We start from the raw sequence: 57,141 nt of genomic DNA, 5'->3' as shown, positions 1-57,141 counted from the left end.
CAACGCGGGTGAGGTCGCCAGCGCGATCGCGGTCGAGGAGTTCGAGAAGCTGACGCTCCAGCAGAACGTCACCGTCGAGCAGCTCGGCGACGCGCTGCACACCGCGTCGGTGCGCATCGGCGAGCTCGGCGGCGAGTCGACCCTCGGCGCCGGCACCACGGTCGCGCTGGTCGCGACGATGGTGCTGGACGGGATCGGCTACTGGGTCGTGATGAACCTGGGCGACTCCCGGGTGTACCGCCTCTCGGGGGAGATCTTCGAGCAGGTCAGCGTGGACCATTCGGTGGTCCAGGAGCTGATGGACCGCGGGGAGATCTCGGCCGAGCAGGCGCGGATCCACCCCTACCGGCACATGGTCACCCGGGCGCTCGGCGCCGGGCCGGAGTCGGATCCCGACTACTGGCTGATCCCGGCGGAGGTCGGCGATCGGATGCTGATCTGCTCCGACGGGCTCACCGGCGAGGTCGACGACGCGTCGATCGAGCGGATGCTGCGCCGACCCACCGACGTGCGCACCATCGCCGAGGACCTGGTGCGCCGTGCACTGGACGGCGGCGGGCACGACAACATCTCCGTGGTGATCGTCGAGGCGGTCGAGGTGCTGGGGCAGCCCGGCGCCTCCGAGGACACCGCCGGCGGCACCTCTCCCGCGGAGGACGAGTTCGAGGTCGACGAGGACACGCTCCCGCGCCCCCTCGCGGACGGTGAGGGTCGGGCATGACGACCGAGGACACGGCGTCCGCCGCGGCCTCCCTGCTCGGCCTCGGCACCTGGACCCGACAGGGGCCGGCGACCCTCGTGGTGCGCGAGGACCGCTGGGTGGTGCTCGTCCCCGGGCTGCGCAAACAGGTGACGGAGGCGGCCTGGGAGGTGCTGGGACGGCGCCCCGAGGCCGAGGAGTTCGTCGATCAGCTGGTCGAGGCCGGTGATCTGGGCAGCGCGGACAAGCTCACCGCGCTGCTGTTCGGCGTCCACGACGGGCAGAGCGCGACGGTCGGGGTGAAGGGCTCCACGCCCCTGGCCGTCTACACGGCCGATGGGGCGCAGGTGGTCGTCGGCACCGAGGAGCAGCCGCTGGTGATCAGCTCCTTCGAGGGGGTGCGCCGGGTGGCCTTCGGCGACCTCCCGCCCGAGGAGCCCGTCGGCGCGCCGCGCGTGGTCTCGGGCATCGTGCCCGTGCGCGGCTTCGTGCACATGACCGTCGACCCCGCCCAGCTCGAGGAGGCCGACCGCGCCGCGCTCGCCGAGCAGGTGGAGAAGGACGGCCGCTCGATCGAGACGGAGGAGGCGAAGAAGCGCCGCGCGGAGCGTCCGGCACCCACGCCCTCGAAGCCCTCGACGACCGCAGGATCCGGCTCGAGCTCCTCGTCGATCCGCAAGCCCTCCGTCGCCACCCGCAAGCCGGGCGAGATGCCGCCGTCGCTGTCCCGCGGCGGATCCTCCGCGTCCTCCTCGCGCCCCGCGGCCGAGGCGGAGGCGTCCTCGGGACCGAACCTCTTCGCGGGCCTCTTCGGGAACGACGCCCCGGCAACGGCGTCGGCTCCCGCCCCGGCTCCGGCAGCGACTCCGGTCCCCGCTCCGGCCGCGCCCGGGCAGTCGACCGCGGGTCCCGCCGCCGCGCCGTCGGCACCCGCGGCGGAGTCCGCTCAGCCCGCGGCGACGCCTGCTCCGGCTGCCACGCCTGCCCCGGCTGCAACGCCCGAGCAGGCTGCGACTCCTTCGCCGGCTCCATCGCCGGCGCCGGCCGCGACGCCCGCGCCGCTCGAGTCCGCTCCGTCGGCCGCGCCGTCGGGGTCGGCACCGGCCGACGACGCGCAGGCCGAGGCGACGGGAGCGAGGGCGGAGACCGCGACGACGGGCTCGGCCTCGCAGTCCGTCGCCGGAACGCGGACCGCGCCCGCGAAGCGACGACTCGTGAGCACCTCGCTCTTCGACCGTCGGCGCACCGCGACTCCGGCCGCCGCCGAGCAGTCGACCCCGCAGTCGGTCGAGCCCTCCTCCGAGGCGACCGCGGCGGCGCAGGGCTCTCACCCGGCGCCCGCACCGTCGGCGCCCGAGCCGCCGCAGCCCGCGGCGCAGGACGCCTCTGCCGCCGCAACGCAGCAGCCTGCGGCCCAGGATGCCTCCGCCGCCGAGACTCAGCAGCCTGCGGCGCAGGACGCCTCCGCGCCCGGTGCCCCTGCCCAGCCTGACCCCGGGCAGCCCGCTGCCGAGCAGCCCGACGCCGCACAGCCGGCCCCCGCGACCCCCGCCCCTGCCGCTCCCGCCCCGGTCGCGCCGCCGGCCTCTGCCCCGGCGGCCTCCCCGGCACGCTCCGCCTCGCCCTCGGTGCCCACGCCCGAGCCGCCGATGGAGGACGATCTCGAGTCGCCCCCGACCCTGATCGCACCGATCGACGACGGGGAGGGGCCTGAGGAGGACGTGCCGGCTCCCTCGCCCGTCCGGCGCGCCTCGGCTCCTGCGCCGCAGCGCCCCGCCCTCTCGACGGGCGATCTTGAGAACTCCGGCGCCTACGACGACCTCTTCGGCAAGACCGTCTTCCGCCGCATCGAGGACGCCGCCGTGCGCCGCAGCGGTGAGGAGGGCGAGGAGTCCGAGCTCGAGCAGGACGCCCCGGCCTCCGCCGCGGACGACCTCGCCTCGGACGGCGCGTTCCCCTCCGAGACCCGGATTCCCGGCGCCGATGCGGACGAGGACGTCGAGGAGGCCCCCGTCCCGGAGCACACCACCGGTGCCGGCGACTTCATCGACTGGGTGCCGGGCGTGGGACGGACCGCGCCGGAGATCGCGCAGGCGGCCGCTCGTCGCGCCGCGCGTCCGCAGAGCGCGCCGCCGGCCTATCCACAGGTCCACATGGCCGAGCGTCCGCCCGCGCCGAACACCGGCTCGCGTCCGGCGCCGACCGGGCCCGGCGCTCCCCAGGGCACGGGAGCCGACAGGTACGCGCAGGTCTCCGGCCCCGGGGCCCCGATGCAGGGCTTCCCGGGTGCGCAGAGCGCCGACGGCCCCCGGCACGGGGCGCATGCTCCGCACAGCCCGTACGGGATGCCGGGACCCCAGGGGCAGCAGAGCCCGTATGCGGCACCGGGGACCTACGGTCCGCAGAGCGCATACGGCGCGCAGGACCGGCACGACCAGCAGGCCGCCCAGGGCCACCCCGCTCCGTCGCACCAGCAGGTCCCCTACGGCCAGCAGCCTCCCTACGGCGAGCCGGATCCGTACGGCCGGTCGGGCCAGTACGGCCAGCCGGGTCAGTACGGCCGGCCCGGCCAGCACGGCGCTCCGACCCCCTACGGCGGGCCCGCCGCCTCCGGCCATCCGGCCTCCGCCGCCGGCGGCCATGTCGGGCACTCGGGACAGCAGCCGTCGCACGCCCCCGGCGTCGGAGGACGCCATGCGAGCGCACCGCATCCCGTCGCGCCGGGCACCGCAGCGCCGCCGGCTCCGGGGCCCGCGGCCCGGCCCGTCCCGGCTCCGGCTGCAGGGCCGTCCGCCCCGTCCGCCCCGCACGCCCCTGCCGCGCAGGGAGGTCCCGCACGGCCCGCCACCCGCGGATCGGGCGGCGCCGCCGTGGCACTGCCGGGGCTGGTGTGCGCGAACGGCCACGCGAACTCGCCGGAGAGGTTGGCCTGCCGGCTCTGCGCCGCGCCGCTCAGCGGCCCCACCCGCACCGTCGCCCGCCCTCCGCTGGGCGCCGTCGCGGTGAGCACGGGGGAGGGGTTCGTGCTCGACCGCACCGCGGTCATCGGCCGGCGCCCCCGGGCGTCCCGCGTCAGCGGCAGCGACGTGCCGCAGCTGATCACGGTGCCGAGCCCGCAGCAGGACATCTCCAGATCGCACCTCGAGCTGAGGCTCGAGGGATGGCACGTGGTCGCGCTCGACCTCGGCACCACCAACGGCACCACGCTGCACCGCGAGGGCTACGAGCCCCTGCGGCTGCGCCCCCGCGAGGGCGTGGTGCTCCACGACGGAGACCTGCTTGACCTGGGGGATGAAGTGCACCTGACGTACGGGGAGAAGTCATGAGCTCGAGACCGCCCTCGGCACCGCCGCGCCTGGCCGGCTACGAGTACGAGAAGCTGCTCGGCTCGGGCGGGTTCGCGGACGTGTTCCTGTACCGCCAGGCACGGCCGCAGCGCCGCGTCGCGATCAAGGTGCTGCTGTCCACGGTGCTCGACGAGTCCGTGCGCCATCAGTTCGACTCCGAGGCCAATGTCATGGCCCAGATGTCGACCCACCCCTCGATCGTCACGATCCACCAGGCCGAGGTCTCCGGGGACCACCGCCCCTACATCGTGATGGAGTACTGCTCGCGCCCGAACTACGGCGTGCGCTTCCGCAAGGAGCGGATCACCGTCGCCGAGGCGCTGCGCGTGGGCGTGCAGATCGCCGGCGCCGTGGAGACCGCGCACCGCGCCGGGATCCTCCACCGCGACATCAAACCCGCGAACATCCTGGTCACCGACTACAACCGGCCCGCGCTCACCGACTTCGGCATCTCCATCGCCGCCGGGCAGGGCGAGGACGTCGAGGACTCCCAGGGCATGTCGATCCCCTGGTCGCCGCCCGAGTTCTTCGCCGACCCGCCGCGCGCCGACGTGCGCAGCGACGTGTTCTCCCTCGCCGCGAGCGTGTACTCGCTGCTGGCCGGGCAGACGCCCTTCGAACGGCGCGGGCAGCGCAACACCGCCACCGACCTCATCCAGCGGATCGCGAGCGAGCCGCTGCCGCCCCTGAACCGGCCCGACGTGCCCCCGGAGCTGAACCGGGCGCTGTCCATCGCGATGGCGAAGGACCCCGCCGGCCGCTACGACACCGCGCTTGCCTTCGGGCGTGCGCTGCAGCAGGTGGAGCTCTCGCTCTCGCTCCCGGTCACCCAGATGGACGTGCTGGACGACCGCGGGGCCGCCCCCGCCCATGACGGCGAGGTCGACGAGCTCACCGAGCACACCCGGATCAGGAAGGTCGCCACCGTCGACCCCGAGACGGGCACAAGCCCCGGCGGCCGTCGGCGCGTGGACCCCTATGCGGGGGTCGCCCCCGCGCTCGGTGCCGCACCCGCCGCGGCGGGCCCGGCGAGCTGGTCGGGTGCCTCGGCCCCGTCGGCCGCCGACGCCTCGGAGTCCACGATGCTGCGCCCCGCCGGGGCGCCCGCCGGATCCGTCGGCCGTGCGCCGCTGGCCTCCGAGCATCAGGAGCCGGATCCCGAGAGGCCCCGCACCCCCGCCTGGCCGTTCGTCACCCTCGCCGCCGTGCTCGTGATCCTGCTCGGAGTCGGGGCGACCCTCGGCGTGCGCCACTTCTTCGTGGAGGAGGAGGAGCCGCCGCCCACCTCCCCGATCAACATCGCCGACGATCCGGAGGATCCTCCGGGCGCCCCCCGCAGCGTCGAGCTGCAGGTCGTCGCCCCCGAGCAGGAGGGCGGACGGACCGGGCGGGTGAAGGTCGCATGGGAGCTGCCCGAGAACTTCGCGCAGGAGGACCACTTCATCGTGCAGTGGCAGGACCTGCCCGCGAACTACGACCGCTACGCCGTGCAGCACGAGGTCCACGGCCGCAACTCGGTCGTGATCGAGATCCCGCCCCAGCTGGCGGAGCGGTGCCTGACCGTCAGGACCGTCAACCCCAACGGGCAGTCCAGCGAGGCGGAGGAGAAGTGCCTCAATGGGTGATGCCTCGACGATCACGGCCCCGACGGCCCCGATACCCATGACCCCGACGACCGCCGTCGTGGACAGCGCCTCGCACGGCGAGACGGGCGCCGCCGCGGCGCGCGCCCACCGGCCCCGACACACAGGAGAGCAGTGACCATGGCATCGACGATCTCGGTCGAGTTCTGCGGCGAGTGGTACCGCGTCGAGGACGGGGAGGAGCTCACGATCGGTCGCGAGGCGGACCTCACGATCGACGAGAACAACCCCTTCCTCCACCGACGCTTCCTGACGATCGTGCAGGTCGAGTCGATGTGGTGGCTGGTGAACATCGGGGCGCGGCTCTCGGCGACGATCACCGACGGCACCGGCTCGATGCAGGCCTGGCTCGCGCCCGGCGCGCGCATCCCGCTCGTCTTCGACGTGACCAAGGTGGTCTTCACCGCCGGCCCCACCACCTACGACCTGTCCGTGCACGCGGAGTCCCCGGAGTTCGCGCGGATCGCAGGCCCCGACGACCCGGCGGGGGAGACCACCGTCGGCTCCGTCCAGCTGACCCCGAGCCAGAAGCTGCTGATCCTCGCGCTCGCCGAGCCGATGCTCACCCGCGAGGGCTCCGGAATGAGCTCGGTGCCCACCTCGGCGCAGGCCTCGAAGCGCCTGGGCTGGCAGCTGACGAAGTTCAACCGCAAGCTCGACAACGTCTGCGACAAGCTCGACCGGCTCGGGGTGCGAGGGCTGCGCGGCGGGCCCGGCAAGCTCGCCTCCAACCGACGGGCCCGCCTCGTCGAGCACGCCGTCTTCTCACGGCTGGTGACGAGCGAGGACCTGCCGCTGCTGGACCAGTCCCAGGACGAGGACGACGAGTAGGCCGCCCCGCCGGGGATCGAGCCGGACGGACGGAGCCGATCCCCGACGCGGGGATCAGGACGGCGGGCGAGGGGCCCGCCAGGGGGAGGAGACCAGATGCGCATCAAGCTCACGCTGCGCAGGCCCGAGGACCGGCTGACCGATCTGGAGGTGACCGCGGACGCGACCGCGACCGTCGCCGACGTCGCGAACGCCCTGTACCTCGCCGACCCGCTGCGCAGCGAGGTCGAGCCGCCCGACGGGCTGACCCTCCAGGTCCAGGACCCCGGTGCCGGACCCGGCGCGAACGGCGTGCGCTCCCTGGACCGCTCGATCGACCTGATCCAGGCCGGTCTGCGCTCCGGCAGCATCGTCTCCATCGCCCGCTCCTCGAGCGAGTACGCCACCCGCTCCGAGTCCCGCGGCGCCGCGGTCGCACTGATGCGCGTCCTCTCCGGCCCCGAGTCGGGACGCGAGTACCCGCTGCCCTCGGGGTCCAGCGTGATCGGGCGCGAGGGCGATCTCGACATCCGCATCGCCGACCCGATGCTCTCCAAGCGCCACGCCCGCATCAACGTCGGCGACACCATCGAGATCGTCGACCTGCACTCCTCCAACGGCGTGGTGATCGGCGGCGAGCAGGTCCAGCGCGCCGTGATCGGCCCTTCGGACACGGTGCTGATCGGCGGGACCACCTTCTCGGTGATCCTCCTGCACCGCCTCGGCGGCACCGCCCCCAGCTCCCCGGTGGTCGAGTTCAACCGGTCCCCGCGCGTGGTGCCGCGCTTCCCCTACCGACCGCTGAAGGCGCCGACGCCGCCGAAGGAGCCGAACCCCCAGTTCTTCCCGATCTTCATGATGTTCGCCCCGCTCCTCATGGGCGGCTTCATGTTCTCGCTGACCCGCAGCCCCTTCTCGCTCATGTTCGTGTTCATGATGCCGATGATGGCGACGGCCGGGTATCTCAACCGCAAGTTCCAGCAGAAGAAGATGCTCGAGCGGCAGATCGCGAACTTCGAGGAGGGACTCGCCTCCCTCAAGCGCCGCGTCACCGCCGCCCAGGACCTCGAGCGGGCGGTGCGTCTGGTCGAGGCGCCCTCGGCCGCGGACACCGTCGACGCGGCCTTCCGCCTCGGGCGTCTGCTGTGGACGCATCGCCCCGAGCACAACGCCTTCGGCACCGTGCGCCTGGGACTGGGCATCGCGGAGTCCCGGGTGGGCATCGACATGCCCGGCGAGAACGATGCCATCCCGAAGTACTACGACATGCTCGACGACATGCACGAGGAGTACAAGATGATCGCCGGCGTGCCGGTGGTCGCGGAGCTGAGGTACGCGGGCAACCTCGGCGTCGCCGGCGGCGGCGAGGAGGCCGACGGGGTCGCCCGCGGCATCGTCACCCAGCTCTTCGCCCTGCACTCCCCGGCGGAGATCGCGCTGGCCGCGATCACCTCCCGCTCCAGCCGCGACATGTGGCAGTGGCTGAAGTGGCTGCCGCACACCTCCAGCCCGCACTCCCCGCTGCCCGGCGACCACCTCGCCGACACCCCCGGTCGCGGCACCTCCCTCCTCTCGCGGATCGAGGAGCTGATCGAGCAGCGCGCCGGCGATGCGCCGCCCGCCCTGCGCACCCCGATGACCGTCGACGTCACCGAGGAGCCGCAGATCCCGCCGGAGCCGATCACCCCGAGCCTGGTGGTGATCATCGAGGACGACGCCCCCGTGGACCGGGCGCGCCTGGTGCGCATCGCCGAGCGCGGCCCCGACGTCGGCGTGCACGTGATCTGGTGCGCCGCGAACATCGCCGCGCTGCCCGCGGCCTGCCGCACCTACGTCTCCGTGGACGAGTCGATCGAGGGCGCGAGCGCCGGGCACGTGCGGGTGGGGGAGCGGTTCTACCCCGTCACCGTCGAGACCGTCTCCGTCGACGTCGCCGCCGGCGTGGCCCGCCACCTCGCGCCCGTCGTCGACGCGGGCGTCCCCGTCGACGACGACTCCGACCTCCCCCGCGCGATCTCCTATCTCAAGCTCGGCGGCATGGCGATGGCCGAGGACCCCGACCACATCATCGAGCGGTGGAAGGAGAACAACTCCCTCACCCCGCGCGACGGCTCCGAGCCCCAGCGCCGCAAGCACGACGCGAACCTCCGGGGGCTCATCGGCCACAACGGCCAGGACGCCTTCCACCTCGACCTGCGCACCAACGGCCCCCACGCCCTCGTCGGCGGCACCACCGGCGCCGGCAAGTCCGAGTTCCTGCAGGCCTGGGTGATGGGCATGGCCACCGCGCACAGCCCCGACCGGGTCACCTTCCTGTTCGTGGACTACAAGGGCGGCGCCGCCTTCGCAGATGCCGTCGACCTGCCGCACACCGTGGGCCTGGTCACCGATCTCTCCCAGCACCTGGTGCGACGCGCGCTCACCTCGCTGCGGGCGGAGCTGCACCATCGCGAGCACCTGCTGAACCGGAAGAAGGCCAAGGACCTCGTCTCCCTCGAGCGGACCGGCGACCCCGAGGCCCCGCCCAGCCTGATCATCATCGTCGACGAGTTCGCGGCGCTGGCGAAGGAGATCCCCGAGTTCGTCGACGGCGTCGTGGACGTCGCCGCACGAGGCCGCTCCCTGGGCCTGCACCTGATCCTCGCGACGCAGCGGCCCGCCGGCGTCATCAAGGACAACCTGCGCGCCAACACGAACCTCCGCATCGCGCTGCGCATGGCCGACGAGGCCGACTCCAAGGACATCCTCGGCGACAAGATGGCCGCCCACTTCGACCCCGGCATCCCGGGCCGCGCCGCGGCGAAGACCGGCCCCGGCCGCATCGCGACCTTCCAGACCGGCTACGCGGGAGGGTGGACCACCCACGAGCCCGAGCGGGCACGCATCGACATCGTCGAGAAGGACTTCGGCACCGGCGAGCAGTGGGACATCCCCTCCCCGCCGACCAAGGAGGTCAAGGACCCCGGCCCCAACGACATCTCCCGCGTCGTCGCGACGGTGAAGGCCGCCGCCGAGCGCGCCGGCGTGCCCGCGCCCCGCAAGCCGTGGCTGTCCGAGCTGGCCGACGCCTACGACCTCTCGCGCCTGCCCACGCGCCGCACCGACGAGGAGCTGCTGCTGGGGGTGATGGACGTGCCCGAGGAGCAGTCCCAGCCGACCGTCTCCTACTATCCCGATCGCGACGGCAACATGGCGATCTACGGCACCGGCGGCTCCGGCAAGTCGACCACGCTGCGCACCATCGCGATCTCCGCCGCCTCGACGGTGCGCGGCGGCCCCGTCCACGTGTACGGGCTCGACTTCGGCGCCTCGGGCCTGACCATGCTCGAGGACCTCCCGCACGTCGGCTCGATCATCGCGGGCGACGACGAGGAGCGCGTGATCCGCCTGCTGCGCACCCTGCGGGAGCTGATCGACGACCGCGCCCGCGAGTTCGCGAAGCATCGCGCCGGGTCCGTGGCCGAGTACCGGGAGCTGACCGGGAAGTCCGACACCCCGCGCGTGCTGCTGCTGGTCGACGGCATGGCCGCCTTCCGCGAGGCCTACGACTTCTCGAACCTCTCGAAGTGGTTCACCACCTTCGTGCAGATCGCGACCGACGGCCGCCAGGTGGGCGTGCACGTCATCGTCACCGGCGACCGCCCCAATGCGATCCCCACCTCGCTCGGCTCCTCGATCCAGCGCCGCCTCATCCACCGCATGGCCAGCGCCGACGACTACTCGGCCTTCGGCGAGCCCAAGGACGTCCTGGACGGCACCTCGCCCCCGGGACGCTCCATCCTCGACGGCCACGAGGTGCAGATCGCGGTGCACGGCGGCGACTCGAACGTCGCGATCCAGTCCCGCGAGGTCGCCAAGCTCGCCCAGGCGATGCGGCGCGCCGGCGTGCCCGAGGCGCCCACCATCGAGCGCCTGCCCGAGCGGGTCGAGCTCTCGACGCTCCGCCCCGTCGTCGGCGGCCGGCCCGTCCTCGGCCTGGCCGACGAGACCCTCGCCGAGATCACCTACGAGCCGCGCGGCGCCTTCATGGTCACCGGCCCCATGGGATCGGGTCGCACCACCGCGATGCTCACCATCGCCACCGGCCTCAAGGCGATGGAGAACCCCATGCGCCTGGTCCGCTTCTCCTCCCGCCGCACCCCGCTGACCGGGCTGCCCGTCTGGGACGTGGAGGCCTCCGACCCGGACACCGTGCGCGAGCTCGCCGGCCAGCTCCGCCAGACGATCGAGTCCGGCTCGGTGGGGGAGGGGCGCCTGGCCCTGTTCATCGACGGGGTCGCCGACTTCACCGGCACCGGCGTGGAGAACGACCTCGACAAGCTCATCCGCGCCAGCACCCGCGAGGGCCAGTTCGTGGTGGGCGAGAACGAGTCCGCCTCGTGGTCCCAGGCCTACGTCCTCGCCCAGCCGTTCAAGGCCGGACGGCGCGGGCTGCTGCTCCAGCCCAGCGACATGGACGGCGACTCGCTGCTCGGCACCGGACTGGGGAGGATCCGTCGGGCCGACTTCCCGGCCGGCCGCGGCTTCCTCGTCTACAGCGGTCGGGCGATGAAGCTGCAGGTCGCGCAGATCACGTCGGGCTGAGGGCCGCTCTCGGGGGCCGACGGGGAGGGGCGTCGAGCCCGCCCCTGAGGCCCCCGCGACGCGTCCGGAGGGGTGCTCCGTCCCCATGGGGACTCCTCCCCATGGTCGCCTCCGGCGGATCGCCCTACAGTGAGGGCTGTCGAGCACGCAAGAGGCCCGGTGCACCGCAGGGGGCGCAGGAGCCGGTGAACAGGAAGGGGAACCCGCATCGTGAACGCCACGAAGGGTATGAACGTCGACGAGGTCAAGCGGATGTCCGGCCAGCTGCGCGAAGCGGCCGAGGAGATCACGCGGATCGAGCAGGAGCTCACCCGGGGCCTGGAGGACGTGGACTGGACCGGCCCCGACGCGGATCGCTTCCGCGGCCAGTGGTCCGGGGAGATGGTCCCCGCGCTGCAGCAGATCATGAACGCGGTCAACGAGCTCGGCGACACCGCCGACCGCAACGCCACCGAGCAGGAGGCCACCTCCAGCTGAGGCGGTGCAGGACCGCGCCGTCACGGACGGCGACAGGGGTGGGGAGAGGCCCGGGCGGAGCACCGCTAGGGCCTCTCCCCTGCCTGGTATCTTTGTCGCGGACAGTGCCAGGGGGGACGAATGGAGCACAGCACCGTGAAGAGCATCGAGTATCCGAGCGCCGATTTCCCTGCGCCCCCTCGGGTCCGGGTCGAGGTGCCGGAGGACTGGGAGCCGCTCACGGTTCCGGGAGTGCAGCTCGCCGTCGCCCAGCCCCGCGTCGACGGGCGCTTCCGCGCGAACGTGGTCGTGACCGTGCAGCGCTTCGGACCGGAGTTCACCCTCGAGGCGGCGGGCGCCGGCCTCGAGCAGCGCAAGGCCTCCCTGCCCGAGCTCGAGGAGCTCGGCACCGGGGAGATCGAGATCGAGGGCACCACCTGGATCGCGAGCGAGTACGGCTACACCCAGCCCGGCCGCCCGACCGTGGTGCAGGCCGCGCGCTACGCCGTGATCGACCGCGGGGGCGTGGCCGCCGATGTGCTCGAGATCGTGGGCAGCTGCGGAGCGGAGAGCGCCGACGAGGAGATCGAGACCGTCCGCGCCATCCAGGACTCCCTGCAGCTGACCCTGGACTGACCCCGCCACCGCATCGTCCCCGGAGGGCGCCGGCCATCGTGGCCGGCGCCCTCCGGCCGTCCGGGGCGAGGCCGTCCGGTCGACCCTGTCGAGGTCCTCGGGACGCGACGGCGAGGCGACGGCCCGGCGAGGTGCCACGAGGCGTCGCGTGGGGAGCGGTGCACGGGGACCTCTGCCTGGGGAGTTGTCCCCATCGCCAAGGTGTGGTGGGTGGTTCTAGGGTGGTGTCATCACCTGGGGGACAGGGATCGAGGAAGTGGCCTTGGGGGTCGCGGAGGTCCGGTTCGGTGGGTGGGGATCTGATTCTTTCGACGATGTGGAGGACACCATGAAGAAGGGTATGAACCCTGAGGCTGTGGAGCAGATGGGCACCACGGCGGAGACGTCCGGCGAGGATGTCAACACCATCTACACGACGGTGCAGGGTCGTGTGACGGATTTCGACTGGACCGGTGAGGACCGCGACAAGTACGTGTCGGAGTTCGAGGGGACTCTGGGCGGTCTGGTCCAGGATGTCGTGACGCAGCTGGGCGAGTTCGCTGAGCGTGCGAAGAAGAACGCTCAGCAGCAGCGTGAGGCTTCTTCCTGATCTGCTGGGTTCTCTCGGCTTCTAGGTTTTTCTTTCTTCAGCAGTGATCTGCTCCGGGTTCGGGGCGAAAGGGGTTTGTGATGGCTTTCAAGGGTATGAATCCGGAGGAGGGGCGCGAGGTCGCTCAGGAGGTCCTCAAGGCGGGCGAGCAGGTTGTCGAGAAGGTCGACGAGGTGACGCGTCTGGTGACGTCGGTGGAGTGGGTCGGTCCGGACTACGACGCGTATGTCGAGGCGTGGAACTCGTTCGTGAACGGTCCGGTGAACAGCCTGGTCGAGGCGTTCACGGCCAAGGGTGATGAGCTGACGAACCACGCCGAGGAGCAGGACACCACCTCGAACCAGCAGTGAGCTGAGCGGTTCTTCGTCGCGCAGGCCCCGTCCCCCGTCGTGGTGGGGGCGGGGCCTTCGTGATGCCCGGGAACGCGACGGTCGGGCCCCGGCGCCCGGGGTGTGGGCCCGTGCGCCGATCGCGCCCCGGTGCCCAGCGCGTGGGGTCGAGCGCCGATCGGTCCCCGGTGTCCAGCGCGTGGGGTCGTGCGGCGACCGCGCCCCGGGCGCCGGTGACGACGGGGTCGACGGGGCCGGCTCCCGGCGTCCCGTACGAGTTGATCCAGCGGCGCAGCAGGGGAGCTGCCGGAGCTGTCCACAGCCCGATCCGACCGCAGTTCGACGCTGACCTGCAAGGATGCGGGTCCGGGCGGATGGGGAGGGGGATGGGGAGTTGTCCCCATCGCCAAGGTGTGGTGGGTGGTTCTAGGGTGGTGTCATCACCTGGGGGACAGGGATCGAGGAAGTGGCCTTGGGGGTCGCGGAGGTCCGGTTCGGTGGGTGGGGATCTGATTCTTTCGACGATGTGGAGGACACCATGAAGAAGGGTATGAACCCTGAGGCTGTGGAGCAGATGGGCACCACGGCGGAGACGTCCGGCGAGGATGTCAACACCATCTACACGACGGTGCAGGGTCGTGTGACGGATTTCGACTGGACCGGTGAGGACCGCGACAAGTACGTGTCGGAGTTCGAGGGGACTCTGGGCGGTCTGGTCCAGGATGTCGTGACGCAGCTGGGCGAGTTCGCTGAGCGTGCGAAGAAGAACGCTCAGCAGCAGCGTGAGGCTTCTTCCTGATCTGCTGGGTTCTCTCGGCTTCTAGGTTTTTCTTTCTTCAGCAGTGATCTGCTCCGGGTTCGGGGCGAAAGGGGTTTGTGATGGCTTTCAAGGGTATGAATCCGGAGGAGGGGCGCGAGGTCGCTCAGGAGGTCCTCAAGGCGGGCGAGCAGGTTGTCGAGAAGGTCGACGAGGTGACGCGTCTGGTGACGTCGGTGGAGTGGGTCGGTCCGGACTACGACGCGTATGTCGAGGCGTGGAACTCGTTCGTGAACGGTCCGGTGAACAGCCTGGTCGAGGCGTTCACGGCCAAGGGTGATGAGCTGACGAACCACGCCGAGGAGCAGGACACCACCTCGAACCAGCAGTGAGCTGAGCGGTTCTTCGTCGCGCAGGCCCCGTCCCCCCGTCGTGGTGGGGGCGGGGCCTTCGTGATGCCCGGGAACGCGCCGATCGGGACCCTGCTCCTCGGTCCTCGGTCCTCGGTGCTCGGTCTCGGTGCGCGGTGTTCGCTGCTCGGCGGTCGCGCCGCCGTCTCCGGGCCTGCGACTCAGGCCGTGACCGCGCCGGCCTCGCGCGCGTCCGCCGCGGCCGCGATGCGACGCAGATCCTCGAGCACCCGGTCCGGCTCGGCGCCGAGCGGCAGCGTGTCCGGGTCGAGGGCTCCGTCCACCTCCCCGGGGACGTCGGCGCGGAGCCCTGCGAAGAGCGAGTCCAGCTGCGACTGCTCCGGGCCGCGCTCGGCGACCACCTCGAGGGTCAGCCCGGTCGCGTCGGCCGTGGTGTGCGCCGCGAGCAGCACCCGGGCGAGCTGCTCGCGGGAGATCGCCCCGTCGGCCGGGGAGCCACCGCGCCGACCATCGCCCTGGCGGGCGACCAGCCGGTGCTCGTCCTGCGCCTCGTAGTCGAACCAGCCCGGGCGCACGATCGTGCACGGCAGACCGCTGACGCGCAGCAGGCGCTCCGCGCGATGCTTCCACGTGGCCAGGCCCGTGACGCGGTCGTGCTGCGAATCGTGCACCGTCACTCCGAGCGTCGACATGAGGGTCACCCGCACCGGGTGCCCGGAGGCGAGGAGGCACTCGACGAGCACGCGGACGATCCCGTAGTCCACGGCCTCCGCCTCGCCCGGCGCGCCGTGCGAGCCGTGGGCGAGGATCACTCCGTCGGCTCCCTCGAGGGCGCGCGCCATGTCCACGGGCATCGTCGCCTCGCCGGCGAGGAGCTCCGTCTCCACGGGGAGCAGCCGGGCGGCCCGCTCCGTGCTGCGCACGAGGGCCCGCGGGTGCAGTCCTGCCTCGACCGCGCACCTCACCACGTGGCGACCGACCCCTCCGGTCGCCCCGATCACCAGGATCGTGCCGCTGGTCATCGCACCCCTTCCCTCGACGGATCCGCGCCGCGCAGCCTCCGCGCGCGGAGATCCGAAGATATCCAGCGCGGTGCGGGGGAGGGAGGAACCGCCAGTGCCTGGACGCGCCGCACCCCCGTCCCGCCGGCGCGGGAGCGGGGGTGCGGCGAGGCCGGGCTCAGCGGCTGTCGGGGAACCGGACGTCAGCGGCAGTCGACGTCAGCGGTAGTTCACGAACTGGAGGGCGACCTCGAGGTCCTTGCCCTTCAGCAGCGCGATCACGGACTGCAGGTCGTCGCGGCTCTTGGAGGAGACGCGCAGCTCGTCGCCCTCGATCCGTGCCTTGATGCTCTTGGGGCCCTCGTCCCGGATGATCTTCGAGATCTTCTTCGCGTCCTCGGTGGAGATGCCCTCCTTGAGCGAGGCCGCCAGGCGCACCTCCTTGCCGGACTGCTTGGGCTCGCCCACGTCGAGGGCCTTGAGCGAGATCCCGCGGCGGATCAGCTTGGACTGCAGCACGTCCAGCACCGCGAGCACGCGCTCCTCGGCGTTGGCGGTCATCACGATCTCGTCGCCGCCGAGGGTGATCGAGGCGCCGGTGTTCCGGAAGTCGTAGCGCTGGCCGACCTCCTTCACGGCCTGGTTCACGGCGTTGTCGACCTCCTGGCGGTCGAGCTTGCTGACGATGTCGAACGATGAATCGGCCATCGGGTCCTCCTCCGGGCGGCCCGCGAGGGCCGCCACCACGTCGAACGGGCGGGTCTGTCCAGTGATCGTCCCATGCCGGGTCCGGGAGCGCTCCCCGGTCTCCGAGGGGCCGCCGCAGAGGGGCTGCGACCAGCGGCGGGACGGCTGTGACGCCTCTCATGCCCCGAGAGCCCCTTCTGGGTTCGCGCCGCGGCCGGGACCCCGCTATGCTGTTTCGAGTCCGCTTCCGGCGGCCGTGGGACGAGAGTCCGGCGGGTGGCGGGAGAGGGTCGCGGCAGATTACCCGAGCGGCCAAAGGGAGCTGACTGTAAATCAGCTGGCATTGCCTACGGGGGTTCGAATCCCTCATCTGCCACGCGGAGGATCCCTGTGATCCGAAGCACGGGGACCGCCCCTCGAATTGCCTCCGGGCAATGAGGCGGGTAAGGTTCACCGGGTTGCCCTGATAGCTCAGTCGGCAGAGCGTCTCCATGGTAAGGAGAAGGTCAAGGGTTCGATTCCCTTTCAGGGCTCTGATGGATGCGGCGGCCCGGTCTCATTCGAGATCGGGCCGTTTCATCGGTCACGCCGGGGTAGCTCAGACGGTTAGAGCGCACGACTCATAATCGTGAGGTCGCGGGTTCGATCCCCGCCCTCGGTACCACACCGGTCCCCACCGGAGTGCAGATTCCACATCCCCCGAGCACGGGGACCCACGAGGCGCACCGCCGGGTGCGTCACCCGGACGAAAGAGGCGAACCGTGGCGAGCAAGAGCTCTGACGTGCGTCCCAAGATCACCATGGCGTGTGTCGACTGCAAGGCGCGCAACTACATCACCAAGAAGAATCGTCGCAACACCCCGGATCGGCTGGAGCTCTCGAAGTTCTGCCCGACCTGCGGCAAGCAGACGGCGCACCGCGAGACCCGCTGAGCGGTCCCGCCGCAGCATCCACGAAGGCCACCCGGCACTGCCGGGTGGCCTTCGTCATGTCCGGCCCCCGTGCCTCGCGCGGGCCGCACCGCGGGGGAGCGGGGGCGGTGAGATGATCGGAGGGACCGCATCCGTCGGCCCCCGCGCCGACCCGACCTCGGGAGACACAGTGACCACCAGCCCCGATCCCGCCTTCGCCGGCCGCACCTACCCGGCGGGCCCCGTGCACACCGTCTCGGCCGCGAAGATCGTCGAGTTCGCCCGAGCCACCGGCGCCCGCTCCCCGCTGCACACCGATCCCGAGGCCGCCCGCGCCGCCGGGCACGCCGACGTCGTGGCGCCGCCCACGTTCCTCGTCTCCCTCGCCCAGGCCACCGAGGCGCAGTACGTCGAGGACCCCGCCGCCGGCATCGACTTCTCCCGCGTGGTCCACGGCGAGGAGTCCTTCACCCTGCACCGTCCCGTCGTCGCCGGCGACCGCCTCGTGCCGACCCTCACCGTCGAGTCGGTCCGCGCCGCCGGAGGGCACGCCATGGTCACCACCCGCGTCGACCTCGCCGACGAGGACGGCGCCGAGGTCGCCGCCGTGCGCAGCATGCTCGTCGTGCGCGGGGACTGAGCCCGCCGCCTCGCCCCGCGGCGCCCCGGCGCCGTCTCCCTCGCCCCTCGCGGCCCCGCCGCAGATGCCACACCAGGAGCACCGATGACCACCAGCCCCACCCCCGACGCCCGCCCGCTCGACCTCGCCGCCCTGTCCGTCGGCGACGAGCTCTCCCGCACCGTCCACACCCTCGACCGCGACGCGCTGGTCCGCTACGCCGGTGCCTCCGGCGACTTCAACCCGATCCACTACAACGACGCCGTCGCCGAGCAGGCCGGGCTGCCCGGCGTCATCGCCCACGGCATGCTCACCATGGGCACGGCCATCACCGGCCTGCTCGAGGCCGTCGGCGACCCGACCCTGCTCACCGCCTACTCCACCCGCTTCACCGGCATGGTGCCCGTGCCCGCCACCGGCGAGGTCGCGCTCGAGGTCGTCGCGACAGTCGGTGCGATCGACGAGTCCGCGGGCACCGCACGCGTCGACCTCGCCGCCGTCGTCGACGGGGAGAAGGTGCTGGGGCGGGCCCGCGCGACCCTCGCGCTGCCGCGCCGCACGCAGGACGCCGAGGCCGACGCGGCAGGAGCGGCATGAGGCTCGCCGACCTGACCACCCTCCGCATCGGCGGGGAGATCCGGAACCTCGTCGAGGCCCGCACGGCCGACGAGGTGATCGCCGCGGTCTCCGCCGCGGACGAGGCGGGGGAGCCGCTGCTCGTCCTCGGCGGCGGCTCGAACCTCGTCGCCTCCGACGAGCCCTTCGAGGGCACCGTCGTGCTGCTCCGCGACCCCGAGGATCCGCCGCTGCTGGACGCGACCTGCGAGGTCGGCGCCTCCGGCGAGCCCGACGGGATCCCCGTGGACCCGGCCGAGCTCACCCCGCTGGATCCCACCTGCGGCGGGGCGATCGTCGAGTACTTCGCGGGCGTGAACTGGGACCGGGCCGTGCGCTACGCGATCGCCCGCGAGATGGTCGGCATCGAGGCGCTCTCCGGCATCCCCGGCACCGTCGGCGCGACCCCGATCCAGAACGTCGGCGCCTACGGCCAGGAGGTCGCCTCGACGATCTCCCGCGTGCGCACCTGGGACCGCGAGAAGGGAGCGGTGCGCACCTTCTTCGCCGTCGACTGCGGCTTCGCCTATCGCGACAGCGTCTTCAAGCGCACCCGGTACAGCGGACCCGTCCCGTCGGCGACCGGCCGCTACGTGGTGCTGTCGGTGACCTTCCAGCACACCATCGGCTCTCTCTCCGCCCCGATCCGCTACGCCCAGCTCGCCGCGGAGCTCGGCGTCGAGGTGGGGGACCGGGTGCCGATGAGCCAGGTGCGCGAGGCGGTGCTGCGCGTGCGCGGCAGCAAGGGCATGGTCCTGGACGCCGCCGATCACGACACCTGGAGCGCCGGCTCCTTCTTCACCAACCCGATCCTCCCCGTCGAGGACGCCGCGGCTCTGCCCGAGCAGGCGCCGCGCTACGACGCGGGCGAGGGCAGGGTCAAGACCAGCGCCGCCTGGCTCATCAGCCACTCCGGGATCGAGCGCGGCCATGCGGTGGGGGAGCGGGCCTCGGTCTCCACCAAGCACTCCCTCGCGCTGACCAACCGCGGCGGCGCCTCCAGCGAGGACCTCGTCGCCCTCGCCCACGACGTCCAGTCGCGGGTCGAGGAGCGCTACGGGATCCACCTGGAGCCCGAGCCGGTGCGCCTCGGCCTCGACCTCTGAGCTGGGGGAGGACGGCTCGGCGTCCGTCCCGCTCGGGACGGGCGCCGATCCCTGGATGCGGGCGTCCCCGCCGCAGCTCCCGGCCTAGGATGGCGTGACGGCTGCTCGCCGCCCCCTCACACCGCCACAGGAGGCCACGTGAACGTCCTCGACAAGTCTGTCGCCGACATCGATCCCGAGATCGCCCAGGTGCTCGACCGCGAGCTGGCCCGACAGCAGGGCACGCTCGAGATGATCGCCTCGGAGAACTTCGTCCCCCGCTCGGTCCTGCAGGTGCAGGGCTCGGTCCTGACCAACAAGTACGCCGAGGGCTACCCCGGCAAGCGCTACTACGGAGGCTGCGAGGAGGTCGACGTCGCGGAGCAGATCGCGATCGACCGCGCGAAGGCCCTGTTCGGCGCCGAGCACGCGAACGTCCAGCCGCACTCGGGCGCGACCGCGAACGCCGCGGTGATGCACGCCCTCGCCCGCCCGGGCGACAAGCTCATGGGCCTCTCCCTCGCCCACGGCGGCCACCTCACCCACGGCATGAAGATCAACTTCTCCGGCCGTCTCTACGACATCGTCGCGTACGAGACCGAGCCGGGCACGGGCCTGATCGACATGGACAAGGTGCGCGAGCTCGCGATCGCCGAGCAGCCCAAGGTCATCGTCGCCGGCTGGTCCGCCTACACCCGCCAGCTCGACTTCCCCCGCTTCCGCGAGATCGCCGACGAGGTCGGCGCCGCGCTGTGGGTCGACATGGCGCACTTCGCGGGTCTGGTCGCCGCGGGGCTGCACCCCAGCCCGGTCCCCTACGCGGACGTCGTCTCCACCACCATCCACAAGACCATCGGCGGCCCCCGCTCCGGCATGATCCTGTGCAAGGAGAAGTGGGCGAAGAAGATCGACTCGGCCGTGTTCCCCGGCCAGCAGGGCGGCCCGCTCATGCACGTCGTCGCCGCGAAGGCCGTGGCACTGAAGATCGCCGCCTCGGAGGACTTCAAGGACCGCCAGGCCCGCACCCTCGAGGGCGCGCAGATCCTCGCCGACCGCCTCCAGCGGGAGGACGCCAAGGCGGCAGGCGTCAAGGTCATCTCCGGCGGCACCGACGTGCACCTGGTGCTCGTGGACCTCGTCGACTCCGAGCTGGACGGCCAGCAGGCGGAGGACCGCCTGCACGAGGCCGGCATCACCGTGAACCGCAACGCGGTCCCCAACGACCCGCGCCCGCCGCGGGTCACCTCGGGCCTGCGCATCGGCACCCCGGCGCTCGCCACCCGCGGCTTCGGCGCGGCGGAGTTCACCGAGGTCGCCGACGTGATCGCGCTGGCGCTCACCGGCGGGGCCGACGTCGAGTCCCTCAGGGCCCGCACCGCGAAGCTCGCCGAGTCCAAGCCGCTCTACCCCGAGCTGCAGCAGTACTGATCCCCGCGGGCGGGGTCCGGAGGCCGCGGTGTCCGGACCCCGCCCGTCCCGCATCGGCCCGCCGGCGCCCGGGGCGGGACCGCGCTCGACCGGGGCACCGGTCCCTCGGCCGGACCTCCCGGGCCCACCCCGCCGACCACCTCACCGAGACCCCTCATCGAAGGAGAGCGTCATGACCGCCCAGATCCTCGACGGCAAGGCCACCGCGAAGGCGATCAAGCAGGAGCTCGCCGAGCGCGTCACCCGCCTGGTCGACGCCGGTCGCCCTCGTCCCGGGCTCGCGACCGTGCTGGTCGGCGACGACCCGGGCAGCGCCGCCTATGTGCGCGGCAAGCACCGCGACAGCGAGCAGATCGGCCTGAACTCGATCCAGAAGCACCTCCCGGCCGACGCCACCCAGGAGGAGGTCGAGGCGGTCGTCGACGAGCTCAACGCCGACCCCGCCTGCACCGGCTACATCGTCCAGCTGCCGCTGCCGAAGCACATCGACACCGATGCGATCCTCGAGCGGATCGACCCCGCCAAGGACGCCGACGGCCTCCACCCCACGAACCTCGGCCGCCTGGTCCTGAACGCCTACTCGCCGATCCATACCCCGCTGCCCTGCACGCCCCGGGCCGTGATCGAGCTGCTCATGCGGCACGACCTCGACCTCAAGGGCAAGGACGTGGTCGTGATCGGCCGCGGCGTCACTGTCGGCCGCTCGATCGGCGCGCTGATGACCCGCCGCGCCATCAACGCGACCGTCACCCTCACCCACACCGGCACGACGGACCTCCCCGCGCACCTCCGCCGCGCCGACGTGATCGTCGCCGCCGCGGGCGTCGCCCACCTGGTCCGGCCCGAGGACGTCAAGCCCGGCGCGATCGTGCTCGACGTCGGCGTCTCCCGCCAGGAGGACGCCGAGGGCGGGAAGGCGAAGCTCGTGGGCGACGTGGACCCGGCCGTCGCCGAGGTCGCCTCGTGGATCAGCCCCAACCCCGGCGGCGTCGGCCCCATGACCCGCGCGCTGCTGGTCAACAACGTCGTCGAGGCGGCCGAGCACGCCGCCGGCATCGAGGCCTGAGACCTCGGAGTCCTGACACCCCGGCGGGGCGGGCAGAGCCGCCCGCCCCGCCGTCCGCGCTCGTCGGCCGTGCGCGCGCCGCGCCGTGCGAGGCGCCCCTCCGCGGGAGGCCGCGACCGTCGGCGTCCCCGCGTCGCGGTCGTCCGGCCCCGCTGACATACTGATGGGCATGACTTTCACCCTCGCCACCGTCAACGTCAACGGCCTGCGGGCCGCGGCCCGCAAGGGCATGGCCGACTGGCTCGCGACCACCGCGGCCGACGTCATCACCCTGCAGGAGGTGCGGGCGCCGGAGGAGCTGCTCGCCGACCTGGTGGGGGAGGACTGGACCATCGTCGGCGAGGCCTCCGAGCTGAAGGGCCGCAACGGCGTCGCGATCGCCGCCCGCACCTCGCTGGAGAGCATCGACCTCGAGGGCGTCCGCCGCGGCCTGCCGGGCCTGACCGAGCCCACCCACACCGGCCGCTGGCTCGAGGCCGACCTCGAGGACCCGCTCGGCGACGACACCGGCCTCACCGTCATCTCCTGCTACATGCACTCCGGCAACACCGAGAAGCCGCAGACCATGATCGACAAGTACGCCTTCCTCGACGTGGCGATGGAGCGCCTGGACGCGCTGCGCGCCGACGGCCGTCACGTGGTCCTCACCGGCGACCTCAACATCGCCCACGCCAACAACGACATCAAGAACTGGAAGGGCAACCTGAAGTCAGCCGGCTTCCTGCCCGAGGAGCGCGCCTATCTCGACCGCCTGCTGGTCGAGGGCGACTGGGTGGACGTCCAGCGCCGTCTCGCCGGCGACGTGCCCGGCCCCTACACCTGGTGGTCCCAGCGCGGCAAGGCCTTCGACAACGACTCCGGCTGGCGCATCGACTACCAGCTGACCACCCCGGCGCTCGGCGAGAAGGCGACCGCCGCGCAGGTCGATCGCGCCCCCAGCTACGACACCCGCTGGTCCGACCACGCACCGCTGGTGGTCACCTACTCCTGAGCCGGCACGGGTGCCGTCGGCGCGGCCTCCCCCGGCCGACGGCGCCCGGGCCGCCCGGCGTTCGAGACCGTGCGCAGGTGCGGGCGGCACCGCTGACCGCGGACCGACTCCGTCGTCGAGCGCCCTTCACCACGTCCGGGCACGGTCCTACGCTGTGCCCATGGAGACCCGCACCCTGTCCCTGCCCGACGCCGAGATCGTCCACGACGTGCACGGCCCACTGCCCCCGGCCGACGGCAGGGAGGTGCTGCTGGTCATCGGCCAGCCCATGACCGCCGACGGCTTCTCCGACCTGATCGCCGAGCTCCCGGACCGCACCGTCGTCGCGTACGACCCGCGCGGACTCGGCCGGAGCACCCGCAGCGACGGCAGCGCCCTGAACGACCCGTCCCTGCAGGCGGAGGACCTCCACGTCCTGATCACCGATCTCGGCGCGCCGGTGCAGATGTTCGCCAGCAGCGGCGGCGCCGTCGCCGCGCTCGCCCTGCTCGCGGCGCATCCCGAGGACGTCAGCCGGGTCGTCGCCCATGAGCCGCCCGTCATGGGCGTGCTGCCCGACGCGGAGCTCGCCGAGCGCGCGAACGACGCCGTCGGCCGCGCCTATCAGGAGCGCGGCTGGGGCGCGGGGCTCGCCGCCTTCCTCGCCATGAGCATGTGGCAGGGCGAGTTCACCGAGGAGTTCCTCGCCCGGGCCCTGCCCGATCCCGCCCAGTTCGGCCTGCCCGACCAGGACGACGGCACGCGGGAGGACCCGCTGCTGTCCGGGACGAGCGCGCCCGTGACCTCCTACCAGCCGGACCTCGAGGCGCTGCGCTCCGTGGGGGACCGTCTGGTCCTCGCCGTGGGGGAGCAGACGGGGGAGGCGATCACCGCCCGCACCACGCGCGCCCTCGCCGAGGCGCTCGGCACCGAGCCGCTCGTCTTCCCGGGCGACCACGGCGGCTTCGCCGTCGGCGACCCGTCCCATCCGGGCGACCCCGCCGCCTTCGCGACACGCCTGCGCGAGGTCCTCGCCGCCCGCGGCTGACCGGGCCGAAGACGATAGGGGCTCCTCCGCCGCGGCGGAGGAGCCCCTATCGTCGTGCTGAGCGCGGGATCAGACGCGGCCGCGGATCACGGCCTGCTTCACCTCGGCGATCGCCTTGGTCACCTGGATGCCGCGCGGGCACGCCTCGGTGCAGTTGAAGGTGGTGCGGCAGCGCCACACGCCCTCCTTGGAGTTCAGGATCTCCAGACGCTGCTCGCCCGCGTCGTCGCGCGAGTCGAAGATGAAGCGGTGCGCGTTCACGATCGCGGCCGGGCCGAAGTACTGCCCGTCGGTCCAGAACACGGGGCAGGACGAGGTGCACGCGGCGCAGAGGATGCACTTGGTGGTGTCGTCGAAGCGCTCGCGCTGCTCCGCGGACTGCAGCCGCTCGCGGCTGGGCTCCTGACCGCCCGCGACCAGGAACGGCATGACCTCCTTGTAGGAGTCGAAGAACGGCTCCATGTCCACGATGAGGTCCTTCTCCACCGGCAGGCCCTTGATCGGCTCGACCGTGATGGGCTTCGAGATGTCGAGGTCCTTGAGCAGGGTCTTGCAGGCCAGACGGTTGCGGCCGTTGATCCGCATCGCGTCCGAGCCGCAGATGCCGTGGGCGCAGGAGCGGCGGAAGGTCAGCGAGCCGTCCACGTGCCACTTGATCTCGTGCAGGGCGTCGAGCACACGGTCGGTGCCGTGCATCGTGACGGTGAAGTCCTCCCAGTGGACGCCCTTGTCGTCCTCCGGGATGAAGCGTGCGATGCGCAGCGTCACCTCGAACGAGGGGACCGCACCGGCATCGGACTCGGCCTGGGGCTTCTCGGCGACGGCAGTCATCAGAACGTGCGCTCCTTCGGCTCGTAGCGGGTGATCACGACGGGCTTGGTGCCCAGACGGATCGAGGTGCCCTCGACGCCCTCCTCACCCGGCAGGGTGCGGTAGGCCATGGTGTGCTCGAGGTAGTTGACGTCGTCGCGCTTCTCGAAGTCCTCGCGGAAGTGGCCGCCGCGGGACTCCTTGCGGTTCAGCGCGCCGAGCGCCACGATCTCGGCCAGGTCGAGCAGGAAGCCGAGCTCCACGGCCTCCATCAGGTCCAGGTTGTAGCGGCGGCCCTTGTCCTGGATCGCGACCGTCTCGTAGCGCTTCTTGAGGTCCTTGATGCCGGCCAGCGCCGTGCGGCAGGTCTCCTCGGTGCGGAACACCTGGACGTTGGCGTCCATGAGCTCCTGCAGATCGGTGCGGATGTTCGCGATGCGGTCCTCGGTCGCGGGCCGGTCGCGCAGGCGCTCGAGCAGCTCGATAGTGGGGGTCTCCACTCCCTCGGGCAGCTCAGGCAGGTCGACCTCCGCGGCGTGCTCCGCGGCGGCGATGCCGGCGCGGCGCCCGAAGACGTTGATGTCCAGCAGCGAGTTGGTGCCCAGACGGTTGCCGCCGTGCACGGACACGCACGCGGTCTCGCCGGCCGCGTACAGGCCGGGGATCACGTCGGTCGCGTTGGCGAGGACCTCGCCGCGGATGTTCGTGGGGATGCCGCCCATGCCGTAGTGCGCGGTCGGGAAGACCGGCACCGGCTCGGTGTACGGCTCCACGCCCAGGTAGGTGCGCGCGAACTCGGTGATGTCCGGGAGCTTCGCGTCGATGTGCGCGGGCTCGAGGTGGGTGAGGTCGAGGTAGACGTAGTCCTTGTTCGGGCCGGCGCCGCGGCCCTCCCGCACCTCGTTGGCCATCGCACGGGCGACCACGTCACGAGGGGCGAGGTCCTTCAGCGTCGGGGCGTAGCGCTCCATGAAGCGCTCCATGTCGCTGTTGCGCAGGATGCCGCCCTCGCCGCGCGCCGCCTCCGACAGCAGGATGCCGAGGCCCGCCAGGCCCGTCGGATGGAACTGGAAGAACTCCATGTCCTCCAGCGGGATGCCGCGGCGGAACGCCATCGCGGGGCCGTCGCCGGTGAGGGTGTGGGCGTTCGAGGTGGTCTTGAAGATCTTGCCGAAGCCGCCGGAGGCGAACACGACCGACTTCGCGCGGAAGACGTGGATCTCGCCGGTGGCCAGCTCGTAGGTGACCACGCCGGAGGCGCGCACGCCGCCGTCCTCGCGGGGATCGCCGGTCATCAGCACGTCGAGCACGTAGTACTCGTTGAAGAACTCCACCTGCTGCTTCACGCAGTTCTGGTAGAGGGTCTGGAGGATCATGTGGCCGGTGCGGTCCGCGGCGTAGCAGGCGCGGCGCACGGGCGCCTCGCCGTGCTCACGGGTGTGCCCGCCGAAGCGGCGCTGGTCGATGCGCCCCTCCGGGGTGCGGTTGAAGGGCAGGCCCATCTTCTCCAGGTCGAGCACCGCGTCGATGGCCTCCTTGGCCATGACCTCGGCGGCGTCCTGGTCCACCAGGTAGTCGCCGCCCTTGACGGTGTCGTAGGTGTGCCACTCCCAGTTGTCCTCCTCGACGTTGGCGAGGGCCGCGCACATGCCGCCCTGCGCCGCGCCGGTGTGGGAGCGCGTGGGATAGAGCTTGGTGACGACTGCGGTGCGGGCGCGCTTGGAGGACTCCAGCGCCGCGCGCATCCCGGCGCCGCCGGCGCCGACGATCACCACGTCGTAGTTATGGGTCTGCATGTCGGGTGACTGCTCCGTTCCGGGAAGACCGTGAAGTGCGTGAGGAAGGGGAGGGGCGGCCGGGGCTCCGGCCGCCCCGGGGGCGTCAGCCCTCGCAGAAGGAGGGCAGCAGGCTCGGCTCGGCGCCGACGGGGCAGGGATCGAAGGTGAAGATCACCAGGGTGCCCAGCACGATCGTGACGACGACCGCGAAGTACAGCAGGGCCTTCAGGACCATGCGGGTGCGGTCGCCGCGGGCGTAGTCGTTGATGATCGTGCGCACGCCGTTGCCGCCGTGGATGAGGCCCAGCCACAGCATCAGCAGGTCCCAGACCTGCCAGAAGGGAGAGGACCACTTGCCGCCGACGAAGGCGAAGTCGATGCCCTTGACGCCGTCGCCGAGCCACAGGTTCACGAAGAGGTGGCCGAAGACGAGGATGACCAGCAGCGCGCCGGAGCCGCGCATGAACATCCACGAGAGCATCTCGGCGTTCAGGCCGCGCTGCCCGGTGCGGCGGTAGCGGGTGGAGGGATCCGGGATCGAGGTGGTGGAGGTCGACATGGGGATCACGCTCCGAACATGTTCATGAGGTGGCGGGGGAGGAAGCCGGCCATCAGGACGGCCCACACGATCACGACGCCCCAGAAGAGCTTGCGCTGGTGCACGGTCCCCTTGGACCAGAAGTCCACGAGGATGATGCGCAGGCCGTTGAGCGCGTGGAAGAGCACGGCGCCGACCAGGCCGACCTCGCCGAGGCCGAAGACGACGGTCTTGTAGTGGCCGATGACCTCGTTGTACGCCTCGGGCGAGACGCGCACGAGCGCGGTGTCCAGGACGTGCACGAGCAGGAACAGGAAGATCGCCATTCCTGAGATGCGGTGGGCGACCCAGGACCACATGCCCTCGCGTCCGCGATAGAGCGTCCCGGATTGGGCGGAAGCCACGGAGTTCCTCCAGAAGCGTCGGTATGTCGCCGGGAGCTCGACGGTGCTCCGCGGCGCGCGGCGCGGGACCCCGGGGACCGAGGCCCCCGCGGCCGTTGCAGCGCTCGGCGCCCTCGGGCGGCCGTTTCGCGACACGGCGACATCATCATCGCCCCCGACAGGGGCAGGTTCAGCGTAGCACCAGGCAGGAGGCGGGCGGGCCCGCCCCGGCCGCGTCGGCGGACGGTACCCAGGGGCCCGTAGAAGGCTGGATACGCTGGCTTCATGCCTGAAGCCCCCTTCGTCCCCGTGGTGCCCGCCGGAGGCTCCGGCACCAGACTGTGGCCGCTCTCACGTCGCGCCCGACCCAAGTTCCTGCTGGACCTCACCGGGCAGGGCCGCTCCCTGCTCCAGCTCACCCTCGACCGCCTCGCGCCCCTCGCGGACCGGCCCCCGATCGTCGTCACGGGCCGCGCCCACGTCGCAGCGGTGCGCGAGCAGCTCGACGAGGACGTGCGCGTCCTCGCGGAGCCCTCGGCCCGCAACTCCATGCCCGCGATCGCGCTCGCGGCCGCGCACGTGGAGCGCGAGTCGCCGGACGCCGTGATCGGCTCCTTCGCCGCCGACCACCTCATCGAGGAAGAGGCCGCCTTCGCCCGCGCCGTCACCGCCGCCCGGGACGCCGCCGAGCTCGGCCTCCTCGTCACCGTCGGCATCGCCCCCGCCTCGCCGTCGACCGGCTTCGGCTACATCGAGTCCGCGGGCGACGGGGGAGCCGACCCCGCGCTCTCCGCACGCCTGCGCGCCGTCGGTGCCGAGCCCGTCGTGCGCTTCGTCGAGAAGCCCGACCGCGAGCGGGCCGAGGCCTTCGTCGACGCGGGCCTGCGCTGGAACGCCGGCATGTTCGTGGTGCGCGCCTCGGTGCTGCTCGACGAGCTCGCCGTCCAGATCCCCGCCCTCGCCGCCGGGGCGCGCGAGATCGCGGCCGCGCACGGCGGCGCCGAGGAGCAGGAGGTGCTCGAGCGCGTCTGGCCCACGATGACCGCGATCGCGATCGACCACGCCCTCGCAGAGCCGCTCGCCGCGCAGGGGAGGGTCGCGGTGGTCCCGGCGGAGTTCGACTGGGACGACGTCGGCGACTTCGCGGCGCTCGCCCGCCAGTTCCGCGAGCGCGAGGGCGCGGCGCGCCGCGGCGAGGACGGCACCGAGGTCCATGTGGTGGGAAGCGCGAGCGTCGATGCGCTCTCCTCCCGGGCCACGGTGTACGGTTCCACGGATCGCCACATCGCCCTGGTCGGGCTCGAGGGCGTCAGCATCGTCGACACCGAGGACGTGCTGCTGGTGCTCGCCGACGAGAAGGTGCAGGCCCTCCAGCAGCTCGTCGGCCGGCTCGACGAGCAGGGGCTGGGCCGGCTGCGCTGACCCGCACCGCCGGAGCCGCATCGCCGCAGGAGGCGAACGGCGGCCAGGGCGGTCGATGACAGGACAGGACAGGAGCGGACGCGTGGAGCAGTCGCAGCAGACGCTGGTCGGGACCTCGCAGCAGCGGGCGATGCTCGGACCGGAGGGGCTGATCGCCCGCACCGTCGCCGAGCGCGGCGACGCCCTGCGCGAGGTGCGCCGCCACCTCCACCGCCACCCCGAGCTCTCCCACCAGGAGCACGCCACCACCGACTTCATCGCCGAGCAGCTCACCGCCCTCGGGCTCGCGCCGAAGCGCATGGCCGCCACCGGCCTGATCTGCGACATCCCCGGCGCAGACCCGTCGCTGGAGCTGATGGGGCTGCGGGCGGACATGGACGCGCTCGGCATCCCCGAGCTCAGCACCGTCCCCTACCGCTCCGTCGTCGAGGGCGTCTCCCACGCCTGCGGCCACGACGTGCACATGAGCGCCGTGCTCGGCGCGGCGACCGCGCTGGTGCGGGTGGCCGAGGCCGGCGCGCTGCGCCGCGGCGTGCGCCTGGTGTTCCAGCCCGCCGAGGAGATGCACCCCTGCGGCGCGCTCGAGCTGATCGGGCAGGACGTCCTGGACGGCGTCGACTCGATCCTCGCCCTGCACTGCGACCCCGGCGTCGACGTCGGCCACGTGGGCCTGAAGTCCGGTCCGATCACCTCGGCCACCGATCCGGTGCGGATCCAGGTGCGCGGCGCGGGCGGCCACACCTCCCGCCCCCATCTCACCCAGGACCTCGTCTACGCGCTCGGCTCGATCGCGACGCAGCTGCCGGCCGCGCTGACCCGGCGCATGGACCCGCGCTCCGGCGTGAACCTCACCTGGGGCTCGATCCACGCCGGCTCCGCCTTCAACGCGATCCCCAGCGCCGGCACCCTCGAGGGCACCCTGCGCTGCCTGGACCACGAGGCCTGGGACCGGGCCGAGCAGCTGCTCGAGGAGGTCCTGGCCGATCTCGTGCGCCCCTGGGGAGTCGAGGCGCGGGTCACCCACGACCGCGGGGTGCCGCCGGTCTCCAACAGCCCCGCGAGCGTCGAGGTGCTCGCCGCCGCGGTGCGCAGGGTGCTCGGGCGGGAGAACCTCGACCCCACCGCGCAGTCCCTCGGCGGCGAGGACTTCGCCTGGTACCTCGAGAAGGTGCCCGGGGCGCTCGCCCGCCTCGGCACCCGCACCCCCGGCGGGCGCACCTACGACCTCCACATGGGCGACCTCATGATCGACGAGCGCGCGATCGGCATCGGGGCGAGCGTGCTCGCCGCCGCCTGCGTGCAGCGGGACCTGCAGGCCGTCTGAGCCCGTCGGCCGGCAGGGCCGCTCCGAGCCCGTCGGGCTGGCCGCCTGCGGGGCGACGGCGCCCCGCCCGCCTCCGCGTGGACGTTCACCCGCGCGACACCTCCGCGTCGATTTCATAACGGTTCGCGGGCGGAGGCTCACGTCGTGCTCACGATGCGTCGCGCGGGGCTATCGTCCAATCGCACTGCGACAGCGACGTCGCCCGGACCCTCGGGGCGCTCCCGGCCCCTCGCACTCCCACCGGAGGAACCATCCATGAAGAGCATCACGCGTGCCCTCGCCCTCGCCGGCGCCGGGGCTCTCACCCTCGCCGCCTGCGGCAGCGCCCCGGAGGAGACGGCCGGCGGCGACAGCGACGCCGGCGGCGGCGCCGCGAGCGACTACAAGGCCTGCATGGTCTCCGACGCGGGCGGCTGGGACGACAAGTCCTTCAACGAGTCCAGCTACAACGGTCTGCTCAACGCCGAGAAGAACCTCGGCGTCCAGAAGCAGACCGCCGAGTCGACCACCGTCTCGGACTTCGAGCCCAACATCAACAACATGGTCACCGAGGGCTGCGACCTGATCATCACGGTCGGCTACCTGCTCGCCCCCGCGACCGGCAAGGCCGCTCAGGCCAACCCCGACACGGACTTCGCGATCGTCGACTCGACCGCGCAGGACGCCGATGGGAACCCGATCGAGCTCGAGAACGTCAAGCCCCTCGAGTTCGACACCGCCCAGGCCGCCTTCCTCGCCGGCTACCTCGCCGCAGGCACGACCGAGACCGGCAAGGTCGCCACCTACGGCGGGGTCAACATCCCCACCGTCACCATCTTCATGGACGGCTTCGTGGACGGCGTCGCCCACTACAACGAGACCCACGGCACCGAGGTCGAGGCCCTCGGCTGGAACAAGGAGAGCCAGGAGGGCTCCTTCACGGGCGACTTCGAGGACCAGACCAAGGGCAAGGCCGTCTCCGACGAGTTCTACAGCGCGGGCGCCGACATCGTCATGCCGGTCGCCGGCCCCGTGGGCGCCGGCACCCTCGCCTCCGCCAAGGAGGGCGAGGACCGCAAGGTGATCTGGGTCGACGCCGACGGCTACGAGACCAACGCCTCCGACCCCGAGGCGCAGGCCACGATCCTCACCTCCGTCATGAAGGAGATGACCACCGGCGTCGAGGACGTGATCGGCGGCGCCGCGGAGGGCGAGTACGACGCGACCCCGTACGTCGGCACCCTCGAGAACGGCGGCGTCGGGCTGGCGCCCTTCCACGACTTCGAGGACGAGGTCCCCGCCGAGCTGAGCGGCGAGATCGAGACCCTCACGCAGGAGATCATCGACGGCACGGTCGTCGTCGAGTCCGAGGCCTCGCCCGCGGGCGCCTGAGCCCCGTCATGAGCGCGATCCCCGCCCCGAGGGCGGGGACCGCGTCCCATGTCCCACACTGCACGGCCGAGCAGCTCGGCCGGCACCGACGGAAGCGAGTGCTGTGAAGCTCGAACTGCGCGGCATCACGAAGACCTTCGGGACCTTCGTGGCCAACGACGCGATCGACCTGGTCGTCGAGCCGGGGGAGATCCACTCCCTGCTGGGGGAGAACGGCGCGGGCAAGTCCACCCTGATGAACGTGCTGTACGGGCTGTACCGCCCTGACGGCGGCCAGATCCTCCTGGATGATCGCCCCGTCAGCTTCTCCGACCCGGGCGACGCGATGGCGGCCGGCATCGGCATGGTCCACCAGCACTTCATGCTCGTGCCCGTCTTCACGGTCGCCGAGAACATGGTGCTGGGCAACGAGCCCACCCGCGGCGGTCTCCTGGACCTCGCCGCCGCCCGCAAGCTGGTGTGCGAGATCTCCGCACGCTTCGGCTTCGACCTCGACCCCGATGCGCTCGTCGAGGACCTCCCCGTCGGCGCCCAGCAGCGCGTCGAGATCATCAAGGCCCTCAGCCGTCGCGCCGAGGTGCTGGTGCTGGACGAGCCCACCGCCGTGCTCACCCCGTACGAGACCGACGAGCTGATGGCGATCATGCGCCAGCTGCGTGACGAGGGGACCTCGATCGTCTTCATCACCCACAAGCTCCGCGAGGTCAAGGCCGTCTCCGACCGGATCACCGTGATCCGCCGCGGCAAGGTGGTCGGCGAGGCCGACCCCTCGGCCGACCAGGCCGAGCTCGCCTCCCTGATGGTCGGCCGCCAGGTCTCCCTCGCCCAGGAGAAGGCGCCCGCCGCACCCGGCGAGATCGCGCTCGAGGTCGAGGACCTCCGCGTCACCGACGAGGCCGGCACCCGCACCCTCGACGGTGTCTCCTTCGAGGTGCGCCACGGGGAGGTGCTCGGCATCGCCGGGGTCCAGGGCAACGGCCAGACCGAGCTCACCGAGGCGCTGCTGGGCCTGCAGGACAGCGTCGCCGGCTCCGCTCGCCTCGAGGGGAGGCAGCTGGTGGGCCGCTCCACCAAGCAGATCCTCGACGCGGGCGTCGGCTTCGTCCCCGAGGACCGCACCCACGACGCGCTGGTCGCGGACTTCTCCGTCGCCGAGAACCTCGTGCTGGACCAGCACGACCGCGCCCCCTTCGGCACGGCGGTGTCGATGTCGCTGAAGGCCATCGCCGAGAACGCGAACAAGCTGATCCCGGAGTTCGACATCCGCACCGGATCGGCGGCATCGGCCGCGTCCACGCTGTCCGGCGGCAACCAGCAGAAGATCGTCATGGCCCGCGCGCTGAACCGCGAGCTGGCGCTCCTGATCGCCTCCCAGCCCACCCGCGGCGTGGACGTCGGCTCGATCGAGTTCCTCCACCGCCGCATCCTCGACGAGCGCGACAAGGGCACCCCCGTCGTGATCGTCTCGACCGAGCTCGACGAGGTCACCCAGCTCGCCGACCGCATCGCCGTGATGTACCGCGGTCGCATCCTCGGCATCGTCCCCGGCGACGAGGACCGCGACGTGCTGGGCCTGATGATGGCGGGCTACACCGCCGATGCCGCCCGCGAGGCCGTGGCCGCCGGCGCCCGCACCACCGACAGCCAGCTCGCCGACGAAGGAGACATCGCGTGATGAGCACCCTCTCCGAGACCGGCGCCGCCGGCTCCGCGCCCGGCGTCGGCGCGGGCGCCGCCGACGCCCCGCCCCCGCCCGAGGAGCGCGCCGAGACGGCGCTGGCCCGCACCCTCCAGTCGATCGCGCGCAGCGACCTGCTGGTGGTCGTGATGAGCTTCGTGTTCGCCTTCCTCATCGGCTCGGTGCTGATCGTCATCGCCGACGAGGAGGTCCGCACCACCCTCGGCTACTTCTTCGCCCGCCCCTCCGACGCGCTCACCGCGATCTGGCAGTCCGTCACCCACGCCTACGGCGCGATGTTCCGCGGCGCGGTCTTCGACGGGCCGGGCTTCTCCCGCGTCGCGGAGGACGTGCGCGAGGCCGGCGGCTCCGGCACCTACGTGCTCTTCCCCGCGCTCGCCGCCGGGCTGCGCCCCCTGACCGAGACCCTCACTGTCGCGACCCCGCTGATCATCGCCGCGGCCGGCATGGCCGTGAGCTTCCGGGCGGGCCTGTTCAACATCGGCGGCACCGGCCAGCTGATCGTCGGCGCGATGGCCGCGGGCTACGTCGGCTTCGCGTTCCAGCTCCCCGTCGTGCTGCACCTGCTGGTCGCGCTGCTCGCGGGCGTGCTCGCCGGCGGCGTGTGGGGCGGGATCGCCGGCTTCCTCAAGGCCCGCTTCGGCGCCAACGAGGTCATCAGCACGATCATGCTGAACTGGATCGCGACCTACCTGCTGTTCTTCGCGCTGAAGACCACCGCGTTCACCGGCGCGAACCAGTCCCAGCCCACCTCCCCGTCGGTGGGGGAGAACGCGACCCTGCCGCTGCTGCTCGGCGGCGGGTTCCGCCTCCACGCCGGCCTCTTCCTCGCCGCGGGCGCCGCCGTGCTGCTGTGGTGGCTGATGAGCCGCTCCACCCTCGGCTTCCACTTCCGGGCCGTCGGCTCGAACCCGCGCGCCGCCCGCGTCGCCGGCATCTCTCCGGCCCGCACCGCCTTCCTGGTCCTCGCCGTCGCGGGCGCCCTGGTGGGCCTCGCCGGGGCCGTGCACGTGCTGGGCACCGAGCGCCGCCTCACCGAGGGCGTCGCCGGCAACATCGGCTTCGACGCGATCACGGTCGCGCTGCTGGGCCGCTCCGGCCCCGTGGGCATCGTGCTGGCCGGCCTGCTCTTCGCGGCCCTGTCCACGGGCGGGCGCTTCATGGAGACCAACCAGGGCGTGCCGCTGGACCTCGTGCAGGTCATCCAGGTGCTCGTGGTGCTCTTCATCGCCGCGCCGCCGCTGGTGCGCACCCTGATCGGCCTGCGCCGCATCGACCACCCCGGCGCCGGGGCGCGCCGCGCTCGCCGCACCCGCGCCGTCGAGGTCCCCGCGACGGTCGGCGCCGCCGCCGGTGCCTCGACGGCCGCCGGCACCGCGGGCACGACGGCCGACGGGCCCGCCGCGGGCGGGTCCGACGGCAGCTCCTCCGGCGGCGCCCACCGCGCCGACGTGCCCGTCGACGGGGGAGCGCCGCCCGGCGACGCGCCGCCGACCGGCGCCTCCGGGACCGGCACGCACGCCCGACAGGATCCGTCCGACGGGACCGCCCCCGCGTCCGAGCGCGGCGAGGACACCACCGATGCGCAGGAGGACCACCGATGAGCACCGCCCCCGTGGTCGTCGCCGACGACTCCGTCGTCGAGAAGCGCCTGGACGACTCCCGTCCCGCCGGCTGGTGGCACCTGCCCGCCACCGCCACCGTGCTCGGTCTGATCGCGCTGGTGTTCTTCGGGCTGCGCGGCCTGCCCGGCGCCGAGTCGGTGTTCGCGCTCGCCCGAGAGACCGACCTGAACCCCCTCGGCCTCGTCCCCGAGCGCGTCACCCTGCCCTCGCAGGGCGGGGCGATCGCCCTGTCTGTCCTCGCGCTCGCCGCGTCGGCCGGGCTCTGGGTCCTCCAGGCGCGCAAGGCCCGCCCCTCCCGCGGCGTGCGTATCGCGCTGATCGCCGTGTTCGCCGTCGCCTGGGTCCTCGCGTTCATGACCTGGGTGATCTCCCAGCGCTCCCTCGACGTGACCACGCTGCTGCAGGGCACGATCGTGCTGGCCGTGCCGCTCGCCTTCGGGGCGCTGTCCGGAGTGCTCTCCGAGCGCGCGGGCGTCATCAACATCGCGATCGAGGGGCAGCTGCTGTTCGGCGCCTTCGGCGCGACGCTGGTGGGCTCCCTCACCGGGAACGTGTGGCTGGGGCTGCTCGCCGCCCCGCTGGTCGCCCTGATCATGGGTGCGCTGCTGGCGCTCTTCGCGGTCGGCTACCAGGTCCAGCAGATCATCGTCGGCGTCGTCCTGAACGTCCTCGCCATCGGCGTGACCTCGTTCTTCTTCGGCACCGTGATGCGGGACAACCCCGGGCTGTTCAACGCGCCGCTGCGCCTGCCCACCCTGCGGATCCCGGTCCTGGCCGACCTCCCCGTGATCGGGAGGGTCCTGTTCGAGCAGAACATCCTCGTCTACCTCATGTGGATCATCGTCGCGGGACTGACCGTCGCGCTCTTCCGCACCCGCTGGGGGCTGCGCGTGCGCGCCGTCGGCGAGCACCCCAAGGCCGCGGACACCGTCGGCATCGCCGTGAACCTCACCCGCTGGAAGAACGTGCTGCTCGGCGCCGCCGTGGCGGGCCTGGGCGGTGCGACCCTCACCATCGGCACCGGCGTCGCCTTCGGCGAGGAGATGAGCGCGGGCAAGGGCTACATCGCGCTGGCCGCGATGATCCTGGGCCGCTACCACCCCGTCGGCGCGCTGCTGGCGGCGCTGACCTTCGCCTTCGCGGACTCGCTCCAGCTGCGCCTGGGCACCATGTCCGCCGCCGAGGGCGGGGTCTCCATCCCCGGCGACTTCCTGCTCATGCTCCCGTACGTGGTCGCGCTGTTCGCGGTCGCGGGCGTGGTGGGCAGGGTGCGGGTCCCCGCTGCGAACGGGCAGCCCTACGTCAAGCAGTGACCTCCCGCCGCCCCGCCGGGCGGCACCGCGCCGCCGCGTCCCGTCGTCCTCGGGGCGCGGCGTCGCGCATCACGTCCCGTCGTCCCGGGGCGCGGCGCCGCATGTCGCGCTCCGCCCTCCCGGGACGGCGCGTTCCTCCCCTCCCGAGCCCCCGCAGTGAGAGCATCGAGCACATGACCGCGAACGACCCCGCGCCCCCGGCGCCGACCGCACCTGCCGAGTTCGAGACCCTCCTGGCCGAGGCCCGTGCGATCGCCGAGCGCGCCTACACCCCGTACTCCCGCTTCCGGGTGGGCGCCGCCGCGCTCGCCGAGGACGGTCGCCTGCTGCACGGCTGCAACGTGGAGAACGCCGGCTACGGCGTGACGCTGTGCGCCGAGTGCGGGCTGATCAGCGACCTCATCGCCGGCGGGGGCGGGAAGCTGCACCGCTTCGTGTGCGTCGGCGGCGACGAGTCCCTCGCCCGCGACGAGCGCGCGGTGGTCATGCCCTGCGGGCGCTGCCGCCAGCTGCTGTCCGAGCACGCCGGCGCCGACCTCGTGATCCTCACCCCCGAGGGGCCGCGCGCGATGGCCGAGGTGCTGCCGCAGGCCTTCGGCCCCTCCGACCTCGCCCTCTGACCTCGCCCTCCGAACCCGGCCGCGCCGATCCCGGCCGCTCGCCCCGCTCGCTGATCCCTGCCGCCCTCCACCACCCCAGGAGCACGCCATGACCGACCAGACCTCCCGCCCCGCCGTCGAGCCCTTCGACGCCGTCGACGTCATCCGCACCAAGCGCGACCGGCAGCGGCTCAGCCCCGAGCAGATCGACTGGGTCATCGACGCGTACACCCGCGGCGTCGTCGCCGAGGAGCAGATGGCCGCCCTCGCCATGGCCGTGTTCCTCAACGGCATGGGGCGCGAGGAGATCGCCCGCTGGACCGCCGCCATGATCGCCAGCGGCGAGCGGATGGACTTCTCCTCCCTCGACAAGGCCACCACCGACAAGCACTCCACCGGCGGCGTCGGCGACAAGATCACCCTGCCGCTCGCCCCTCTGGTCGCCTCCTTCGGGGTCGCCGTGCCGCAGCTGTCCGGGCGCGGGCTCGGCCACACCGGCGGCACCCTCGACAAGCTCGAGGCGATCCCCGGCTGGCGCGCCTCGCTCAGCAACGACGAGATGATGCGCCAGCTCGCGGACGTCGGCGCCGTGATCTGCGCGGCCGGCTCCGGCCTCGCCCCGGCGGACAAGAAGCTCTACGCCCTGCGCGACATCACCTCCACCGTCGAGGCGATCCCGCTGATCGCCTCCTCGATCATGTCCAAGAAGATCGCCGAGGGCACCGCCGCGCTCACCCTGGACGTGAAGACCGGCGCCGGCGCCTTCATGAAGGAGGAGGCCGATGCCCGCGAGCTCGCCCGCACCATGGTCGACCTCGGCACCGATGCGGGGGTGCGCACCGTCGCCCTGCTCACCGACATGTCCGCGCCGCTGGGCCGCACCGCCGGCAACGGCCTCGAGGTGCGCGAGTCGCTCGAGGTGCTCGCCGGCGGTGGACCGGCCGACGTGGTCGAGCTGACCGTCGCGCTGGCCCGTGAGATGCTCGAGGCCGCCGGGGTGCGCGATGCCGACGTCGACGCCGCGCTGACGGACGGCCGCGCCATGGACACCTGGCGCGCGATGATCACGGCCCAGGGCGGCGACGCGGACGCGCCGCTGCCGGTCGCGGCGCACGTCGAGGAGCTGCGCGCCGCGGAGGACGGCGTGGTCACGGGCCTGGACGCGATGGGCGTGGGCGTGGCGGCCTGGCGCCTGGGCGCGGGCCGATCCCGCCCGGGCGAGGCGGTGCAGGCCGCCGCCGGCGTCGAGATCGAGAAGCACCTGGGCGAGGAGGTCCGGGCCGGGGACGTGCTCGCCCGCCTCCACACCGACACCCCGGAGCGGATGGGCCGCGCCCTCGAGTCGCTCGAGGGCTCCTGGACCCTCGCCGCGCCCGGCACCGAGGTCCCCGAGCACCGGATCGTGCTGGACCGGATCGCCTGACCCGGTCCCGGGCTGGGTGGGCGCGGGCTCGGTCCGTGCGGACGCTCGGCCCTGCTGCAGGTCCGTCGGCCCGACCGGGCTGTTGCGCTCTGCGCGCCCTGGTCCGGTCGCTGTGCGCGACACGCCGTGGAGCGTGCGTCGAGAGCACCGCAATCCGGCAGGAACCCATGGAATCAGTGATCTCGGCGCCCCGCGGGGCGTGTCGCGTGCGTGCTGTGCCGTGACGTGGGAGCGGAGGGTGGGACGCGGGGGCGGCCTGCGAGCCCGGGGAGCTCAGGATCGAGCGGCGCCGGCCTGCAGCGCCGGGAGGATGTGCTCGGTCATGAGCGGGGCGAGCCGCACGCCCGCCGGGGTCCCGGACAGCGGGAACCAGCGGTGGTCGGCGAGCTCGGCCCGCACCTCGAGCGGCTCCGGGAGGGACTGCCGGCAGACGAAGACAGTCGAGCGCACGCGCGTGCTCGGCTCGTTGGCGGCGACGGCCTCGAAGTCGCCGAGCGGGGAGAGACCTGCCGGATCGAGCCGCACGCCGAGCTCCTCCTCCACCTCGCGCACCGCCGCCTCGAGCGCCGACTCGCCCGGCTCGAGCTTGCCGCCCACCTGCATGTAGGAGCCGGTGCCGCGCTTGCGCACCGCGAGCAGCTCGGCCCCGTCCTCGCCCTCGCGCAGGAAGGCGACCGCGGTGATCTCGAGGACCGTCCCGGCGCCGTCCGCGGCCGGTCGGTGGCGCCGCTCGGCCGCGGCGAGGGCGGTGAGGCGTCGCAGCAGGCGCGTGCCCTCGCGGAGGCCCACCGGGCGCATCCCCGCCGCCTTCCAGCGCTCGAGGTCCCCGCGCTGGTCACGGGCCAGCCCCCAGCCCCGCCGCAGCAGCGTCAGCGGCGGCTTGCGGCCCTCGCGCAGGTCCCGGGCCAGTCGCAGCGCGAACACCACCGGGGTGGGGCGCTGCAGCACGATCGCGTCGGCCAGCAGCCCCAGCTCCCGCAGCGGCGCGATGAGCTGCGCGGCGAAGATCCCCTCGGCGATCAGCAGCTCGGCGTCCTCGGCGCGCAGCGTCGCGGTGCCGGTGCGGCGGGAGAGCGGGATCGAGTAGACGGGCACCTCGGCGACCCCGTCATGGGCGAGGGCGACGAGCGCCTCGAGTGCGGCCCCCGCGTTCCAGGAGGCCGGATCGTCCCAGTCCACGATCCCGAAGCGGTGGGGGAGGGAGGGATCGTCGTGGTCGCGGTAGAACTCGTCCAGCGGCACCGTGGGCAGGCCCGCGCGGTGCGACATCACGCCCTTGCCGCTCCCCGAGGGGCCGGCGACGATGACGATGCGGCGCGGGGGACGGGGAAGCGCGGAAGGGCCGGTCATGGAGGACGATTCTACGGCCGCTCGAGCGCCGCGGGCCCGCCGACGAGGTGTCGACGGGCCCGCGGACGGCGCGGCGCGGCCGTCAGGCGAAGGTGAGCACGACCTTGCTCGAGCCGCGGCCGGCGGCGGCCTCGAAGGCGGCCTGCGCGTCCTCGAGCGCGAACTCGTCGCTGATCACCTGCTCGGCGACCTCGCTGCTCGCGAGCAGCTGGACCGCCTGCTCGATCTCGGCGACGAAGCGGTAGGTGCCGCGATAATCGAGTTCCTTGGAGACCACCGGACCGAGGGTCACGCTGACCGGGGTCGGGGGCAGGTTCCCGACCTGCACCACGATCGCGGCGCGGGCGATGCTGCGCAGGATCCCGTCGAGGGAGGCGGGGGCGCCGGAGGCCTCGAAGGCCACGGAGATCCGCTGGTCCATGCCGTCGGTGGACTCCAGCGCCTCGTCGGCCCCGAGCGCGAGGGCGCGCTCGCGGGCGGCCTCGGCGAGGTCGACGGCGGTGATGTGCGCGGCGCCCGCGGCGCGGGCCGCGAGCACGACCAGCAAGCCCACGGGGCCGCAGCCGCTGACCAGCACGTGCTTGCCGGTGAGGTCGCCGGCACGGGTGACGGCGTGCATCGCCACGCCCAGCGGCTCGGCGAGCACGGCGCGGCGGGTCGACAGCCCCTCCGGCAGCGGCACGATCTGGTCAGCGTCCACGGTGAGGGACTGGGCGAAGGCGCCGTCGGTGTGCGGGTCCTGCGCGGCGGAGCCGAAGTAGGTCAGGTCCGGGTGGAGGTTCTCCCGGCCCACCAGCTCCTCCGGCAGCGGGGAGCGGGTGCGGGCGGGGTGCACGGTGACGCCCTGGCCGACGGCGAGGCCGGTGACGCCCTCGCCGAGCTCCTCGATGCGGCCGGAGATCTCGTGGCCCAGCACGAAGGGACGCTTCATCACCGCGGTGCCGGAGACGCCGGTCCTCCAGTAGCCGAGGTCGGAGCCGCAGATGCCGCCGTACTCGACGGCGAGTCGGACCTGGCCGGGGCCCGGGGCGGTCGGCTCCTTCTCGACGAGGCGGAGGTCGCCGGGGGCATGGATCTCGAGAGAGCGCATGGTCAGTCCTTTCGGTGCGGACGCTCGCGGCGGCGCTGGCCGCGAGGGCCCGGGGGTGACGGGTTCGGAGGTGAAGGGGCGGGTGGCTCGTCGCGTCCGGTCAGGCCGGGCTCGGCGAGGATCCCTGGGCGGCGGGGGAGCGGTCCACGGCCTCGACGGCCCGCATGTGCTCCGCCATGGCGGCGCTCGCCGCCTCCTCGTCGCCGGCGAGGATCGCCTCGACGATGCGGACGTGCTCGGCGTGCTCGGCGCCGACGAGCCCGCGCGCCTCGCGGGTCACGCGCAGCTCGCGCATTGCGCGGAACAGCGGGGCGCTGACCGCGTCGAGCACGCCGTGCAGGGCGGGGCTGTCGGCGAGACGGGCGATCTCGGCGTGCAGTCGCATGTCCAGGCGGGGGTAGGCCTCGGAGTCGCCGAGCGCCTCGCCCATCTCCTCCAGCAGCCGGCGCAGCGCGCCCGCCCCGTCGGCCGACGGGCCCGCCGCGCCGATCCGGCGGGCGGCGAGGGCGGCGGCGCGCACCTCCAGCGGGGAGCGCAGATCCATGAGGGTGGCGAAGCCCTCGCCGGGGGCGGTGCGGATCGTGCGCGAGAGCGAGAAGCGCACCAGCGAGCTGTCGGTCGGGCGCACCCGGGCGGCACGGCCGTTGGAGATCTCCACGATCCCGAGCGCGTCCAGGGCGCTCAGCGCCTCGCGCACCACGGCCTTGGAGACCGCGAAGCGCTCCGCGAGCGCCCCGGCCGAGGGGAGCGGGTCCCCGGCGTCCAGGCCCTCGTCGTCGATCAGGTCGAGCACGGCCTGCCGCGCCCGGCCCACGAGGGTCTCGCGGCTCAGCGCCTGGTCCGACGGGTCGACGGGGGAGGTGAGGTAGCGCCAGGCGGTGTCGCCGAGGCCCGCGGCGCGGGTCTGCTCGGAAGGCGGGGCCTGCTCAGAGGACATGGTCTGCTCAGAAGGCATTGACGAGCCCGATCACTCCCACGGCGATGATCGCCGCGGCGGAGATCCACAGCATGATCTCGGTGGGGCGGCCGTCGCGGATCCGCGGGTCGGTCTGCGTGCGGGCCAGGAACACCGTCGCGATCGCCGCGCCGATGAGGTACACGGCGTTGAGGATGCCGGCGATGATCACCAGCAGCAGCGGGGAGGAGGCGATCGTGCCCAGCAGGCCCCAGCCGATCGGCAGGACGATCATGATGACGCGCTGCCAGCGGTCGCGCGCGACCTGGTCGTTCCAGTCGTACGCGCCGAAGACGGCGAGGGTCTGGCCGGAGATGCGGCTGAGGCTGGGGACGTTGGCGAGGATCGTCTTGAACAGCGCGAGCCCCGCGCCGATGAGGAAGAGCACGCCGCCCCAGGTGCCCACGGCCGAGTCGAAGATCGAGGAGATGGTCACCATCACCTCGTTGCCCTCGGGCACCAGGCCCTGCGGGTGCAGCACGGCGGCGCCGAGGATAAAGAACGCGGCGGTGGAGGCGGTGTAGATGACCCACGAGACCCACGCGTCGACCTTCATCACGGAGATCCAGCCCCTGGCGCGGGAGACCCAGCCCTCGGAGCCGTCGTCGGGGCCGGTCCAGGCGGCGTAGCCCTTCTCGACGACCCAGTAGGTGTAGGCGGTGGTCTCGCCCGCGCCGACGCCGGTCATGCCGAACATCGCGATCGCGACGCCGATCGCCCCTGCCGCGAGCTGGAAGCGCATGCCGCCGGCGAGGTCGCCGGCGCTCCACGCGAACTCGGTGCCCTGCAGGAGGAACACCATCACGATCGCGAAGAGCGTCACCAGCAGCACCAGCACGGTGGAGATCCGCTCGACCACGGCGTAGCGGTTCAGCGAGTGGATGGCGATCGCGACGATCACCAGCAGCGCGACCCAGACGCCGATGGACAGCAGCGAGTAGGGCTCGCCGCCGATCGGCATCAGGCTCGAGAAGGCGAAGGCGGAGGCGCTGATCACGCCGGCCTGCCCGATGAAGAACTGCAGGATCATCAGCAGCTGCAGCCAGGAGATCCAGCCGCGCCTGCCCAGCCGCGGGGGCACGTCGTCGTAGCCGTCGACCGCGGTGCGGCCGGTGGAGATGGACCAGCGGGCCAGCTCGATCTGGACCCACACCTTCAGGAAGGTGGAGACCAGCACCAGCCACAGCAGCATGAAGCCGACGGTCGCGCCGAGGGCCGTCGCCGTCAGCAGCTCGCCTGAGCCGACGACGGCGGCGGAGGTGATCATGCCGGGGCCGAGGAACTTCAGCCGGCCGCGCAGGGTGGTGGGCGGATCGGCGATCTGGGAGCCGTCGACCACGTAGGGGTCCACGCCCTTGGCGAGCACGGTGCGGGTGGGGAGGTCGGGGCTCGGCTGCGGCGAGGCGGGGGATCCGCTCGGCGTCGAGCTGGGGGACGTCGTCATCGACGGGTTCTCCTTCACACGGTCTGGGCGCGAGGAGCCGCGTCGCGCCGGATGCCGGGCAACCTATCAGATAGGTGGATAGGTGGTGGCGAGGTGTCGAACACGAGCGCGCTCGTGGGAGGATTCCGGACATGACCGCACTCGAGAACGCTCAGCTCGCCCAGCTCATCGACCACACCCTGCTCAAGCCCGAGGCCGCCCGCGCCGACGTCGACGCGCTCGCCCGCGAGGCCGAGGCCCTCGGCACCTGGTCGATCTGCGTCTCGCCCTCGATGCTCCCGGTCGAGACCTCCGTGAAGGTCGCGACCGTCTGCGGCTTCCCCTCCGGCCAGCACAGCGCCGAGGTGAAGGCCTTCGAGGCGCGCGAGTCCGTGGACAAGGGCGCCGACGAGATCGACATGGTGATCAACGTCGGCCTCGCCCGCGCCGGGCAGTACGACCAGGTGGAGCACGAGATCCGCGCCGTCCGCGACGTCGCGAAGGCCCCGGTGCTGCTCAAGGTCATCATCGAGTCCGCCGCCCTGGACGACGAGCAGATCGTCGCCGTGTGCCAGGCCGCCGAGCGCGCCGGCGCCGACTTCGTGAAGACCTCCACCGGCTTCCACCCCGCCGGCGGCGCCTCCGAGCACGCCGTGACGCTCATGCGCGAGACCGTCGGCGACCGCCTCGGCGTCAAGGCCTCCGGCGGGATCCGCACCCGCGAGGCCGCCGAGGCCATGGTCGCCGCAGGCGCGAGCCGGCTGGGCCTGTCCTCCTCCAAGGCCATCCTCGAGGGCGGCACCGGCTCCGGCTACTGAGCAGTCGTCGTCCCCGCGCGGGGACGCCTCACCCCTCATCGCACGAGGTCCGGCAGGGAGGATCCTCCCTGCCGGACCTCGTGCCGTCCGCCGACGGGACGCGCCGCTCAGGCGCCGGGGAGCGCAGTGCTCAGGCGCCGGTGAGCGCGGTGCGCATGTCCTCGGTGATCCGCTCCAGGCGCTCCGCGGCGGCGCGGCGCACCGCGCCGAGCCCGGCCTCGTCGGCTGCGGCGGCGACCTTCTCGCGCACCTCGATGTAGCACTTGAGCTTGGGCTCCGTGCCGGAGGGGCGAACGATCACGCGGGCGTCGTCGGCGGTGACGAGCAGCACCCCGTCGGTCGCCGGCAGGCCGGTGGTCTCCGCGGAGCCCTCGGCGAGGTCCTGCACCGTCGTGACCTCGGAGCCGGCGAGGGCGGCGGGCGGCTCGGCGCGCAGCCGCGCCATCATCACGTCGCGCTCGGACAGCTCCGTGACCCGCAGCGAGAGCTGCGAGGTCGCGAACAGGCCGTGCTCCCGGGCGAGCTCGTCCAGGCGTCCGACGAGCGTGGTGCCCTCGGCGCGGGCGAGCGCCGCCATCTCGGCGACCATCAGCGCGGCGGAGAGGCCGTCCTTGTCGCGCACCACCTCGGGCAGCACGCAGTAGCCGATCGCCTCCTCGTAGCCGAAGACGATCCCCGGGGCGCGGGCGATCCACTTGAAGCCCGTCAGCGTCGTCGCGGCCTCGAGCCCCGCCGCCTGCGCGATCCGGCCCAGCCAGCGGCTGGAGACGACAGAGTTCGCGATCGTGCCCGCATAGCCGTGGCGGCGGATCAGGTGGTCGCCCAGCAGCACGCCGAGCTCGTCGCCCGTGAGCATCCGCCAGTCGCCGAGGTGCGGGTCGAGCACCGCGGCGGCGCAGCGGTCCGCATCGGGGTCATTGGCGACGACCACGTCGGCCTCGAGGGTGCGGGCGAGCTCGAGGGCGAGGTCGATCGCGCCGGGCTCCTCCGGGTTCGGGAAGGCGACGGTGGGGAAGTCGGGATCCGGATCGGCCTGCTTCGCGACCGGGTGCACCTCGGCGAAGCCGGTGCGGTGCAGGGCCGCGAGCGCCGTCTCGGTGCCCACCCCGTGCATCGCGGTGTGCACGATCCGCACCTGGCGCGGCCCCTCCGGGTCCGGCAGCGCGCAGATCGCGGCGAGATAGTCCTCGCGCAGCTGCTCGCCGAGCACCGCCCAGCCCTCGGCGCGGGGGATCTCCCGCACGGGGCCGACGGCGGCGATGCGGGCGGCGATCTGCGCGTCCGAGGGCGGCACGATCTGCACGCCCTGCCCGTCGGGGGCGGAGGCGCGGCCGCCGAGGTAGACCTTGTAGCCGTTGTCCGCCGGCGGGTTGTGGGAGGCGGTGACCACGATCCCCGCGTCGGCGCCGAGGTGGCGGACGGCGAAGGCGATCAGCGGGGTCGGGCCGTGCCGCTCCAGCAGATGCACGCGGCAGCCGGCCGCCGTCATGATCGCGGCGGAGGCGCGGGCGAAGTCCTCGGAGCGGTGGCGGGCGTCGAAGCCGATCACGACCAGAGGCTGCTCGAGGTCGAGGTCGCCGGTGAGATGGTCGGCCAGGCCGCGCGCGGCGCGGGAGACCACGGCGAGGTTTATCCGGTGCGGTCCCGGGGCCATGCGGCCGCGCAGCCCGGCCGTGCCGAACTCCAGGTCGCCGGAGAAGGCGTCGCGGATCTCCTCGGCGGCCGCGGCATCGCCGGCATCCGCCTGCTCCAGGAGGCTCTCGAGCGCCGCCCGGGTGACGGGATCGGGGTCGTCGGCGATCCAGGCGGCGACCCGGGCGCGCAGCTCGGCGTCCGGGCCGGGGGCGTCGCCAGCCGGACCGGCGGCGCCTGCCTCGCCGGCGGTCGTCACGTCGTCGGCGTCGCCGGGGGAAGGAGCGGGCTCGGGGCTCATGCCGCGCCGCCGTCGGCGCCGGCCGGGGCGCCCGCGCCGTCGGCCGCTCCCGCGGTGATCCGGCGCACCGTCTCGGCGAGCAGGCGCGAGATGCGCGGACCGGCCTCCCGGCCCGCCTCGAGCACCTCCTCGTGGCTGAGCGCCTCCCCGGAGATGCCCGCGGCGAAGTTCGTCACCAGCGAGATGCCCAGCACGTCCAGGCCGGCCTCGCGGGCGGCGATCGCCTCGAGCGCGGTGGACATCCCGACCAGGTGCGCGCCGATGGTCCTCGCCATCTGCACCTCGGCCGGCGTCTCGTAGGTGGGGCCGGAGAACTGCATGTACACGCCCTCGTCGAGGGAGGGGTCGACCTCCCTCGCGATCGCGCGCAGCGCCGGGGTGTACAGATCGGTGAGGTCCACGAAGTTCGCGCCCACCAGCGGGGTCGCACCGGTGAAGTTGATCTGGTCGCTGATCAGCACCGGCGTGCCCGGACGCCAGGACGGGTCGATGCCGCCGCAGCCGTTGGTCAGCACCATCGTGCGCGCGCCCGTCGCGGCGGCGGTGCGCACGCCGTGCACGACCGCGTCCACGCCCGCGCCCTCGTAGAAGTGGGTGCGGGCCCCGAGCACGAGCGCCCGCGCGCCGGTGCCCTCCACGCGGATCGAGCGCAGCGTGCCGACATGGCCGGCGACGGCCGGCGGGCGGAAGCCGGGGATGGAGGTCGCGTCGGCCTGCCAGACGGTCTCGCCGAGGAGGTCCGCGGCCCCGGCCCAGCCCGAGCCGAGCACCAGCGCGAGGTCGTGGGCGGGGACGGAGCTGGCCTCGGCGATCGCGGCGGCGGCGTCGCGGGCGAGCTGGTACGGATCAGTGCTCGATGCAGTCATGGACCGAAGGTAGCGCAGGGAGCGGGCGGTGCGAAGCCCGCTCGGGCGGCCTCCCGGAAACCGCCCCCGACGTCACAGGTCCTTGGGATGATGGCGGCGTGGACGATCCCAGCACCGCCATCCCCGCCGACCCCCGCCGTGTGCCCCGCTGCGCCGACGACGTGCAGGTGGTGATCATCGGCGGAGGGCCCGGCGGCTACGAGGCCGCGCTCACGGCGGCCCGCCAGGGTGCCCGCACCACCCTGGTCGCGGACCGCGGCGTGGGCGGCGCGGCGGTGCTCACCGACGTGGTGCCGTCCAAGACCCTCATCGCGACCGCCGAGGTGCTCGACCTCGTCGCCGGCTCCCGGGAGCTCGGGATCCGGGACGCCGACGACGGCGCCGCCCCCACGGCTGAGACCCTCGACGTCGACCTCGACGCGGTCAACACGCGCGTGCGCCGACTCGCCGACGCCCAGTCCGCCGACATCCGCCAGAGCCTCGTCGCGGCCGGGGTCGAGGTGCTCGACGGGCGCGGCCGCCTCGACGGCCCCGACCGGGTCGAGGTGAGCGGCGCCGACGGGGAGACCCGCGTGCTCGAGGCCGACGCGGTCCTCCTGGCCGTCGGCGCCCGCCCCCGGGAGCTCGAGACCGCGCCCTTCGACGGCGAGCGGATCCTGAACTGGACCCAGCTGTACTCGCTGCAGGAGCTCCCCGAGCACCTGATCGTGGTCGGCTCGGGCGTGACCGGCGCCGAGTTCGCCAGCGCCTACCGTGCCCTCGGCAGCGAGGTCACCCTCGTCTCCTCGCGCGAGAAGGTGCTGCCGGGCACCGACGCCGACGCCGCCGACGTGCTCGAGGACGCCTTCGCGCGCCGCGGCGTCACCGTGCGCTCCCGCTCCCGGGCCGCCGGGGCGCGGCGCACGGCCGACGGGGTCGTCGTCACCCTCACCTCGGGCGAGGAGATCGAGGGCAGCCACGCGCTGATGGCCCTCGGCGGGGTCCCCTGGACCTCGGACCTGGGACTGTTCACCGCGGGGGTGCGGGTGCGCGAGAGCGGCCACATCGAGACCGACCGGGTCTCTCGCACCTCCGTGCGGGGCATCTACGCCGCGGGCGACTGCACCGGCGTGTACCCGCTCGCCTCGGTCGCGGCGATGCAGGGCCGGATCGCGATGCACCACGCCCTCGGGGAGGCGGTCTCCCCGCTGATCGCCGCGCAGGTCTCCTCCGCGATCTTCACCAGCCCCGAGATCGCGGTGGTCGGCGTGAGCGAGCAGGAGGTCGCCTCCGGCCAGGTGCGGGCCGACGTGCTGATGCTGGGCCTGGAGACGAACCCGCGCGCGAAGATGCAGGGCATCGACGAGGGCTTCGTGAAGCTGCTGGTGCGCCCCGACTCCCACACGGTGCTCGGCGCCGTGGTGGTCGCGCCGCGGGCGAGCGAGCTGATCCTTCCCTACACGCTCGCCGTCGCGCACCGCCTGACGGCGGAGCAGCTCGCGGGCACCTCCACCGTCTATCCCTCGCTGACCGGCTCCCTCGCCGAGGTGGCGCGGCAGAAGGTGCTCGCCGGCGGTGCCTGATCCGTGCGATCAGGGCGCCGTGCGCACGATGCGCCCCGGGCCCGCCGAGCCAGTGCGTCGCGCACACGAAAGCGCTCTGTGCGTGACCTCGACGCCTGTACGGTGCTGAGGTCACGCACGGAGCGCAGAATTGTGCAGGGGGCGGGCTGGGGGCGCCCGAGCCGGGTCAGTCCTCGATCGAGCAGAGCACCGCGCCGGCGGAGACGGTCGCGCCGATCTCGGCGTTCAGGCCCTTGACCACGCCGGAGCGGGAGGCGGTGATGGGCTGCTCCATCTTCATCGCCTCGAGCACCACCAGCACATCGCCGTCGGCGACGGTCTGGCCCTCCTCGACGGCGACCTTGACGATCGTGCCCTGCATCGGCGCGGTCACGCCGTTGCCGCCCGCGGCGCCCTCGCCGGCACCGCGGTGCTGGCGCTTGCGGCGCTGGCGCACCGCGGCCTGCGGGGCGCGCAGGGAGGCGGGCAGGCTGATCTCGACGCGGCGCCCGTCGACCTCGACGACCACGGCTTCGCGGTCCTCGGGCTCCTCCGGCTGCGCCGGCAGCGGCGCGGCGGGCAGGTCGCCGGTGAACTCGGTCTCGATCCAGGTGGTGTGCACCGAGAAGGGCTCCTCGGCGTCCTCCGGGGTGAAGGCCGGGTCCTCCATCACCGCGCGGTGGAAGGGCAGCACGGTGGGGATGCCGTCGATGCGGAACTCGGCCAGGGCGCGGCGGGAGCGCTCGATCGCCTCCTGCCGGGTCGCACCGGTGACGATGAGCTTGGCGAGCATCGAGTCGAAGGCGCCGGAGACCTCGTCGCCGGCGCGCACGCCCGACTCGATCCGCACGCCCGGGCCCGAGGGCACGTCGTAGCGCTGGATGCGGCCCGGGGAGGGCATGAAGCCGCGGCCGGGGTCCTCGCCGTTGATGCGGAACTCGAAGGAGTGGCCGCGCGTGACGGGATCCTCCTCGCTGACCTGCTCACCGGCGGCGATGCGCAGCTGCTCGCGCACGAGGTCCACGCCCGCGACCTCCTCGGTCACGGGGTGCTCGACCTGGAGGCGGGTGTTGACCTCGAGGAAGGAGATCGTGCCGTCCTTGCCGACGAGGAACTCGCAGGTGCCGGCGCCGACGTAGCCGGCCTCGCGCAGGATCGCCTTGGAGGAGGTGACCAGCTGGGCGCGCTGCTGGGAGGTGAGGAAGGGCGCGGGCGCCTCCTCGACGAGTTTCTGGTGGCGGCGCTGCAGGGAGCAGTCACGGGTGGAGACGACCTGCACGTTGCCGTGCATGTCGGCCAGGCACTGGGTCTCGACGTGGCGGGGCGAGTCGAGGAACTGCTCCACGAAGCACTCGCCGCGGCCGAAGGCGGCGACGGCCTCGCGCACGGCGGAGTCGAACAGCTCGCGCACCTCGGACTCCTCGCGGGCGACCTTCAGACCGCGCCCGCCGCCGCCGAAGGCGGCCTTGATCGCGATCGGCAGGCCGTGCTCGCGGGCGAAGTCGACGACCTCGTCGGAGTTCTTGACCGGGTCCTTGGTGCCGGCGACGAGCGGGGCCCCGGCCTTCTGGGCGATGTGGCGGGCGGAGACCTTGTCGCCCAGCTTCTCGATCGCCTCGGGCGGCGGGCCGATCCAGGTCAGGCCTGCGTCGATCACGGCCTGGGCGAAGTCGGCGCGCTCGGAGAGGAAGCCGTAGCCGGGGTGGATCGCATCGGCGCCGGAGCGCTTGGCGATGTCCAGGATCTTGTCGACGACGAGGTAGGAGCTCGCCGCGGTGCTGCCGCCGAGCGCGTACGCCTCGTCGGCGATCACGGTGTGCAGCGCGTCGCGGTCCGGGTCGGCGTACACGGCGATCGACCGGAGGCCGGCGTCCTTGCAGGCCCGGGCGACGCGCACCGCGATCTCCCCACGGTTGGCGATGAGCACCGTGGACAGGGGGCGGGGCTTGGCGGGTCGAGGGGCCATGAGGCGGAGGTTCCTTCCGGGGAGTGCAGCAGAGGTCGAGTGTAGTACCGCGGACCCTCAGGGAGCGGCAGGCCGTGACCGGTCGGGCACGTCGGGGACGGGCGCGGGATCGTCCTCCGGCGCGGACCCCTCCGCGGAGCCGTCGTCGACCGGTGTCCACAGCTCGTGGATCCCCAGGCCGATGTCGGCGAGCAGACGGCGCAGCAGCGGCAGCGAGAGCCCCACCACCGCGTGCGGGTCCCCCTCGACGGACTCGACGAAGGGGCCGCCGCGGCCGTCGATCGTGAAGCCGCCGGCGACGCCGAGCGGCTCGCCGGTGGCGACATAGGCATCGATCTCCTCGTCGGAGAGGTCCGCGAAGGTCAGGGCGCAGGACGCGGTCGCGCCGAAGGTCGCCCCGGTGCCGCCGTCCTCCGGATCGCGGTCGTCCACGATCCAGTGGCCCGAGTGCAGCACCCCGGTCCGTGCCCGCATCGCGCGCCAGCGCTCCGCGGCCCGTGCCGGCTCGTGGGGCTTGCCGACGACCTCGCCGTCGATCTCCAGCATCGAGTCGCCGCCGAGCACCACGTAGCCGCCCTCGCTGCGCGCGGTCGCCGCGAGCGCCTTCTCACGGGCCAGCAGCAGCACCTCCTCGGCAGGGGCGAGCGGTGCATCGCCGGCGGCCGCGCGCGCCGCGGCGAGGATCCCGTCCTCGTCGAGGTCGACAGGCAGGGTCTGGTGCTCGATGCCGGCCGCGGCGAGGGTCGCGCGGCGCCCGGCGGAGGCGGAGGCGAGCAGGAGCAGCGGCTCGTGCTCCTCGACGCCGGCCGACGGGTCGAGCATCGGGTCGGCGCTCGGAGCGCTCGCCGCCCCGGCCGACGGGTCGTGCGCGGCGGCGCTCACAGTGCACCCTCCAGCACCGACAGGGGCAGGCTGCCCAGCTCGAGCGCGCGGCGGTGGAAGTCCCGCACCGCTGCGGGGGAGGAGTCGGCCGCGGTGGCGCGCTCGCGCAGCTGCTCCCAGGTGCGCTGGCCGAGCTTGTAGGAGGGGGCCTGGCCGGGCCAGCCCAGATAGCGGTTCAGCTCGAAGCGGCGCTCGGCCTCCTCCACGCCCCAGTTCTCGGTCATGAACTCCCAGGCGGTGCGCTCGTCCCAGGCGCCGCCGTCGGCGCCCGGCAGGCCGGTCGGCATCGCGAGGCCCAGATGCAGGCCGATGTCGAGCACCACGCGCCCGGCGCGCAGGCGCTGGGCGTCCAGCATGCCCATCCGGTCGCCGTCGTCCTCGAGATAGCCCAGCTGCTCCATCAGCCGCTCGGCGTACAGCGCCCAGCCCTCGCCGTGCCCGGAGACCCAGCACAGCATCGCGCGCCAGCGGTTCAGGGTGGTCGCCTGGAGGGTCTGGATGCCCACCTGCAGGTGATGGCCGGGCACGCCCTCGTGGTAGACGGTCGTGGTCTGCTCCCAGGTGCGGAACTCCTCGGTCCCGGCCGGGACGTCCCACCACATGCGGCCGGGCCTGGTGAGGTCCTCGCTGGGGCCGGTGTAGTAGATGCCGCCGGAGCCGGTGCGGGCGATGCGGCACTCGAGGCGGTGCAGCGGCTCGGGGATGTCGAAGTGGGTGCCGGCGAGGTCGCGGATCGCGGAGTCGGAGAGCTGCTGCATCCACTCCTGCAGGGCGTCGGTGCCGTGCAGGAGCCGGGCCGGGTCGGCGCTGAGCGCCTGCCTCGCGGCGGCGACGGAGGTGCCGCCGCCGGTGGCGTAGCGCTCGTTCAGCCGCGCGGCGACCTGCTCCTGCTCGGCGATGATCGCGCGCAGCTCCTCCACGCCCCAGGCGTAGGTCTCCTCGAGGTCGATCTCGGTGCCGAGGAAGGTGCGGGAGTGGAGCTGGTAGGCGTCCCGGCCCACAGCGTCGGCCTCCGGTGCCTGCGGCACCAGGGACTCGAGCACGCCCGCGATCTCGCGATAGGCGGTGCGGGCCTGCTCGGCCGACGCGCGCACCTGCGCCTTCTGCGCCTCGGTGCCGACGGCCTCGCCCGCGAAGGCGTCGAAGAAGCCGCCGTCGGCCGCGTAGCCGCGCGCCTGCTCCGCGCCCAGCAGCAGCTGGCGGCGCGCCGAGACGGTGCCGGCGGCCGCGGCCTCGCGCAGGGACTCGGCCCAGCTGCCGAGCGCACGGGGGAAGCCGGCCATCCGCGCGGCGAGCACCTCCCAGTCCTCGGCGGTGTCGGTGGGCATCTGGTCGAGCACGTCGCGGGACTGCAGCACCGAGGCGAGGTTGTTGACGGCGGCGATGTCCAGGTGCTGCTCGGCGCGCTCGAGGTCGAGGCCGAGCCGCTCGGAGAGGGCGGCGCGGGTGACGGCGTCGACGTCATCGGCGTCGGGCACCTCGGCGATCGCGGCGAGCAGATCGCGGGCGAGGTCCTCCCGTGCGGCGACCGCGGCGGGGGAGTAGTCGGTGACCTCGCCGTCGTGCCCGGCGATGCCGAGCTCCGTGGCGAGGAAGGGGTCTTGCGCGGCGAGGTCGTCGACGTAGCGGTCGGCGAGCGCGTCCAGGGCGGAGGGGGTGCGGGCCGGGGTCGGGGAGGACATGTGCCGCAGTCTAGGTCGTTCGGCGGGCCTCCCGGGCCGGGGCCGACAGGGCGGCGCTCCGGGCCGACCGGCGGGGTCGCCGGGTCAGCGGTCGGTGAAGGTCCAGCAGGTGCTGGAGGGGCGCAGCCGCTCGGTGTGGCCGCCGACATGGGTGTGCACCGGGGAGCTCCAGGCGCTCGCCCCGCCGATGCCGTCGGCCAGGGAGCGCTCCTCGGCCTCGAGCCGGCTGGTGACGCTCATCGCGGAGACGACCACGGCGATCGCGGCGAGCTCGTCGGGCGCGAGCCGGCCCGCGACCAGGCGCACGTCGGACGGGGCGACGGCGGCGCCGCCGGACGCCCCGGCGCCCTGCGCGGCCCCGGCCGCGTCTGCGGCGGTCCTCGTCCCGGCGGTCACAGCGGGATGTTCCCGTGCTTCTTGGTGGGCAGCGAGTCGCGCTTGGTGCGCAGCGCGCGCAGCGCCCGGGTGATCTCGACGCGGGTCTCGGCCGGGCGGATGACCCCGTCGATCCAGCCGCGCTCGGCCGCGGTGTACGGGGTCGCGAACTGCTCCTCGTACTCGGCCTCGTAGCGCCGACGCTCGGCGGCGACGTCCCCGCCCTCCTCGGCGACTCGCTTCAGGTCGCCGCGGTGGAGGATGTTGACCGCGCCCTGGGAGCCCATCACCGCGATCTGCGCGGTGGGCCAGGCGAGGTTGATGTCCGCGCCGAGCTCCTTGGAGCCCATCACGATGTAGGCGCCGCCGTAGGCCTTGCGGGTGATCACGGTGATCAGCGGCACCGTCGCCTCGGCGTAGGCGTACAGCAGCTTGGCGCCGCGACGGATGATGCCGCCGTACTCCTGGTCGGTGCCGGGCAGGAAGCCGGGCACGTCCACGAAGGTCAGCACCGGGATGTTGTTCGCGTCGCACAGGCGCACGAAGCGGGCCGCCTTCTCGGAGGCGTCGATGTCAAGGGTGCCGGCCAGGTGCGAGGGCTGGTTGGCGATGATGCCGACGCTGTGCCCCTCGACGCGGCCGAAGCCCACCACCACGTTGCGCGCGAACAGCGGCTGCACCTCGAGGAACTCCTCGTCGTCGAGCACCGTGCGCAGCACCGTGAGCATGTCGTAGGGCTGGTTGGGGGAGTCCGGCACCAGGGAGTCGAGCGCGGCGTCCGCCGCGTTCGGGCTCTCCTCGACCTGCACCGGGAAGGCCGGGGCGGTGGTGAGGGTGTTGGCCGGCAGGTAGCTGAGCAGGTCCTTGACGTACTCGATCGCCTCGGCCTCGTCCGGCGCCATGTAATGGGCCACGCCCGAGCGGCTGGAGTGGGTGCGCGCCCCGCCGAGCTCCTCGAAGCCGACGTCCTCGCCGGTGACCGTGCGGATCACATCGGGGCCGGTGATGAACATGTGGGAGGTCTTCTCGACCATCACGATGATGTCGGTCAGCGCGGGGGAGTACACGGCGCCGCCCGCGGCCGGGCCCATGATCAGGGAGATCTGCGGGATGACGCCCGAGGCGCGGGTGTTGCGCTTGAAGATCCCGGCGAACATCGCCAGCGACGCGACGCCCTCCTGGATGCGGGCGCCGCCGCCGTCGAGGATCCCGATGATCGGCACGCCCGTGCGCAGGGCGAGGTCCTGGACCTTCTGGATCTTGCGGCCGTGGGCCTCGCCGAGCGAGCCGCCGAAGACGGTGAAGTCCTGCGAGTACACGCACACCTGGCGGCCGTCGATGGTGCCGTAGCCGGTGACGATGCCGTCGCCGTCGGGGCGCTTGGCGTCGATGCCGAAGCTGCTGGCCTGATGGCGCACGAAGCGGTCGGTCTCCACGAACGAGCCGTCGTCCAGGAGGTCCGCGATCCGCTCGCGGGCGGTCTTCTTGCCCCGCGCATGCTGCTTCTGGACGGCGAGGTCGTCCGCGGCGGAGACCGCCGCGGCATCCCGCTCGCGCAGGTCCTCGAGTCGCTGTGCGGTGGTGAGCGGCCGCGGGGCGTCGGTCACGGGACCTCCTGCGACGGCCCTGCGGCCGCCTGAAGCTGTGGGGGATTCGAACACCGGGATACTACGCTACGCAGGTCCGACGGCGGCCGACCCCGGCCGGGGCGCCGCGCCCGGCGCGGAGCAACCGTCCACGCCGCTCCCAGGAACGATGCAGTGGGCGGCGCGACGATGGAGCGATCCGTCACGCAGGTCTCGCAGGAGGAGGAGCGCATGGACGTCCCGGCACTGCCCGACACCTCCGCGGAGGGGACGGGCACCGCGTCGCCGCGGATCCACCGCCTCGGCGCGGTCCGCTCGACCCAGGACGAGGCCTCCGCGCTCCTGCGCGCCGGGGATGCGCCGCCCTTCGCCGTCACCGCGACGCGGCAGACCTCCGGGCGGGGCCGCCTCGGCCGCGCCTTCGCGAGCCCGGACGGCGCGAGCCTCGCCCTCACCTGGGCCCATCGCACCTCCCTCGGCCCCGCCGATCGTGGCTGGTTCCCGCTCGCCGCAGGGCTCGCCGCCGTGGCCGCCCTCGAGCAGGTGGTGCCCGCCGCCGCCGGCGAGCAGCGGATCGGCCTGAAATGGCCCAACGACCTCCACACGGCCGACGGCCGCAAGCTCGGCGGGATCCTCGTCGAGGCGCGCGGCGCCGAGGACCTGCTGCTCGGCATCGGCCTGAACCTCCGCGGCCCGGTCCTCGACGGCGACGGCGAGCCGGTGCCGGGCGCCGCCTGGCTGCGCGGGGAGGCCGGCCTCCGCCCCGACGTCGGCCCGGCGGAGGACCGGGGACTGCGGGTGGCGCTCGAGGAGGCGCTCGTCGCCGCGCTCGGCGAGGAGCTCGCCGCGCTCGAGTCCGCCCAGGGGGACGGCGACGCGGCGGGCACCCGGGACCGCTACACTATGACCTGCCTCACATTGGGGCGGACGGTGAGGGTCGACCCGCTGGGGGAGGCCGCAGCGGGAGCGGACGCCCCGCCCACCCTGCGCGGCGCCGTCCTGGACGTCGACGAGCACGGGCGACTCGTGCTCGACCGCGCGGACGGGGAGGGGCGGATCGCCGTCGACGTCGGCGACGTGCGGCACCTGCGGCCCGCGGCGCCCTGACCCCGCGGCCGGGGCACGACCCCACCACACCGACCACGAGCACACGAGCAGGAGCAGGCATGGAGAAGCCGGGCAATCGGAAGCGAGGGACCGCGCTGTGACCGACGGGATGGACGAGCGAGGGGAGCGCGAGGCGCTCGAGGGTGCGGACGACGCCCGCGAGACCCGCCTCCCCACCGGGACCGTCGACGTGGCGTCGACGCAGACCCAGGAGCTCCCGGACCTCTCCGCGGAGGACGCGGAGCTCACCGCCCTCGACGAGCAGGAGATCCTCGACCTCAACCGCCGCTTCTCCTCCGTGCGCCGCAGCGTCGGAGCGCTCGAGAAGGTGCTCCTGCAGGGGCCGCGCAAGTACTCGCGCCGGGACCTCGCCGAGCAGCACGGGATCGCCGAGCGCCTCACCTCCGTGTACTGGCGCTCCCTCGGCTTCACCCCCGTGGACGAGGACACCGTGGTGTTCACCGACGAGGACGCCCAGGCGATCGGCGACCTCGCCGCGATCGTCGAGGACGGGGTGCTCTCCGAGCGCGCCTTTGCGAGCATCTCCCGCGGCATGGGCTTCCACATGGGACGCCTCGCGATGTGGATCACCGAGGCGCTGGTCGACGAGGCCAAGCACGCCGACGGCCTCGACGACGCCCGGGCCCGCCAGCAGATGCTCGACGAGATCCCCGAGCTGCTGGAGACCTTCGAGTCCCAGGTCATGTTCACCTTCCGGCGCCAGCTCGCCGCCTACGCCGCCCGCGCCGGCAGCGAGGTGCTCCACCGCGACACCGACGAGCTGTTCCCCCTGCACCGGGCCGTCGGCTTCGCGGACCTCGTCCAGTTCACGCGCCTGGCCCAGGACATGCCCGGCACGCAGCTCGCCGCCATGGTCGGCCGCTTCGAGTCGCTCAGCCGCGACATCATCTCCGTCGGCGGCGGGCGCGTGGTCAAGACCGTCGGCGACGAGATCATGTTCCTGGCCGACACGCCGGAGGACGGCGCCCAGATCGCGGTCAGCCTCTCCGAGATCATCGGCGCCGATCCCGACCTCCCGCCCGTGCGGGTCGGCCTCTCCTGGGGCTCGATGTTCTCCCGCTACGGGGACGTGTTCGGACCCACCGTGAACCTCGCCGCCCGGATGGAGTCCGTCGCCCGGCCGGGGGCGGTGCTCGTGGACGCCGACACCGCCTCCGCGATCACGCAGGCGCTGCCCGGCGGCTTCGCCCTCGGGGAGGGCGAGGAGGTCGACCTCCACGGCATCGGCACGGTCCGGGTGCAGGAGATGAGCCGCGACGGCTCCGCACCCCTGGACCTCGGGCTCTGAGGCGGGACGTACTATGGCTGACGTGACACGACTGCTTCTCGTCGAGGACGACTCGGCCATCGCTGAACCGCTCTCCCGGGCCCTGGACCGGGAGGGATACACCGTCACGCGCGCCTCCCGAGGGATGGACGCGCTCGGGATCGCCGCCGGACCGGACCCGATCGACCTGGTCATCCTGGACCTGGGCCTGCCCGATCTCGACGGCCTCGAGGTCGCCCGGCGCCTGCGCAAGGGCGGGCTCGAGTCGCCGATCCTGATCCTCACCGCCCGCGCCGACGAGGTCGACGCGGTGGTGGGCCTGGACGCGGGAGCCGACGACTA

General features: G+C 73.1%; 49 protein-coding genes and 3 tRNA genes (2 of these 52 running past the window's edge). 35 read left to right on the top strand and 17 right to left on the bottom strand.

Going from position 1 to position 57,141, the window contains the following annotated elements:
- The 11 genes from DS079_RS13005 to DS079_RS12945 all read left to right on the top strand — a co-directional run.
- Positions 1 to 721 carry the 3' portion of a PP2C family protein-serine/threonine phosphatase gene (locus DS079_RS13005; protein WP_126988294.1) on the top strand. 155 nt of this gene lie to the left of the window's left edge, so the window shows 721 of its 876 coding nt (coding positions 156–876); its start codon lies beyond the left edge, outside the window; it ends in the stop codon at positions 719 to 721.
- Positions 718 to 4,026 (top strand): FHA domain-containing protein, encoded by a 3,309-nt coding sequence (locus tag DS079_RS17455; RefSeq protein WP_241237650.1) that lies wholly within the window; start codon positions 718 to 720, stop codon positions 4,024 to 4,026. The genes DS079_RS13005 and DS079_RS17455 overlap by 4 nt, the downstream gene beginning before the upstream one ends.
- Positions 4,023 to 5,672: a serine/threonine-protein kinase gene (locus tag DS079_RS12985; protein WP_126988292.1), complete on the top strand. Its 1,650-nt coding sequence runs from the start codon at positions 4,023 to 4,025 to the stop codon at positions 5,670 to 5,672. Before DS079_RS17455 ends, DS079_RS12985 begins: the two co-directional genes overlap by 4 nt.
- Before the next feature lie 138 nt (positions 5,673 to 5,810).
- Entirely contained in the window at positions 5,811 to 6,521 is a 711-nt protein-coding gene (locus tag DS079_RS12980; RefSeq protein WP_126988291.1) for an FHA domain-containing protein, read from the top strand.
- Positions 6,522 to 6,617: 96 nt separating this feature from the next.
- A complete protein-coding gene (locus tag DS079_RS12975) occupies positions 6,618 to 11,084 on the top strand; it encodes an FtsK/SpoIIIE domain-containing protein (RefSeq protein ID WP_126988290.1) in 4,467 nt (1,488 codons plus the stop codon).
- Positions 11,085 to 11,294: 210 nt separating this feature from the next.
- Positions 11,295 to 11,561, top strand: coding sequence for a WXG100 family type VII secretion target (locus tag DS079_RS12970; protein WP_126988289.1), 267 nt, complete (start codon positions 11,295 to 11,297; stop codon positions 11,559 to 11,561).
- A gap of 120 nt (positions 11,562 to 11,681) precedes the next feature.
- Positions 11,682 to 12,176 (top strand): hypothetical protein, encoded by a 495-nt coding sequence (locus DS079_RS12965; RefSeq protein ID WP_126988288.1) that lies wholly within the window; start codon positions 11,682 to 11,684, stop codon positions 12,174 to 12,176.
- A 328-nt stretch (positions 12,177 to 12,504) separates the two neighbouring features.
- Complete coding sequence (locus DS079_RS12960; RefSeq protein ID WP_157998631.1) at positions 12,505 to 12,765, top strand: hypothetical protein; 261 nt, start codon at positions 12,505 to 12,507, stop codon at positions 12,763 to 12,765.
- Between the two features lie 80 nt (positions 12,766 to 12,845).
- Positions 12,846 to 13,115, top strand: coding sequence for a hypothetical protein (locus DS079_RS12955; RefSeq protein ID WP_126988287.1), 270 nt, complete (start codon positions 12,846 to 12,848; stop codon positions 13,113 to 13,115).
- Positions 13,116 to 13,632: 517 nt separating this feature from the next.
- Positions 13,633 to 13,893, top strand: a complete 261-nt coding sequence (locus tag DS079_RS12950) for a hypothetical protein (RefSeq protein ID WP_157998631.1) — start codon at positions 13,633 to 13,635, stop codon at positions 13,891 to 13,893.
- An 80-nt stretch (positions 13,894 to 13,973) separates the two neighbouring features.
- Positions 13,974 to 14,243, top strand: a complete 270-nt coding sequence (locus DS079_RS12945) for a hypothetical protein (RefSeq protein WP_126988287.1) — start codon at positions 13,974 to 13,976, stop codon at positions 14,241 to 14,243.
- A gap of 179 nt (positions 14,244 to 14,422) precedes the next feature.
- On the opposite strand, the gene DS079_RS12940 is transcribed toward DS079_RS12945, so the two are convergent.
- Positions 14,423 to 15,244 (bottom strand): SDR family oxidoreductase, encoded by an 822-nt coding sequence (locus DS079_RS12940; RefSeq protein ID WP_126988286.1) that lies wholly within the window; start codon positions 15,242 to 15,244, stop codon positions 14,423 to 14,425.
- A gap of 198 nt (positions 15,245 to 15,442) precedes the next feature.
- Positions 15,443 to 15,931: a YajQ family cyclic di-GMP-binding protein gene (locus tag DS079_RS12935; protein ID WP_010549872.1), complete on the bottom strand. Its 489-nt coding sequence runs from the start codon at positions 15,929 to 15,931 to the stop codon at positions 15,443 to 15,445.
- Positions 15,932 to 16,204: 273 nt separating this feature from the next.
- Between DS079_RS12935 and DS079_RS12930 the strand changes: the two genes are divergently transcribed.
- The 11 genes from DS079_RS12930 to DS079_RS12880 all read left to right on the top strand — a co-directional run bounded on the left by DS079_RS12930 (position 16,205) and on the right by DS079_RS12880 (position 23,652).
- Positions 16,205 to 16,286, top strand: a tRNA-Tyr gene (locus DS079_RS12930).
- Between the two features lie 84 nt (positions 16,287 to 16,370).
- Positions 16,371 to 16,443 (top strand) — tRNA-Thr (locus DS079_RS12925).
- 54 nt (positions 16,444 to 16,497) lie between these two features.
- Positions 16,498 to 16,574: transfer RNA gene (locus tag DS079_RS12920), tRNA-Met, on the top strand.
- Positions 16,575 to 16,671: 97 nt separating this feature from the next.
- A complete protein-coding gene (gene rpmG / locus DS079_RS12915) occupies positions 16,672 to 16,842 on the top strand; it encodes a 50S ribosomal protein L33 (RefSeq protein WP_029360274.1) in 171 nt (56 codons plus the stop codon).
- Positions 16,843 to 17,011: 169 nt separating this feature from the next.
- On the top strand, positions 17,012 to 17,461 hold the full coding sequence (locus tag DS079_RS12910; protein ID WP_126988285.1) for a MaoC family dehydratase: 450 nt from the start codon (positions 17,012 to 17,014) through the stop codon (positions 17,459 to 17,461).
- 84 nt (positions 17,462 to 17,545) lie between these two features.
- Positions 17,546 to 18,037, top strand: a complete 492-nt coding sequence (locus DS079_RS12905; protein ID WP_126988284.1) for a MaoC/PaaZ C-terminal domain-containing protein — start codon at positions 17,546 to 17,548, stop codon at positions 18,035 to 18,037.
- On the top strand, positions 18,034 to 19,161 hold the full coding sequence (locus DS079_RS12900; RefSeq protein ID WP_126988283.1) for a UDP-N-acetylmuramate dehydrogenase: 1,128 nt from the start codon (positions 18,034 to 18,036) through the stop codon (positions 19,159 to 19,161). Before DS079_RS12905 ends, DS079_RS12900 begins: the two co-directional genes overlap by 4 nt.
- Before the next feature lie 138 nt (positions 19,162 to 19,299).
- Positions 19,300 to 20,568, top strand: a complete 1,269-nt coding sequence (locus DS079_RS12895; protein WP_126988282.1) for a serine hydroxymethyltransferase — start codon at positions 19,300 to 19,302, stop codon at positions 20,566 to 20,568.
- Between the two features lie 172 nt (positions 20,569 to 20,740).
- Positions 20,741 to 21,634 carry a bifunctional methylenetetrahydrofolate dehydrogenase/methenyltetrahydrofolate cyclohydrolase gene (locus tag DS079_RS12890; RefSeq protein WP_126988281.1) on the top strand — a complete coding sequence of 298 codons (894 nt, stop codon included), beginning with the start codon at positions 20,741 to 20,743 and terminating at the stop codon, positions 21,632 to 21,634.
- 169 nt (positions 21,635 to 21,803) lie between these two features.
- Positions 21,804 to 22,625, top strand: a complete 822-nt coding sequence (locus DS079_RS12885; RefSeq protein ID WP_062949927.1) for an exodeoxyribonuclease III — start codon at positions 21,804 to 21,806, stop codon at positions 22,623 to 22,625.
- 160 nt (positions 22,626 to 22,785) lie between these two features.
- Positions 22,786 to 23,652: an alpha/beta fold hydrolase gene (locus DS079_RS12880; RefSeq protein ID WP_126988280.1), complete on the top strand. Its 867-nt coding sequence runs from the start codon at positions 22,786 to 22,788 to the stop codon at positions 23,650 to 23,652.
- A gap of 69 nt (positions 23,653 to 23,721) precedes the next feature.
- Here DS079_RS12880 and DS079_RS12875 read toward each other — a convergent pair whose 3' ends face one another.
- The 4 genes from DS079_RS12875 to sdhC form a co-directional block, all read right to left on the bottom strand.
- Positions 23,722 to 24,483 carry a succinate dehydrogenase iron-sulfur subunit gene (locus tag DS079_RS12875; RefSeq protein ID WP_126988279.1) on the bottom strand — a complete coding sequence of 254 codons (762 nt, stop codon included), beginning with the start codon at positions 24,481 to 24,483 and terminating at the stop codon, positions 23,722 to 23,724.
- Positions 24,483 to 26,258 carry a succinate dehydrogenase flavoprotein subunit gene (sdhA, locus tag DS079_RS12870; RefSeq protein ID WP_126988278.1) on the bottom strand — a complete coding sequence of 592 codons (1,776 nt, stop codon included), beginning with the start codon at positions 26,256 to 26,258 and terminating at the stop codon, positions 24,483 to 24,485. The genes DS079_RS12875 and sdhA overlap by 1 nt, the downstream gene beginning before the upstream one ends.
- Before the next feature lie 85 nt (positions 26,259 to 26,343).
- Complete coding sequence (locus tag DS079_RS12865; RefSeq protein ID WP_010549861.1) at positions 26,344 to 26,799, bottom strand: succinate dehydrogenase hydrophobic membrane anchor subunit; 456 nt, start codon at positions 26,797 to 26,799, stop codon at positions 26,344 to 26,346.
- A gap of 5 nt (positions 26,800 to 26,804) precedes the next feature.
- A complete protein-coding gene (gene sdhC, locus DS079_RS12860) occupies positions 26,805 to 27,182 on the bottom strand; it encodes a succinate dehydrogenase, cytochrome b556 subunit (RefSeq protein WP_126988277.1) in 378 nt (125 codons plus the stop codon).
- A gap of 264 nt (positions 27,183 to 27,446) precedes the next feature.
- Here sdhC and DS079_RS12855 point away from each other — a divergent pair, with 264 nt between their 5' ends.
- From DS079_RS12855 to DS079_RS12820, 8 genes are all read left to right on the top strand, one after another.
- Positions 27,447 to 28,583, top strand: coding sequence for a mannose-1-phosphate guanylyltransferase (locus DS079_RS12855; protein ID WP_126988276.1), 1,137 nt, complete (start codon positions 27,447 to 27,449; stop codon positions 28,581 to 28,583).
- Positions 28,584 to 28,665: 82 nt separating this feature from the next.
- Positions 28,666 to 29,907 (top strand): M20 family metallopeptidase, encoded by a 1,242-nt coding sequence (locus DS079_RS12850; RefSeq protein WP_126988275.1) that lies wholly within the window; start codon positions 28,666 to 28,668, stop codon positions 29,905 to 29,907.
- A 255-nt stretch (positions 29,908 to 30,162) separates the two neighbouring features.
- Positions 30,163 to 31,278: a BMP family lipoprotein gene (locus DS079_RS12845; protein WP_126988274.1), complete on the top strand. Its 1,116-nt coding sequence runs from the start codon at positions 30,163 to 30,165 to the stop codon at positions 31,276 to 31,278.
- Between the two features lie 103 nt (positions 31,279 to 31,381).
- Positions 31,382 to 32,953, top strand: a complete 1,572-nt coding sequence (locus DS079_RS12840; RefSeq protein ID WP_126988273.1) for an ABC transporter ATP-binding protein — start codon at positions 31,382 to 31,384, stop codon at positions 32,951 to 32,953.
- Complete coding sequence (locus DS079_RS12835; RefSeq protein ID WP_126988272.1) at positions 32,953 to 34,581, top strand: ABC transporter permease; 1,629 nt, start codon at positions 32,953 to 32,955, stop codon at positions 34,579 to 34,581. The genes DS079_RS12840 and DS079_RS12835 overlap by 1 nt, the downstream gene beginning before the upstream one ends.
- Positions 34,578 to 35,915, top strand: coding sequence for an ABC transporter permease (locus DS079_RS12830; protein WP_126988271.1), 1,338 nt, complete (start codon positions 34,578 to 34,580; stop codon positions 35,913 to 35,915). Before DS079_RS12835 ends, DS079_RS12830 begins: the two co-directional genes overlap by 4 nt.
- Before the next feature lie 173 nt (positions 35,916 to 36,088).
- Positions 36,089 to 36,535: a cytidine deaminase gene (locus DS079_RS12825; protein WP_126988270.1), complete on the top strand. Its 447-nt coding sequence runs from the start codon at positions 36,089 to 36,091 to the stop codon at positions 36,533 to 36,535.
- 88 nt (positions 36,536 to 36,623) lie between these two features.
- On the top strand, positions 36,624 to 37,937 hold the full coding sequence (locus DS079_RS12820) for a thymidine phosphorylase (protein ID WP_126988269.1): 1,314 nt from the start codon (positions 36,624 to 36,626) through the stop codon (positions 37,935 to 37,937).
- Between the two features lie 273 nt (positions 37,938 to 38,210).
- Here the strand turns inward: DS079_RS12820 and DS079_RS12815 are convergent, their stop codons facing one another.
- From DS079_RS12815 to DS079_RS12800, 4 genes are all read right to left on the bottom strand, one after another.
- A complete protein-coding gene (locus DS079_RS12815; RefSeq protein WP_126988268.1) occupies positions 38,211 to 39,287 on the bottom strand; it encodes an NUDIX domain-containing protein in 1,077 nt (358 codons plus the stop codon).
- Positions 39,288 to 39,369: 82 nt separating this feature from the next.
- The gene (locus DS079_RS12810) at positions 39,370 to 40,377 is read right to left on the bottom strand and encodes an L-idonate 5-dehydrogenase (protein WP_126988267.1); all 1,008 of its coding nucleotides are present in this window, start codon (positions 40,375 to 40,377) and stop codon (positions 39,370 to 39,372) included.
- 100 nt (positions 40,378 to 40,477) lie between these two features.
- The gene (locus DS079_RS12805) at positions 40,478 to 41,314 is read right to left on the bottom strand and encodes a FadR/GntR family transcriptional regulator (protein ID WP_164736246.1); all 837 of its coding nucleotides are present in this window, start codon (positions 41,312 to 41,314) and stop codon (positions 40,478 to 40,480) included.
- A gap of 7 nt (positions 41,315 to 41,321) precedes the next feature.
- Positions 41,322 to 42,776: an Nramp family divalent metal transporter gene (locus DS079_RS12800; protein WP_126988265.1), complete on the bottom strand. Its 1,455-nt coding sequence runs from the start codon at positions 42,774 to 42,776 to the stop codon at positions 41,322 to 41,324.
- A gap of 131 nt (positions 42,777 to 42,907) precedes the next feature.
- Here DS079_RS12800 and deoC point away from each other — a divergent pair, with 131 nt between their 5' ends.
- Entirely contained in the window at positions 42,908 to 43,573 is a 666-nt protein-coding gene (gene deoC / locus DS079_RS12795) for a deoxyribose-phosphate aldolase (RefSeq protein ID WP_126988264.1), read from the top strand.
- Positions 43,574 to 43,703: 130 nt separating this feature from the next.
- Here the strand turns inward: deoC and DS079_RS12790 are convergent, their stop codons facing one another.
- Positions 43,704 to 45,506, bottom strand: a complete 1,803-nt coding sequence (locus DS079_RS12790; protein ID WP_241237649.1) for a phospho-sugar mutase — start codon at positions 45,504 to 45,506, stop codon at positions 43,704 to 43,706.
- Positions 45,503 to 46,372: a purine-nucleoside phosphorylase gene (locus tag DS079_RS12785; protein WP_126988263.1), complete on the bottom strand. Its 870-nt coding sequence runs from the start codon at positions 46,370 to 46,372 to the stop codon at positions 45,503 to 45,505. Before DS079_RS12785 ends, DS079_RS12790 begins: the two co-directional genes overlap by 4 nt.
- Before the next feature lie 98 nt (positions 46,373 to 46,470).
- Between DS079_RS12785 and DS079_RS12780 the strand changes: the two genes are divergently transcribed.
- Positions 46,471 to 47,934, top strand: a complete 1,464-nt coding sequence (locus DS079_RS12780; RefSeq protein ID WP_164736245.1) for an NAD(P)H-quinone dehydrogenase — start codon at positions 46,471 to 46,473, stop codon at positions 47,932 to 47,934.
- A gap of 166 nt (positions 47,935 to 48,100) precedes the next feature.
- On the opposite strand, the gene DS079_RS12775 is transcribed toward DS079_RS12780, so the two are convergent.
- From DS079_RS12775 to DS079_RS12755, 5 genes are all read right to left on the bottom strand, one after another.
- A complete protein-coding gene (locus DS079_RS12775; protein ID WP_126988262.1) occupies positions 48,101 to 49,879 on the bottom strand; it encodes an acetyl/propionyl/methylcrotonyl-CoA carboxylase subunit alpha in 1,779 nt (592 codons plus the stop codon).
- Positions 49,880 to 49,936: 57 nt separating this feature from the next.
- On the bottom strand, positions 49,937 to 50,701 hold the full coding sequence (locus DS079_RS12770; protein WP_126988309.1) for a Maf family protein: 765 nt from the start codon (positions 50,699 to 50,701) through the stop codon (positions 49,937 to 49,939).
- A 56-nt stretch (positions 50,702 to 50,757) separates the two neighbouring features.
- Complete coding sequence (locus DS079_RS12765; RefSeq protein WP_126988261.1) at positions 50,758 to 52,443, bottom strand: DUF885 domain-containing protein; 1,686 nt, start codon at positions 52,441 to 52,443, stop codon at positions 50,758 to 50,760.
- 84 nt (positions 52,444 to 52,527) lie between these two features.
- Entirely contained in the window at positions 52,528 to 52,839 is a 312-nt protein-coding gene (locus DS079_RS12760) for an acyl-CoA carboxylase epsilon subunit (RefSeq protein WP_126988260.1), read from the bottom strand.
- Positions 52,836 to 54,425, bottom strand: a complete 1,590-nt coding sequence (locus DS079_RS12755) for an acyl-CoA carboxylase subunit beta (protein WP_126988259.1) — start codon at positions 54,423 to 54,425, stop codon at positions 52,836 to 52,838. The genes DS079_RS12760 and DS079_RS12755 overlap by 4 nt, the downstream gene beginning before the upstream one ends.
- A gap of 210 nt (positions 54,426 to 54,635) precedes the next feature.
- On the opposite strand from DS079_RS12755, the gene DS079_RS12750 reads away from it, so the two are divergent.
- From DS079_RS12750 to DS079_RS12740, 3 genes are all read left to right on the top strand, one after another.
- Positions 54,636 to 55,511, top strand: a complete 876-nt coding sequence (locus tag DS079_RS12750; protein WP_241237648.1) for a biotin--[acetyl-CoA-carboxylase] ligase — start codon at positions 54,636 to 54,638, stop codon at positions 55,509 to 55,511.
- 97 nt (positions 55,512 to 55,608) lie between these two features.
- A complete protein-coding gene (locus tag DS079_RS12745) occupies positions 55,609 to 56,820 on the top strand; it encodes an adenylate/guanylate cyclase domain-containing protein (RefSeq protein ID WP_241237647.1) in 1,212 nt (403 codons plus the stop codon).
- 13 nt (positions 56,821 to 56,833) lie between these two features.
- Positions 56,834 to 57,141: the 5' portion of a response regulator transcription factor gene (locus DS079_RS12740; RefSeq protein ID WP_010549836.1), read on the top strand. Its footprint extends 397 nt past the window's final position; the window shows 308 of its 705 coding nt (coding positions 1–308); it begins with the start codon at positions 56,834 to 56,836; its stop codon lies off the right edge, out of view.

Source organism: Brachybacterium paraconglomeratum, assembly GCF_003994255.1.
Classification (GTDB): domain Bacteria; phylum Actinomycetota; class Actinomycetes; order Actinomycetales; family Dermabacteraceae; genus Brachybacterium; species Brachybacterium conglomeratum.
This window is presented reverse-complemented; position numbering and strand designations above follow the sequence as displayed.

Bases quoted from the DNA above. Each gene is read 5' to 3' on its own strand.
- DS079_RS12890 (WP_126988281.1), top strand. From the start codon at position 20,741: ATGACCGCCCAGATCCTCGACGGCAAGGCCACCGCGAAGGCGATCAAG.
- DS079_RS12800 (WP_126988265.1), bottom strand. From the start codon at position 42,776: ATGACGACGTCCCCCAGCTCGACGCCGAGCGGATCCCCCGCCTCGCCG.
- DS079_RS12775 (WP_126988262.1), bottom strand. From the start codon at position 49,879: ATGGCCCCTCGACCCGCCAAGCCCCGCCCCCTGTCCACGGTGCTCATC.
- DS079_RS12835 (WP_126988272.1), top strand. From the start codon at position 32,953: ATGAGCACCCTCTCCGAGACCGGCGCCGCCGGCTCCGCGCCCGGCGTC.
- DS079_RS12750 (WP_241237648.1), top strand. From the start codon at position 54,636: ATGGACGTCCCGGCACTGCCCGACACCTCCGCGGAGGGGACGGGCACC.
- DS079_RS12880 (WP_126988280.1), top strand. From the start codon at position 22,786: ATGGAGACCCGCACCCTGTCCCTGCCCGACGCCGAGATCGTCCACGAC.
- DS079_RS12825 (WP_126988270.1), top strand. From the start codon at position 36,089: ATGACCGCGAACGACCCCGCGCCCCCGGCGCCGACCGCACCTGCCGAG.
- DS079_RS17455 (WP_241237650.1), top strand. From the start codon at position 718: ATGACGACCGAGGACACGGCGTCCGCCGCGGCCTCCCTGCTCGGCCTC.
- DS079_RS12905 (WP_126988284.1), top strand. From the start codon at position 17,546: ATGACCACCAGCCCCACCCCCGACGCCCGCCCGCTCGACCTCGCCGCC.
- DS079_RS12900 (WP_126988283.1), top strand. From the start codon at position 18,034: ATGAGGCTCGCCGACCTGACCACCCTCCGCATCGGCGGGGAGATCCGG.
- DS079_RS12940 (WP_126988286.1), bottom strand. From the start codon at position 15,244: ATGACCAGCGGCACGATCCTGGTGATCGGGGCGACCGGAGGGGTCGGT.
- DS079_RS12790 (WP_241237649.1), bottom strand. From the start codon at position 45,506: ATGAGCCCCGAGCCCGCTCCTTCCCCCGGCGACGCCGACGACGTGACG.
- DS079_RS12985 (WP_126988292.1), top strand. From the start codon at position 4,023: ATGAGCTCGAGACCGCCCTCGGCACCGCCGCGCCTGGCCGGCTACGAG.
- DS079_RS12935 (WP_010549872.1), bottom strand. From the start codon at position 15,931: ATGGCCGATTCATCGTTCGACATCGTCAGCAAGCTCGACCGCCAGGAG.
- DS079_RS12845 (WP_126988274.1), top strand. From the start codon at position 30,163: ATGAAGAGCATCACGCGTGCCCTCGCCCTCGCCGGCGCCGGGGCTCTC.
- DS079_RS12965 (WP_126988288.1), top strand. From the start codon at position 11,682: ATGGAGCACAGCACCGTGAAGAGCATCGAGTATCCGAGCGCCGATTTC.
- DS079_RS12950 (WP_157998631.1), top strand. From the start codon at position 13,633: ATGAAGAAGGGTATGAACCCTGAGGCTGTGGAGCAGATGGGCACCACG.
- DS079_RS12815 (WP_126988268.1), bottom strand. From the start codon at position 39,287: ATGACCGGCCCTTCCGCGCTTCCCCGTCCCCCGCGCCGCATCGTCATC.
- DS079_RS12785 (WP_126988263.1), bottom strand. From the start codon at position 46,372: ATGACTGCATCGAGCACTGATCCGTACCAGCTCGCCCGCGACGCCGCC.
- DS079_RS12945 (WP_126988287.1), top strand. From the start codon at position 13,974: ATGGCTTTCAAGGGTATGAATCCGGAGGAGGGGCGCGAGGTCGCTCAG.
- DS079_RS12810 (WP_126988267.1), bottom strand. From the start codon at position 40,377: ATGCGCTCTCTCGAGATCCATGCCCCCGGCGACCTCCGCCTCGTCGAG.
- DS079_RS12770 (WP_126988309.1), bottom strand. From the start codon at position 50,701: ATGCTCGACCCGTCGGCCGGCGTCGAGGAGCACGAGCCGCTGCTCCTG.
- DS079_RS12865 (WP_010549861.1), bottom strand. From the start codon at position 26,799: ATGTCGACCTCCACCACCTCGATCCCGGATCCCTCCACCCGCTACCGC.
- DS079_RS12805 (WP_164736246.1), bottom strand. From the start codon at position 41,314: ATGTCCTCTGAGCAGGCCCCGCCTTCCGAGCAGACCCGCGCCGCGGGC.
- DS079_RS12975 (WP_126988290.1), top strand. From the start codon at position 6,618: ATGCGCATCAAGCTCACGCTGCGCAGGCCCGAGGACCGGCTGACCGAT.
- DS079_RS12830 (WP_126988271.1), top strand. From the start codon at position 34,578: ATGAGCACCGCCCCCGTGGTCGTCGCCGACGACTCCGTCGTCGAGAAG.
- DS079_RS12875 (WP_126988279.1), bottom strand. From the start codon at position 24,483: ATGACTGCCGTCGCCGAGAAGCCCCAGGCCGAGTCCGATGCCGGTGCG.
- DS079_RS12885 (WP_062949927.1), top strand. From the start codon at position 21,804: ATGACTTTCACCCTCGCCACCGTCAACGTCAACGGCCTGCGGGCCGCG.
- DS079_RS12960 (WP_157998631.1), top strand. From the start codon at position 12,505: ATGAAGAAGGGTATGAACCCTGAGGCTGTGGAGCAGATGGGCACCACG.
- DS079_RS12765 (WP_126988261.1), bottom strand. From the start codon at position 52,443: ATGTCCTCCCCGACCCCGGCCCGCACCCCCTCCGCCCTGGACGCGCTC.
- DS079_RS12820 (WP_126988269.1), top strand. From the start codon at position 36,624: ATGACCGACCAGACCTCCCGCCCCGCCGTCGAGCCCTTCGACGCCGTC.
- DS079_RS12980 (WP_126988291.1), top strand. From the start codon at position 5,811: ATGGCATCGACGATCTCGGTCGAGTTCTGCGGCGAGTGGTACCGCGTC.
- deoC (WP_126988264.1), top strand. From the start codon at position 42,908: ATGACCGCACTCGAGAACGCTCAGCTCGCCCAGCTCATCGACCACACC.
- sdhA (WP_126988278.1), bottom strand. From the start codon at position 26,258: ATGCAGACCCATAACTACGACGTGGTGATCGTCGGCGCCGGCGGCGCC.
- DS079_RS12855 (WP_126988276.1), top strand. From the start codon at position 27,447: ATGCCTGAAGCCCCCTTCGTCCCCGTGGTGCCCGCCGGAGGCTCCGGC.
- DS079_RS12955 (WP_126988287.1), top strand. From the start codon at position 12,846: ATGGCTTTCAAGGGTATGAATCCGGAGGAGGGGCGCGAGGTCGCTCAG.